Genomic DNA, 57671 nt, shown 5'->3' with positions numbered 1-57671 from the left:
CCCGAAGCTCCAAAACCAAAAATTGTTTCAGACCGTGGAATAGAATTTTTCACTACCAATATAGCAGACCCGGCAAAAAATGATAATACGGCAAGTTATGGTTCAATTGTTTCTGCAAAACCAGCCGGATATAAAGTGGTAAAGACTTATTTTCCTGCTATTGCACAAAACTTCAGACAGCGTTATTTAATATTACATTATACAGCACTTCCTGATGATAAATCGATTACAGTGCTTACCCAGCAGGCTGTGAGCGCCCATTATCTGGTAAACAATACCGGAGATAATGAGATCTATCAGCTTGTAGATGAAAACAAACGTTCTTATCATGCGGGAGTAAGCGCATGGAGAAATGATAAAAATCTTAATGATACTTCCATAGGAATAGAGATTGTAAATGCCGGATATACTACAGATGCAACCGGGAAAAGAATATTTGCAACGTTTAGTGATGAGCAGGTGAGAAAAGTAGCTGCTTTGGCAAAAGATATTGTTACCAGATATCAGATTCCGGCCACCAATGTTCTGGCTCATTCGGATATTGCCCCTACCAGAAAACAGGATCCCGGCCCAATGTTTCCATGGAAGAAGCTATATGATGAGTATCAGCTGGGAATGTGGTATGATGAAACGGCAAAACAGAATTTCTTTACTATCGCACAGGCAGATTTTGCAACAAGATATATTGATTCATCTTTTATTTTTCAGACACAGACTGCTTTGCAGAAATTTGGGTATGCACTAGATCTTAGCGGAAAATGGGATGATGCAACCAAGAAAACCATTGAAGCCTTCCAGTACCATTACCGTCCTCAAAATTATGACGGAATCATGGATGCCGAAACATGGTCTATACTGCAGGCGTTAATTCAAAAATATCCCGTAAAATAAAGTCAAATTAAAACGCATCGGTTAGATGCGTTTTTGCTATCTTTAAACCATCAAAAACAGTAAAATATCTGTAATGGAAAATTTCAGGAAAGAGAGCGATCTGTTAGGGGAACTTAATGTACCTTTAGACGCTTATTATGGGGTTCAGACACAAAGAGCAATCAACAATTTTAAAATTTCAGGACAGCTTTTGTCTTCATACCCGGATTTTATTAAAGGCTTAGCTTTTGTAAAAAAAGCAGCTGCAAAAACCAACTATGAATTGGGACTTCTTGAGGAGAGCCTGTATTTCAAAATAGCAGAAGCTTGTGACGAAATCGTAGATGGAAAATATCACGATCAGTTTCCGGTAGATATGATCCAGGGCGGGGCAGGAACTTCAATCAATATGAATGCGAATGAAGTAATTGCCAATATCGTGTTGGAAAAATTAGGAAAAAACAAAGGAGAATATGAATTCTGCTCTCCAAATGATCATATCAACCTTTCTCAATCTACCAATGATGCCTATCCTACTGCTATTAAAATGGGATTATTGCACATGAATATCGGGTTGGTAGAAAGACTTGAGAAAATTGTGGCAGCTTTCCGTGCTAAAGGAGTAGAATTCCAGGATGTCATCAAAATGGGACGTACCCAGCTTCAGGATGCTGTACCCATGACATTGGGACAGGAATTTGAAGCCTATGCAGCTACACTGGAAGAAGATATCTCTAAATTGAATAATAACGCCAGCCTTTTTGTAGAGGTCAATATGGGGGCCACAGCCATTGGGACAGGATTAAATGCTCCGGTAGGCTATGCAATCCTTTGTGCTAAGAATCTGGCCCAAATCACCGGGTTCCCGATTATTTCGGCACCGGATCTGGTAGAAGCTACACCGGATACGGGTTCTTATGTGATTTATTCATCAGCAACGAAACGTCTTGCCGTAAAATTATCAAAAATATGTAACGATTTGAGATTGCTTTCCTCAGGACCAAGAGCTGGCCTTTTTGAAATCAACCTTCCTCCAATGCAGCCGGGATCATCCATTATGCCAGGTAAAGTAAATCCTGTAATTCCGGAAGTAGTGAACCAGGTATGTTTTAAAGTATTTGGAAATGATCTTACAGTAACGTTTGCTGCAGAAGCAGGGCAATTACAGCTTAACGTAATGGAGCCGGTACTTTCTCATGCAATCATGGAAAATATCAATTTCCTTTGCAATGCTCTGGATACCCTTCGTGATAAATGTGTAGTAGGAATTACTGCCAATAAAGAAGTGTGCCTGAATATGGTAAAACACAGTATTGGTATTGTAACAGCACTTAACCCTTATATCGGTTACAAGCAGTCTACAGAGATTGCTAAAGAAGCATTATCCTCCGGAAAAAGCGTTTATAATCTTGTTTTGGAGAAAGGAATTCTTTCTCAGGAAAAATTAGATGAAATTCTGGATCCTAAAAATATGCTGAAACCGCATAACAAATAATATCAATCAATAAGTGATAAATGATGGCGATTGTTTTACATCATTTATCACTTATTATTCATCATTTATAAAATAGTAGTGAGGTTTTTAATCATCATTCCTGCCCATAACGAAGAAAATAATCTTTCATTTACTTTAGATTCTTTACAGCAGCAAAGCAGTAAAGATTTTAGAGCCGTTGTGGTTAATGACGGTTCCACAGACCGTACTGCTGAGGTTATCCGGAAATATACCGAGACTGATTCCCGTTTTGAAACCATTAGCCTTCAGAAATCTGAGCATCAGCCGGGCTCTAAAGTTGTTCATGCTTTTAAAAACGGTTTGCAGAAACAGCCTATAGATGATTTTGATATCATCTGTAAATTTGATGCCGATATCATTCTCCCTGAAAATTATCTGGAAACACTAGAAAAAGCTTTTGCCGGTAATCCTGCCTATGGATTGGTAGGCGGTTTGCTGTATGTGGAGAAAGACGGACACTGGGTATATGAAGGAAACTCCAATAAAAATCATGTAAGAGGTCCAATGAAGGCCTACAGGAAGGCCTGTTTTATTCAGATCGGAGGCTTAAGGGAAACATTAGGCTGGGATAATATAGATGCTATACTCCTTGAGAACCTTGGATGGAAGGAAGTTGTTCTTCCGGAACTTCAGGTAAAGCTTATTAAAGTGAAAGGAGCTGACTATACCATACGGCCTGCCGATTACTATGGCAAATATTTTTATTTTCTGGGTTTAAACAGGTTTCTGGCCTATATTGCCTCTTCCAAAGAAGCGATGAAAAGTAAATCACCATCATTTTTCTTTGATATTATTTCATCGTACGAAAGCTGCAGGGCAAAGAAAATGGAACTGAAGATCACAAAAGAAGAACAGAAGGCAGTAAATGACCAGCGTTGGAAAATGCTGAAGAAAAAATGGCTTAACATGTAAGTTGAAAGATATATTCAATAGAAACAGGCGTTAGCCATTTAATAAAAAGAAAAGTCATCCGGCTTTAGTCAAGACATAAAAAGATCACCGATAATCCATGAAAAAAATTGCCTATATAGAAATAGACACCCACGCAGAAATAGCACAGTCTTTCATGGATATCATGAGGGATACTAAGGATTTTACCATAGATTATTATTTTTCAAAAAAAATTAAGGACCGGATCAGCAAAAATGAAGAAGCTGTATTTCTGTCAGACAGCTCCATGATCTTAGACCAATTAAAGGAAAAAGGATACGATCTGATTATTATTGGAACGGTTCACCGTTTTTTTAATACATTTTTAGCCATAACAAAGAAATATAATACGGCGGTTATTGCCCATAATCTCAATTTTACCAAAGCCTCAAAGCTGGATCTGGTAAAAAGTGTCTTAAAAAAAGATGTGATGTACAGACTCAAATTATGGATGAAAGAAGGGTTGTTATATTCTTCTAAAGTATACCAGGCTTCAGGAGCACTTTTGGTTTTAGACGAGGCTATGAGTTCAGAAAAATATCAGTTTTTACCTCTTTTTTATACAAAGAATGGTCATGCTGCTGAAAACAAGGATAGGGTAGTGGTTATTCCCGGTGGTGTATCGCAGAAAAGGAGAGATTACCATTATATTTTTAAAACACTTAAAAATGCTAAGACAGATAAACCCTGTGAATTTGTATTTCTTGGAAAAGCAACAGGAAGCGAATTAAAAGATTTAGAAAGACTGTCGCAAAAATTACCGGATAATATCCGCATTACTTATTTTTCAGAAAGAGTTTCTGCTGAAGATTTTGAAAAATGGATGCAGAAAGCAGATGTTCTTTGGTGTCCTATTCAGGAACAAACGGAGTTCTTCAGTTTGAAAGAGACTTATGGGGTCACAAAAATGACCGGTAATCTCGGTGATGCTGTGGCATACGGAAAATGGGCTGTTTTCCCTGCCAGATACCCATCAAAACTAGACTTTATCATTCCTGAAAAAGGAAATATTCTGGAACAGCTGAATGAGCTTTCCCATCTTCATTTTAATTTTCAGAAGCACTATAGCAAAATAGAAATTCAGAAAAAAACAGAACAAATTTTATTCAGGCTTATTTCCAAATAACCTGGTTTGATTACAATATTTACCTATAAAAAGAAGCTCTGACTTATGTTAGAGCTTCTTTTTGTTGGGGTATTTGGTTTTTCACAACAGGGTGTATTATTAATGATATTATATATTTTTACTATAATTATTGTAAAAATGATAAATTTCAATATTAAACTATTTTTATTTAGAAAAATTATAAATAACTTCGCGCTCTAATTATAAAAAATTGAAACGAATTGTATTAAGCACAGCCCTATTCATGGGGTCTGTTACGATTTTATGTGGTCAGGAAAAGAAGATTGACCTGAATGCCGGTACTTTTGAAGTTAAAGGTTGCAGAATGATATACGCTAATAAAGACGATATTACCTATGCAGGAGGATGTGAGGTTATTGTAAAGCAACCCGGGCAAGCTCCTAAAACTATTTTTTTAAAAAAGAATGAAAAACTTGTTGTCAGAGACAAGAAAGCGGCTATAGTTTACACAGATGTTGTTTCAGATATTAGGATAGATGGAATAGAACTTACAGCCAAAAAGAAGAACTTCTCTGAAATAGAAATCAAACAGGAGGCTCTTCAGAATATACAGTCATTTTCTATTGGTGACGTCCTTCAGCAATTGCCGGGGCAGTATATACAGCCTTTTGATAATGCACAATTCAAGAATATTGTTTTTCGTACAGCAAGTGGAGCTTCGGTGACATCGAGTTCTACATCCTTAAGTGGAGATGAGGCAGGAAACAAAGCTTTTGGGGTACAGGTAATGGTGAATGACATTGCGTTGTCTAATAATGAAAATATGCAAAGCTATAATTCTGCATACGGCTCACCATTCGGACTCAACTTTACCGCCACAGCCGGAAAATCAGGTACATTGACTCCTTCACAGCCTAATTTCGGGGTTGACCTGCGCGAAATTCCTACAGAAAATATTGAAAGTATAGAAGTCATCCAGGGAATTCCTGATGCTAAATACGGAGATCTTACTTCCGGGCTGATTAAGGTGACTACATTCGCCAAAAGGTCTCCTCTGCGTCTGGATGCATCCATAAGGGAAGGTACTTATCAGCTGGGACTTACCAGAGGGTTTTCTCTGAAAAATGATCAGGCTCTGAATATTTCTGCAGACTATATGAATTCTATTGTTGATCCCAGAACAAGCCTGGTAGGTTATGACAGGTTTAGCAGTAATGTTCTTTGGGGGATTAATAAAAACAGTATAAAAAATAAACTTTCTTTTGCTTTCTCTCAAAATACAAGCAATGGGAAAAGAGATCCTGATGACCTTCAGGGTATTGTAATCAGCAGTAAAAATAAAAGTTTTTCATTAAGCAATAATTTTAAATATCTTTTTAAGGGAACTAAAAAAATAGTTAGAAGTATTGGAGCAGATGTAGGACTAAGCTATGGCACTCAGCGTACGGAAAGAAAATATTTTCTGAATCAGGGAGCCCGTCCCTACGGTAATGCAATGGAAAATAGCGTGTACTATGCGCCTTATACGCCGCCAAGTTATGAAAATATGACCTATGTGGACGGAAAACCGATCAATGTTTACTTCAACGCAAGTGCCGATGGTGTATATACGACATCTAAAAGATGGGTGCATTCCTATTCTGCGGGATTTAATTTCAGATACGGTGATAACCTTGGAAGAGGAAAATATGGTACAGCCGGACAATTCTCTACAATTGCCACTACCGGAGGAACGGCAAACGGAGTAAGAGATTATAATTATCAGGATAATGTATTGGCTAGTACACAATACGCTTTTTATGTGCAGGATAATATTTTTAAAAGATTAAATAACAAGCATGGGATAAGGGCTAATCTCGGATTGCGTTATGATATTCAGAATGGAAGATCAACCCTCTCTCCAAGGGTGAATACTTCTTACCAGATGGGGGATCTTACTTTTCGTGCCGGAGTGGGACTGACTTCCAAAGCACCTTCACTTAACCAGTTATATACAGGACCAAGGTATTTTGATATGCTGTTGGGAGATTACCGTATTCCGGGATATTACACCGTTGGAATAATGCAGACAGTGGTAACCCCCGGAGATAATGTAGATCTTAAACCTTCAAAAAGCTGGAAAACAGAATTTGGAATAGATTACAAATTGCCTTTTGCTGCCATCAACCTAACCGGATATTATAACAAACTTTTTGATGGTTTCAGTACCCTATCCGTAGCAAAAATGATGGATAAGGCTAAAGTGGAAATAACTGCAGTGGGAACCGATGTTCCTACTTTTGAGATCATGGGTAAGGAAAAATTCCATTATTTACAAAACAGGATTATAAACGGCTATGAATCTACCGATAAAGGATTGGAGCTTATGGTATCTTTTAAAAAGATAGAAGCACTGAACCTGATAACAGGCTTTAATGCTTCCTACGTAAAGACGAAGAGTAAAAAGAATGAAGATATACCTACAATAGCAGCCCTTTCCATTCCGGAACCTGCCTTTCAGTACGGATTGTATAATGACACGTATTCCAATGCCAATATGGCAAGAGCCAGCTTTAGTTTTGATTACCACCTGCCATCTTCCGGATTGATTATAGGGCTCCGCACTGACCATTTTTTAATCGATGAAAGAATAACATCCGGCAGCAGTATTTATCCCATTGGATATATAGATTCGGAGCTTAATACGGTGATGATTCCGGAAGCGGAAAGAAGTAATCCAAAATATCAGACCCTTTTCAGAAAAGCTTCTGAAGAATCTTTATCCGGCTTGGGGAAGAAAACATTACACAATATACACCTTCGGGTTACAAAAGATTTCTTAAGCGGTTTCAGGATTTCCATATACGTCAATAATGTTTTCAATCTTAAGGCATACAATGAATACGGAACACTCTATACAAACTTTAGTCCGGCATCTTTCGGAGCTAATATTTCCTATAAATTTTAATAAAAGACTTTTTGTACTATGAAAAATATAATAACTTATTTGTTTTTACCTCTTCTTATGCTTACAGGATGTAAAAGAGAAGATGATTTCGGTAGTGGGAGTGATCTTCAGCCTGTACCATTTACTATAGCCGCTAAATATGATGCAAAGTTGGATGGCAAAGAAGCTGCGAATGCCAATGTCACTCTGGAAAATACCTCTACCGGAGATAAAATTATTGGAAAAACTGATGCCAATGGAGAATTAAAATTCAATGCCATTCTTCCCGGAACCTATACCATTACCGCTGATATGACGATGTCTAAAGAAGATTATGAAGATATGTTTGAAATACCTACGATCAATCCTGAAGTGTATTTCGGAGGAATGCAGGAAAAAGTTATTGTTAATGTCAATGTTTCCGCAGCAGTGATCACCCTTTCTTCAGGAAGGATAGAAGATCTTGTTATCAAGCAGGTATACTATGCGGGTTCTTCTACCACTGAAGCAGCAAGCTTCAGAGACCATTTCCTGGAGATTTACAATAATTCTAATGAAATGATCTATGCTGACGGTTTATATGTGGGGCTTCTGGAAGGGAATACAAACAGTAATGTGACTTCATATACTTTATCTAACGGGCAGTATGACTGGAGTAAATCCACAGGAAACACGATTGGAGGAAGTGCCAATACGGATTTTGTATATGCCAGTACCATCATCAGAATTCCCGGAAGCGGAAAAGAGCATCCTATCCTCCCGGGGAAAAGTATTGTAATTGCCCAGACGGCAATTAATCATAAGGCTCCGTATGATGATATTAAAGGACAGTCTGTGAGTATAAAAAAACCAGAAGAGACGGTAGATCTTAGTGGAGCGGATTTCGAAACCTACCTTGGAGATTATTTTACAGCCAATGGAGGAAGTCCTTATCTGTATGATATCCAGAATATAATGGTTCCGGATATGGAAATTGTGCATTGGGCGTTAAATTCCAAGGATATGTTACTGGGAGTTACTTCAAGACCTGCATTAATTGTTTTTAAAGCAACACCGGGAGAAATTTCTTCTTTTGCAAAAGTACCGAGTCCTAAAAATCTAAACGGGGCATTGTTCGTAAGAATTCCTAAAGAAATTATTATTGATGGGGTAGACACTACAGATAAAGAGCAGAAAGCTCCGAAAGACTTACCGGTAAGTATTGATGCTACGAGAGCTTTCATAAAAAATGATGCAGGGTCACCGTATCCGGATTACAGCTCTTATTCCATCATTCGCAAAACAAAAGAAATTATCAAAGGCAGAGTGGTTCTGGCGGATACCAATAACTCACAAAATGACTTTACAACTATAAAAGCTAACCCACGAGGAAATGCACAATAATCATAAAAACAGACTATCATTCAATAAATGTCTACTGCTATTCCTGCTGTTAATGGCGAATCAAAGCTTATTTTCCCAGGCTACGAGGCTCGATAGTATCGATATCAGTACAGTAGAAAGAAATATCAGACTGGAAAATCCATACCTGAGCTTTTTCCATCCATTGGACTTCTCTGCTACCTCTTTTAATTATTCTGTTCACAAACAGGAATTTAAAAGAGTGCAGTCACCTGAGAAATCCGAAGGCTTTAATTTCAATTCACAAGGTGTATTTCAGCTTTCTCCGAAAGTTGCGCTTTCCGGAAGGCTTAATGCTGTCCGGGAAAAAGAACACGCTGTTCCTTTTATCTTAACAGAAGAAAGAACCACTAATCAGTCTTTTATCCATAACCCGTCCTATTTTTATGCTCCCCGGGCGGCAGATTGGTTGAAACAGGATTATAATATTTATGGAGTACTGGCATACAGGCCTGTGAATTTCCTGATTACCCAGTTGGGAGTGGAAGGTAACTTTACAAAAGCATATAGAGATGCTGATCCCCGCCCGAAAACGGACCATTATGTGTATAATGTATTTTCAAAAATCGGTCTGAACTGGAAACAGCATAGCCTTTTTGCAAAAGGAAAATATTTTAATGATTATAGGGTGAATGACATTATGTACGTCAATATGAATACCAATGTTCCTTCTAGTGACAGTGTATATATCCGCTATAATGAAGGATATGGAAATCAGTACAAGGGAACACTTTATTCTTCAACCGAATATAAGTCTGACGGTTATATCTGGGGAGGCGAATATGCATTCAATAACAGGAATATTCACTTCAGTGCCGGATATGACTATCAGTATTCTATTGAGCGGTTTTATAAAATATACACTTACAAAGATACAGACAATCAGAGTTATAGAGTTTATGATAAGTATTCAGGATTAAGAACCGATAAACATAGTATGTATGCGAACTTTTTGGGGAGATTTAATGGATATAACTGGGCTTCGAAACTCTATTTCTGGGACCAGCTGGATGATAATTTCAATTATGAACTTAAATACAGAACCTATAGGCTGCATCAGTACCAGCTGGGATGGAATAACAATCTGAGTTGGTTTAATTCAAAAAATGAATCTCAGAAAATTCGTTTGGATCTGTTGTATGGACGGAATAGTGTGAAGGACATTTCCGTTGTCCTGAACCGGGAAATTAATTATTTTCAGTACCATTTGGGTTATGAAAAGGAATTCCGTATCAATTCCGAGGATAAATTGGCATTAGGAGTGGATCAGTATCTCTACTTTCCTGTTCATAAAAGCTTTGAATACACTCCTTATGAGAGTAGTAAAGAAAATATATTTGTACAGAGAATTGCCATACCGGATTATGCTTATGATGCTTCCAAAAAACTGGGGCTTACCCTTAATCTGAAATATAAAATGAACAGGGGAAAGATCCGATATGAAATGGAAGGAGTTTTAACACAAAACTGGCTGGCTGCCAATCAGTATAAACAAGCGGTACCTGGTTATAATGGGAATGCGAACTTTATTGCTAGTTTTGCACTGAAAGTATTTTATTAAAATGAAGGAAAGATATCTGGCAATATTCGCTATTGCATCAGTGATCATAATGTCTGCCTATACATCCAATGATCCCACAGGGTATACGGTAACAGAGCTGCGTGAAATGTATGGAAGCGGAAATCATGCTTTATGGCCTAAACTCTCCCTTTTTGATGAGGCTAAAGAAGGATTTCAGGATATAGGAGCACTCCCTGAAATGGAATTTCCTGCAGATAATCCGTATTCTGAAGATAAAGCAGAATTGGGAAAAATGCTTTTTTTTGATCCTCGCTTATCAGGATCCGGGCAGATTTCATGTGCCAACTGTCATAATCCGGATCTGGGCTGGGCAGATGGAAGCAGGGTTTCTTTTGGCCATAACAGGCAGACGGGAACCAGAAATGCTCCTACTTTGGTGAATATAGGGTATGCTAAAACTCTATTCTGGGATGGAAGGGCAATGACGCTGGAAGAACAGGTAAAATCTCCGATTGAAAACCCTGTAGAAATGAATCTTCATTATAAGCTGGCGACAAAAAATATACGTAAGATAAAAGGCTACAGAGCCTATTTTCAAAAAGCATTCGGAACTAAGGAGGTTACTGAAGACAGGATTTCCCAGGCGATTGCAACTTTTGAAAGAACATTGGTGAGCCCCGCCTCCCGATTTGATAAATTTATTGGAGGAAAGAAAAATGAACTTACCGATGCTGAGGTCAACGGACTTCATCTATTCCGTACTAAAGCGAATTGTATCAATTGCCATAATACACCTTACTTCTCGGATCAGAAATTTCATAATCTCGGTCTTACATATTATGGCAGGAAATATGAAGATCTGGGAAGGTATACGGAAACACTGAAAAATGAAGATGTAGGAAAGTTTAAAACACCTACCCTGAGAGAAGTTGCAGATAATAAACCTTATATGCATAACGGCCTGTTTCCGGAGCTTGCCAATGTCGTGATGATGTATAATGCAGGAATGGGAAGAGAAACACCTAAGGCCAATCAGATGAACGATCCGAAATTTCCTCTTAAATCAGGGATGATTGTCAGGCTGAATCTTACAGATGATGAGGTTTTTGATATTGTAGCTTTTCTGAAAACACTTAACAGCTATAAATATAAGATGAGACCTCCTGAACTTCCTGCTCAATAGATACGGAATCTTCAGTGCACGCTCTATTGTGTAAAAAACGTTCCGAACCGGAGCGTTTTTTTATATTATTCTATGGATTTTAATTGAAGTGGAATGCGGTTGGTACCGATACCGTGACGTCATTTTTAAGCTATATGTTGTTACTTCTGAACTTAAATTTTAGTCTTTCTATTTAAATTTAAAAACACTTTTAATAAACCTCATATTCAGGTAATCTTCAATCGGGAATATCCTGGTGAAATAGTTTCCTATATAGATCAGTATCAATACGACAGCCGGTTTATAAAACAGGTTGATAAGATTGCTGTTGAAGTTAGGAAGAACAATAGCTACGGTAATTGCCAAAGTACAGATAATGGAAACAAAGATCATCTCAATAGTCAGAGGAGAAACCTTAAACACGATATAATTAAAGATGATTTTGATGATATTGTAAACAGATAATGAAATAGCAGTAGATAGGGCAATTCCGATGAGTTTCAGATCAGTATTTTTAATGAAATAATAATTCAGGCCAATAGTTAACCCTGCCAATAAAAGCATCACCAGAATATTGAATCGGTAGTATTTTGAGAGAGAAATAATATTTCCATTGAAGCCGGTTGCCAGATCTATTAAAACGGCAGATCCCCAGATCCAGACCACAGGCTCATACTCTCTGAGCATAGTTCCGTTTTTGGGCATAAACTGGGTAAGGTAAGGAAAACCCACCATAATGCATGAGAACAGCACGGCACCTAAAAAGTATAAAGAGAGCGAGGTCTTCTTGTGAAACCTGTCCAGCTCTTCCATATCTCCGTCAGCAAGTGTTTTGTTGATAATAGGAGCCGAAATATTAAATAATCCCAATTGGGGAATGGAAATCAGCGAAATAAGGGCATACAGCACAGAATAAATTCCAACCTCTTCCATACCCATAAATTCACCAATCATAAAACTGTTGATGGCCAGGTAATTTCCAAAAGTCCCCAGAAACCCGAAAAAGCTGTAATTGAAAAACTTTTTCCATAAATCATCCTTCTTAAAATAATCTGTATTAAAATCGAGATGTATCTTTTCAAGCTTGTTCGTGTAATAGATATACCCAAAAAGCATTAAAGCAAAAATTCCAAAAAAGAATGTAAAAGCAATTTTTTGAGAAAGAGCAAAATAATAAAATAAACAAAATGCTCCCAGATTGGCTATTTTGGGAAACAGGTTATCAAAAATATTGGAAACTACAATTCTTTTATAATTGGAAGTGTACTTATTGAAAATAGCACAGAACGAAAGAATCAAAATTAATGGAAGAATCATTTCTTTAATCTTCCAGGCTTCCGAATGTCTGAACTTCGGATAAAAATAAGGCAGCACAAAAAATACGGCTGCAAAAATGAGAAAATTAACAAAAACAGTGAGCAGCGATAACGAAAGCATATTCTGCTTTTTGCCGTCTTTTTCTACCGAATGAAAAAACTTTACATTAGAATAAGAAACGCCCAATACCACAAAAGGAACCAACATCTCAGCAGTAGGAAGGATATAGCGAAGCTTTCCGTAAAATTCAAAGTCGTTGGGGAAAATGAATATTGCGGAAACCGTGCCCAGCAAAAAACCAATATAACCGATAATGGAATATTTGAAGCCTTGTCTCGCTACTACGCTCATAAAGTTGTTTTAAAGGTTTTTAGGTATAAAAATAATATTGTTGATATACTGAGTTTTATTTTTTTCGTCACTTGTATTTTGCAGTAAAATATCCTCTGTAAGTGTTTCCAGGATAAAGCTGTTTCTGTTAAGGTACTGAGCTTCATATCCCCAGCTTTTTACCTCAGAGATTTCATTCCATATAGGAGTTTGATGGTGTCTTTGCTCCATTTCAACCATTAGGGTCGGCAGGAACTTTCTGATGGTTTCTTGTGCTCCCAGAAGAGTCTTTATTTCATTTCCTTCAACATCTATTTTGATGAAATCCAGTTTGTCAAAGTGCTCTATGGCAGCCCAGTCATCCAGCTTAATGACCTTTACTTTTTCAGTAAGGCTTTTTTCTTCCCCTTTTTCCTTATAAGAAGTGTTTAAGGTTCCCCGGGAAGCAATTGTTTTTCCATTAATAACAGGAACTTTAAATTCAGCTGTTGTATTTTCGTCAGAAAGAGCCAAAGGCAGAACCTGCATTGTGGGAAACAGCCTTTTAAGGCGCTGGTAAAGTTTTTTATTAGGTTCAAAAGCATAAATATGCTCATGATCCAACTTGTTTTCCAGCTGATAAAGGAAAGTTCCTACATTCGCACCAATGTCAAGGATTACAGCATTCTTAGGAAGGTATTCCTTGATCCATACCAGTTCCGGTTCTACATTACGTTCCGAAAAATTATTTTTATTAAGATTTTTTAAGGTCTTAAAATATCTTTTTTTGTAGAAATTCGGACTTATATATTGTAGTTTTTCTGCAAGTTTTTGGTATAAAGACATCCTTAGCTTTTTGACGAACAGCAAAGATAAGCAAAAATGTAAAACTTATCTTAAAAAATGTTAAATATAATGGGTTGATTTTCAGTTGGTAATATTTCCTGATTGTTTTGAAAATAATGAGATGTAACAGGTTTCTAATGGACCCCCGAGACTCTTCCAACTGATAAACAGCTGTTTTAAAGATTCCTGAACACTCTAATTATAAGGCATACCGGTTTTTCTCTCAGAAATTGCTTATGAGGCATATTCACGAGAAATAAAGAAAATACTGCGGTATCTTTAAACTTTAACTGAATGTTCTGTCTGTAGCTTTCGGATTAGCTAAACAAAAGGAGTGTTTAGAAAATCATTAAAAGGTTTCATTAGGCTAAAAATTTTTGTCAGATTCTGTACTGCTTTTTTATCTAGTATTTCTTCATCTTTTAAACGGTATAGTACGATAAAATTCTTAAGCTTCAGGTATTCTGCCATAGGATCTTCTTTTTCAAAACCCTGGGGAACTTTTTTAAGTTTACCATCCTGATCAAGCTCAGGAAAATGCTTTTTGAAATCTTTTTGATTTAAAATTTTGAGAAAATCATCGCCATATAAAGAGACTTCCTTCCTTACCTCTTTCAAAACAGAAGATTCAGGCATGTAGATTCCGCCGGCTAGAAATGATTTACCGGGTTCAATATGAAGATAATATCCACCTTTCTGGCTGCCTTTTCCCATTCCTAAAGAGGCTCCGAAGTTGGTTTTGTAAGGAACTTTGTCTTTTGAAAATCTGGTGTCCCTATAGATTCTAAACATTGCTTTTTTAGGGTCTATTTTAGCCAGATCTTCATCAAATGCTGACATTTCTTTTATTAAATCTTCCAAAAAAGAAATCACATTTTCCTGTGATGCTGTGTATAGGCTTTTATTCTCATTGAACCATTCACGGTTATTATTAATGGCCAGCTTTTTTAAAAAGGTAAATGTTCCTGGTTGTATTGTATTCATTTTGTGAGCTTGGTTTACTTAGGTTGTAAAGAAATGATATGCCGATTTATTTTAAACGAAGTTAAAAAATAAACTTGCGTTTACCAAAAATTAAACTGGAGTTCACGGAACCGGGAATTTTATTTTTTAGCTTTGAGATACCAACTTATTATAACGTAAATACTATGAAAAATCTGAAAAAAATTTCAAGAATGGATTTGAAAAAATTACAGGGTGGAGCAGCTGCATACAGCTGTGGATCTTATTGCAGTAAAGAAGGGGAGCAGTGTGGAAATTACATTTACGAATGCTATTGCCAGGCGCTTAATGGAGATCCTACATTTTTAAGATGTGTACCCAACCATTAACTGTTAGCAAAACCAACACAAGACTGTCCTTCTTGGAGGGCAGTCTTTTTTTATCATTATATTATTAAAAAAAATAATGATAAATCATAGTTATAAGGCCGAATTTCCAACGTAATTCCTAATTGTATAATAAAATATCAACAGGTTTTTACGGATAGGTTCAAAAATAATCAATCGGTTGAATAAAAGAATAAGCGTACTGTTATTTTTTAAAAACTCATAAATAACCCATAAAAAATCAATCCAATTTAATAAAAAAAAATAATGTTTAACAAGTCTTTAATTTCAAGCTTGTTTTTTTAGATTTAATTTTCAAAAAATCAAAAAAATAGTAGAGGATTCTGAATTTAAGATTGTATATTTAAAACTTTATTCAAAAACAAGTCAAATATTTATTGTATCTTTGCAAAAATTTTAAAATAGTTAATGAATTTATTTACGGAAACCAATTTAAGTCCTGATATTCTTAAGGCAATTGGCGAACTGGGCTACGAAAGCCCAACAGAAATCCAAAAACAGACTATCCCTTTTATTCTTTCAGATATTCGCGACTTGATCGCACTTGCGCAAACAGGGACAGGCAAAACAGCAGCGTTTTCGCTTCCGATTTTGGATATGATTGACGATACGAGTCGCAAAATCCAATTATTGGTGCTTTGTCCGACACGGGAATTATGTCTTCAGATTTCTAAAGACATAAAGAATTACTCTAAGTACATGAAAGACATCAAAACTACTGCAGTTTATGGTGGAAGTAGTATTGTAGATCAGATGAGATCTTTGAGGGATAAACCACAGATTATTGTGGGAACTCCGGGAAGAGTAATTGATCTTATCAACAGAAAAGCATTAGACTTTTCTGCTATTCATTGGTTGGTATTAGATGAAGCTGATGAAATGCTTTCTATGGGATTCAAAGACGAATTGGAAACCATCTTAAGTGAAACTCCGGAAACAAAACAGACTTTCTTATTCTCGGCGACGATGAATAAAGAAGTGGAAAGAATTTCCAAAAATTATCTTACAAAACCACACCGTATTTCAGTAGGTTCTATCAACGAAGTGAAGAAGAACATTACACACGAATATTACGTGGTAGGTTACCGTCAGAAAAAAGAAGCGTTGAAAAGATTGATCGATGCAAACCCTAATCAGTATTCCATTATCTTCTGTAGAACGAGAATGGAAACTCAGGAGGTTGCTGATTTCTTGATGCAGAACGGGTATGCAGCAGATGCACTTCATGGAGACCTTTCTCAGGCGCAGAGAGATACGGTAATGAAGAAATTCAGATTGAAAAATATCGATATTCTTGTCGCTACAGACGTTGCAGCAAGAGGATTGGATGTAAACTCTCTGACTCATGTTATTCACTTCTCTTTACCTGATGATCCTGAAGTATTTGTTCACAGAAGTGGTAGAACAGGTAGAGCAGGAAAAGACGGTATTTCTATGGCTTTAATTAAGCCTGAAGAAAGCAGAAAGCTGAAGCAGATCAAATCTGCAACAAAGATTGATATCAACGAAAAATTCATTCCTACAGGTGAAGAGATTATCAAAGCTCAGGTAGGAGGTGTTTTCGAAAAACTATTAACAGAACATGAAGATCTTTTCGAGTTTGATAATAGCCTGATTCCTGATCTAAGCAACTTTACAAAAGAAGAATTGGTGCACCAGTTGCTACAGTTCCAATTGAAAGATCTTGCTTTATATTACAAAGACAAACACGATCTTGTTGAGCAGAAATTGAGCAGCAGAGATGATGATTACTCAAGAAGAGACCGTGGTCGTGATAGAGATAGAGATCGTGGAAGAGACCGAGACAGCAGAGATAGCAGAGACAGAGATCGTGGAAGAGACAGAGACCGTGGTGGAAAGCCAAGAAGAAAAGATGAGAATATGGTAAGATTCTTCTTTAATCTTGGAAAGAAAGATCACTTGAAGAAACTTGACGTTTTGGATATTATCAACCAGGCTACTGCAGGAGGAAAGACCAAGAAAAGAGCTGAGATTGGTGATATTGAGATCTTAGAAAAATTCTCTTTCTTCGAAGTTGAGAAATCATTCAAAGACAATGTTCTAAGCAATATTCAGTCTATGAAGTTCAAAGGAAAAGATATGAGGGCTGAAGTGGCAAACTAAACCTTTATCAACACTATATAAAACCGGCAGTAATGCCGGTTTTTTTATTTGATTATCAAATGGTAAGCGAATGTTAACAAAACTTAATGTTAGATAGTTTCAGGTCAAATCCTTTTTTAGGAAATTTGCACTCGAATTATAAATACTAAAAAATGGGAATTGGTAATATTTTCCACGCTTTTCAACCAAAGGATAAAATCTTTTTCGTGCTTTTTGAAAAAGTAACCGAAAATCTAGTTGCAATGTCTGAAGACTTCAACACAGGAATCAAAGATTTCGATCTTAATGATGACTCTATGTTGAAAAAAATGAGCGACTTTGAGCATAAAAATGATGAACTTACTCACGAGATCTTTGTAGAACTGGGGAAAAACTTCATTACTCCTTTTGACCGTGAAGATATTCACACATTGGCAACAGGATTAGATGATATCGCTGATTACATCTATGCTTCTACAAAATATATCTTTTTGTACAAATCGCCTGAGATGAAGGCGTATTCAGACTTCTCTTTACTGATCCACAAAGCATGTCTTGAAATCCAGAATGCTATGAAAAACCTTAAAGGTTTTAAGAATATGGAGCAGGTAAAAGAAGCTTGTATCAAAGTAAACTCTATTGAGAATATTGCTGATGACCTGCTTTCCAATTCAATGGTAGAATTGTTTGAAACCAATGATGCTATCAATATCATCAAAGTTTCATCCGTATTGAACTATCTTGAAATAGTAACTGATAAAGCAGAAGATGTTGCCAACACGATTGAGAACATCATGATTAAATACGCCTAAACAATACATAACATAGCAAAAAATGGAATTTCCTATTTTACTTACGGTTATTATTGCTTTAGCCTTAATTTTCGATTATATCAATGGTTTTCATGATGCAGCGAATTCAATTGCAACCATTGTTTCTACAAAAGTTTTAAGCCCGTTCCAGGCTGTACTCTGGGCAGCCCTTTGGAATTTCGCAGCATTCTTTTTAGCGGCCTATGTAATAGGTGAATTCAGGATTGGAAATACAATCGCTAAAACAGTTAATGAGAATTTTATTACCCTTGAGGTAATATTCTCTGGTCTTGTAGCGGCTATTGCCTGGAACCTTTTGACATGGTGGTTTGGGATTCCTTCCTCATCATCACATACCTTAATTGGTGGGTTTTTGGGAGCTGCTCTGATGCATGCTTTTATGCTGGATTATCACGATGTAGCAGCAGCTCAACCTGGTTTAGGATTCTTTGAAACCTGTAAACATGCTTTCCATCAGGTAACAACACAGAGCGTTGTGAAATTTGATAAAGTAATTCCTATCTTCCTGTTCATCTTCATGGCACCGATTATAGGGATGGTTATATCAATCATCATTACATTAATTATTGTACATCTTTATAAAAGATCAAATCCTTACAAGGCAGACAAGTCTTTCAAAAGATTACAGCTTGTTTCGTCAGCACTTTTCAGTGTAGGTCATGGTCTGAATGATGCACAAAAAGTAATGGGTATTATTGGGGCAGCCCTGATCTATTATCATGTGGAAATGCTTCATGACCCTGTTTATCTGAATATTCCTTCAGCAGGACGTTTTGATTACTTTGCACAGCACTATCTTTGGGTTCCTTTGGTTTCCTTCCTGGCAATCGGTTTGGGTACCATGAGTGGTGGTTGGAAGATCATCAAGACAATGGGAACTAAAATTACAAAAGTAACTCCATTAGAAGGAGTAAGTGCTGAGACTGCAGGAGCAATCACACTTTTTATTACAGACCAGCTTAGTATTCCTGTATCTACAACACATACGATCACAGGTTCTATTATCGGGGTAGGATTGACGAAAAGAATTTCTGCGGTAAGATGGGGAATTACAGTAAGCTTACTTTGGGCTTGGGTACTTACCATTCCAATCTCAGCTATTGTAGCAGGAGTTACCTATCTTTTAGTAAGTTTCTTATCTTAAGTGAAAAATTAAAATGATCATATAAAACTTTGTCCATTTGGGCAAAGTTTTTTGTTTTATAAAGCTCCGAAAATCGTATTTTTGTTCAAATTATAAGAATTTATGGAATTTTTAGACAGATACCAGCAGATCGTTGGCGACGCCATCAATAAGTATACTTTTAAAGATAAACCCAGAGAACTTTATGATCCGATGAACTACATCATTTCTCATGGAGGAAAACGCCTTCGTCCCATTATGGTACTGATGGCATGTGATCTGTTTGGAGGAGATCTGAAAGAAGCTATAAAGCCGGCATTGGCTATAGAGTTTTTCCATAATTTCACACTGATCCATGATGATATTATGGATGAAGCCCCTTTAAGAAGAAATAAACCTACCATCCATACACTACACGGAATCAATGTAGGTATCCTTTCCGGAGACGGGCTGATGCTTAAAGCCTATAAATTCTTTGAAGATCTGGAGCCGGAAATTTTCAAAGCCTGTATCAGGATTTTTACCCATACAGGACTTTTACTATGTGAAGGACAGCAGTATGATATCAACTTTGAGACTCAGGAAGATGTGACTTTTGATGATTATATCAGAATGATTACCTATAAAACAGGAGTTCTGAGTGCTTCTTCTTTTGAAATCGGTGCATTGATTGCCAGAGCGGATTTTAAAGATGCAAAAGCTATTTTCAATTTCGGAAAACATATTGGGATTGCTTTCCAGATTATGGATGATTATCTTGATGTTTTCGGTGATCAGGCTCAGTTTGGTAAAAAGCATGCTGGAGATATCTATGAAAATAAGAAGACCGTTCTTTATTTATTAGCAAAAGAACATGCTACGGAAGAAGAGAGAAAAGAACTGGATTACTGGTATTCTAAGAAGACAGATAATGTAGACAAAGTCTATGGTGTTGAAAAAATCTTCAGAAGAGCAAAAGTAGATGATAAAGCGCTCCGCCTGATTGAAAAGCACAATGAAATAGGACAGAGCTATCTTCAAAAAATTGATATTCCTGAAGAAAAGAAAAAGCCGTTTATAGAACTGGCCAATTATTTGTTGAGAAGAGAAAGCTAAATAAGATTTTAGATAAGAGCTAGCAGGTGGCAGGTTTCGTTAATAAGAACTTATTACCTGCTGCTTAATTTCTACTCCCTGAAAAAAATGAAATTCAGAACTGAAGTTGATATTAAAAAATCAGAAAAGAAAATTGAGGTTGAAGATAAAATATTTTCAATAGGTTCGTGCTTTGCTTCAGAAATGACCGATTTATTGAAGCAAGGACAGCTGCAAACACTTAATAATCCTTTTGGAACGATTTTCAACCCCCTTTCCATCCGCAATGAAGTGAAAATCCTCCATGATTCATTGTTTTATGAAGAAGAGGACCTGATCACTTATAATGAAGAATATATTTCACTGGATCATCATACGAGTTTTGATACACGGTATATTCATCAGACTTTGGATAAGATCAATACTGCTATTGAAGAAGGAAATGCTTTTCTTCAGGAGACAGACTGGATTATTATTACCTATGGAACTTCATTTATCTATGAATTTATTCCAAAGAAACAGCTGGTGGCCAATTGTCATAAGATTCCCCAAAAGTTTTTCGAAAAAAAACTGCTCTCTCATCAGGAGCTGACCGATTCTATTTACAATACAATTTTGGATCTTAAGGATATTTGTAAAGAAGAGGTGCAGATTTTATTTACCGTTTCACCGGTAAGGCACACCAAAGACGGAATGATTGAGAACCAGCTGAGTAAATCCAAACTTATTACTGCTATTCATGAATCCATATCCATGTTTGAAGACTGTCATTATTTACCTGTTTATGAGATTTTGATGGATGATCTCCGGGATTATCGTTTTTATAAAGAAGATATGATTCATCCCAGTACCCAGGCTGTAAACTATATCTTTGACAAATTTGGGGATGCTTATTTTTCTGAGGATACCAAAGATTTTATTAAAGAAAATTTTAAAATTGCCAAAGCCTTAGAGCATAAAACGAGTGATAAAAAAGATCCGAAGTTTATTGAATTCAGGGAAAAACTGGATCAGAGAATTGAAAACCAACGTACAAAAGTAAAACATAAAATATTTTCAAATGATTGATTTTACCCAGATTGATTATTTGGAAAATGGAAACGAAAGACAGAAGAGGGCTTTTGAAGTGCTCACAAAATATAAAATTTTTGAAAAATTAAGTAAGTATTCGCCTTTACTGGCGGGAACCATTCCTATTGAAATAGATATTGCGGGCAGTGACCTGGATATTATCTGTGAAGTAGATCCTGGATTTGAAGAGGATTTTTTGGAAGAACTAAGGTCATGTGATCTGATTCCTCAGGAAATCGATGTTAAGGTTGAAAATATCACTTTAAATGGGGAGAGAAGTATTGTTTTAAATTTTATGCTGGAAGAATTTCCTATTGAGATTTTTGGTCAGAATAAACCTGCCAGAGAGCAGAATGCTTACAGGCATATGATTGCCGAATACGAAATATTACAGGAAAAAGGAGAAGACTTTAAAAAGAAGATAATAGAGCTGAAAAAAAAGGGAATAAAGACGGAACCGGCATTTGGCATGCTGATGCATCTTGAAAATCCTTACGAAGATCTGTTAAAATGATAAGAAAATGATTGATACACATACACATTTATACGCAGAAGAATTTGATGAAGATAGAAAAGAAGCTATTCAAAGAGCTATAGATAGAGGGATTACAGAGTTTTATCTTCCTGCTATTGATTCTGAGTCTCATGAAAAGATGTTACAGCTGGAAACCGAATATCCCGGGCAGATTTTTTCAATGATGGGGTTACATCCCTGTTATGTAAAACCGGAATCCTGGGAAAAAGAACTGGATATTGTTAAAAATTATCTTGATCAAAGAAATTTTCCGGCGATAGGGGAGATAGGAATCGATCTGTATTGGGATAAAACCACCCTGGATATCCAGGTGCAAGCTTTTGAACAGCAGATTGACTGGGCGATAGAAAAAGATCTTCCCATTGTAATTCATACAAGAGAAAGCTTTGATGAAACATTTGAAGTGCTGGAAAGAAAAAAACATCCAAAGCTTAGAGGGATCTTTCATTGCTTTTCGGGTAATCTGGATCAGGCAAGGCATGCTGTAGATCTTAACTTTATTTTGGGCATAGGAGGAGGGGTTACTTTTAAAAACGGTAAAATAGACCAGTTTCTGAACGAAATCCCTTTAGATAAGATTGTTCTGGAAACAGATTCTCCTTATCTGGCGCCGGTTCCTCACCGAGGAAAAAGAAATGAAAGTGCATACCTTGATTTAGTTGCCGGGAAACTGGTAAATATCTATGGGAAAGATTTTTCAGAGATTGACAGGATTACTACTGAAAACGCAGAAAGACTATTCAAATAGATGATTTCTATTCAATAGAAGATAAAAAAGAAGCCTTTTCAAATTTTGAAAAGGCTTCTTTTTTTTATTTCTTTCTGGTGAAACTCTTATTCTTAGGCTTTTTAAATCCTGTGGATGCAGCCGGCTTTTTATTATTGGGAGTCCTTGCTGGTCTCGGACCCTGTCTTTCGCCTCCTCCTGACATCGGTTTATTGTTTGAATCTCTTTTTTGAGCAACGAGATCATCTGTATGGAATGGATGATCCTTTACAATCGGAATTTTCTTTCCGATAAGTTTTTCCGTATTTTTTAGATTAAGAAGATCAAGTCCGTCTACAAAAGATATTGAGTTTCCTTCAGCACCGGCTCTTCCTGTTCTTCCAATTCTGTGTACATAGGTTTCAGAAACATCAGACAATTCAAAATTGATCACAAATTTTAATTCGTCAATATCAATCCCTCTTGCTGCAATATCCGTAGCTACAAGCACTCTTGTTTTTCCGGATTTGAAATTATTCAGCGCATTTTGTCTGGCATTTTGAGATTTATTACCATGAATAGCTTCTGCAGAGATCATATCTTTTTGAAGCTTTCTTGCAATTTTATCGGCACCATGTTTTGTTCTGGCAAAAACCAATACAGAATCTGAAATGTCATTCTGAAGAATATGGGATAGCAGGTTTAGTTTATTATCTTTTTCTACAAAATAAACAGATTGTTTGATGGTATCTGCTGTAGAAGAAACAGGTGTTACCTCTACTTTTACAGGATTATTCAGGATGGAATTAGCCAGTTTCTGAATCTCCCCGGGCATGGTTGCGGAAAAGAATAAAGTCTGTCTCTTCTGAGGCAAAAGCTTAATTACTCTTTTAACGTCATGTACAAACCCCATATCAAGCATTCTATCTGCTTCATCAAGAACGAAGATCTCAATGTTTTTAAGACTGATAATGCCCTGGGCAATGAAGTCAAGAAGTCTTCCCGGTGTAGCCACCAGAATGTCAATACCTCTCTTCAATGCAGCTTCCTGGTTTCCCTGTTTTACCCCTCCAAAAATAACAAGCTGTTTTAATGGAAGATATTTACCGTAAGCATTGATATTTTCTTCTATTTGGATCGCCAGTTCTCTTGTAGGAGTTAGGATTAAGGCTTTTATATGATTGTTAGAAATTTTCTTTTTAGATAAGTTCTGTAAGATAGGAATAGAAAAGGCCGCTGTTTTTCCTGTTCCTGTTTGCGCACATCCTAAAAAATCTCTGCCATTTAAGATGTCAGGAATAGATCTTTCCTGAATGGGAGTAGGATTAGTATACCCTTGTTCCTGGATTGCTTTTGCAATAGGTTCTATTAATTGTAAGTCTGTAAAATTCAAATGAATTATTTTAAAATTTAAATAAAAATTCCTTCAGCCTGAAAGAATTACATTTTACAAAGGTAATCTAAATATTTTTAAGTATTAATTTTGTTCTTATGATCCGCTCAGATGTTTATTAATACTACAGTTTTAATAGTGTTTTTCGTAAAATAGTTAATTAATTTTCGTTTTATTTAGTTTTTAATTTATATTTTTAATTATATTTATTTTATTTTTGAAAAAATATAACATTTCATTGAAACGGCATAATATCTTTAATGCTTGTGATATAGATTTGAAATGATAATAAAAACTAACCATGAGAAAAACAATCCTCCTGCCTGTATCCGTTACAGGTTTTAATACGTATGTTCAATCTTGTGAATGTACCAGGAATGCAGGACAAAGACCTATCCAAACAAAAAACATCTTCAGTATAAGCTCTTCTCCTTAATAGGTAGAAGAAATTAAGTGTACTTACTTGATCCAATAAAGGATTTAGAAACTCTGAAAAGAGGTACAGGAAATAGTAAAACTAAACATCAATCCATTTAAATAATATAATATGAAGACGAAGATTTTTCTTTTGTTTTTTTTGAGCTTTGGAGTAAATATGATATTTGCTCAAGGAGAAAATGACAATTGGTACTTTGGAACTAAAGCCGCCGTTAATTTTTCCAATGCAAGCCCGTTATCCCTTACCAACAGCCAGATGACGGCAATAGAAGCCTGTGGTACAGTGAGTGATGCCGGGGGAAATCTGTTATTTTACACCAATGGACAGACTATCTGGAATAAAGATCATCAGGTGATGCAAAATGGCTCAGGACTTGATGGGCACAGCTCAAGCGAGCAGCTTGCCATTGTAAAGCACCCCACTAATCCCAATCAGTATTTTGTAATTACCACAACAGAGAATGGGGTTTCAACAGGCAGTAATGCGATCAAATATTCTATTGTAGATATGTCTCAGGGAGCTTTGGGAGCTGTCTTGCCCCAATTTAAGAATATTACGATTGTAGATTCGTCCGGGAACAGTTTTCAATCTGAAGCGGTAACGGTAGTTCCTAATGCCAGTAATGGATCTTTGTGGGTGCTCATCCCAAACGGAACCCGTATGTACAGTTATAGGGTGGATGGAAGCGGATTCAATAACGGAAATCCTGTGGTCAGTAACTTAAATCTTTCAACACCTTTAGGAAATACCAGCTTTTTTGGAGTTAAGGCATCACCAAGAGTCAACAGAAGTGTAAATTATACCCATTTTGTATGCATTTCTCTCTGGAAGCCTGTTTCTGATCTTAAAAATCAGGTGTACTCTTTTAATAGTGTAACCGGGCAGCTTACCAATGATTTCTTACTTCAAGTGAACGGGCTGGGTGGTTATCTTTCAGAATTCAATAAAGACGGCTCTGTTTTGTTTTTAGGATATGAAAATATGTATGCTGTAGATCTACTGACATCCACACCTTCCAATATTAATTATGCAATGATCCATGGTGATGTATTCGGAAATCCATTTTTCGGATTGCAAAGAAATACAAAAGGTGATGTTTATGTAAGCAGCCCCGGACAGCCATATCTTGGGAAAATAATAAATCCCAACGGAAATATATCAGCTATGAGTGTGAATATGTCTGATATCAACTTAAATGGGCCTACTACGTTCTTTGGGCTGCCTCAACTGGTGAATTCATATGAGCCGGTTCCTTATTATCCGTGTATCACCGACCTGACGTTGGCAACCCCTGAACTCAATAATAATTTCACATACAATGTAGGAAAGGATATCAAAACAATACATAATTATACCATAGGAGGTAAACAGCGTATTATTATGAATGCTGGAAATAGCATAACACTTTTGCCTAATACTCATATTATGGCAGAAAGCTATACGGCGAAGATTGTTCCCTGTGATAGAGGCTCTGTAGATAGAATTTCAAATGAAAATAAGGGACATGTTCCCGTAAAAATGGTTTTGGAGCTTGATAAAGAAGTAAGAATGAAGCTGAATAATGATATTAAAATCTATCCAAATCCGGTTTCGGATATTCTTACCATTAGTACTACCGATGTTAATTCAATTGAAATATTCGATATATCCGGTAAAAAAATGGGTGTAAGCACCAACGGAAATAAAATTGATGTCAGAAATATACCGGCAGGAAATTACCTTTTATACATACAAACAAAAGGAGGGGTAATTTCTAAACCATTTATCAAAAAATAATAGTAATTCCAGGGGCAGATGAAGAATCATTTCTCCTTCTATTAAAAAAATAAGTCAAAAAATAACTTTTAATCATGAAAAAGACAATCATTTTACTTGCTGCTGTTTTCAGTGTAACAGCTAATGCTCAATGGAGCCTAACCGGAAATGCCGGAACAGTTTCCGGAACAAACTTCATAGGAACAACAGACAATCAGTCTTTAGTTTTTAAGACAAATAATGCTGAAAAGGTAAAGATCACTGAAAATGGAAGATTTATATTCTTTAATGTGGCAACACCCGGGCAAGTATGGGATAAAAACCTGTTTTTTGGTGGTGGGGTAGATAGCCCGTCAGGATTATACAATACTGTTTTTGGAATGGGAGCTTTAACCCAAAATATGGCAGGATCCGGAAATACAGCTTTAGGAAATAATGCACTTTCTCTTATCACAAGTGGAGATAATAATGTGTCTCTGGGAGCAAACAGTATGAGAAATACGGTATCCGGTAATCTTAATACGGCAGTAGGAATGAACGCTTTAGAGAACTTTCAGTCGGGGCTTGGAAATGTGGGGCTTGGAAATTCAACACTGGGATCAGGAGGCCTGGTAGGAGATTTTAATGTAGCAGTAGGTACCAGTGCTTTAAGATATATCCAGGTCGGAAGCTATAATACAATACTTGGGGGAGACTCATTCAGAGCTTTTGCAAAAGGATCAGGAAACATCAACGTAGGACATTCTAATGCCAAACTGATTACTTCCGGAAACAATAATATTTTTATCGGAAGCTTTATTACCCCTTATAATACAACGGCTCCAGAAAATGAACTGAATATAGGAAACTGGATCATAGGAAACAACGGAACTATAGGGATAGGACAATTTACTACTCAGCTTCCTGCTGACGGAATTGCTGCCGATGGACAAAAATATAAACTTTTTGTAAAAGACGGAATCCGGACAGAAAGAGTAAAAGTAGATATTGCCGCCAACAATGGGTGGGCAGACTATGTATTTGAAAAAGATTATAAGCTGATGCCATTGAATGACCTTGCCCGGTTTATCAATAAAAATGGGCATCTTCCAGAAATTCCTACTACAGAAGAAGCCATAAAAAATGGAATTGAACTGAAAGAAATGAACATTCTTCTGCTTAAAAAAGTAGAAGAGCTGACCCTTCATTTAATTGATCAGAATAAGCAACTGGCGGATCAGAGCAGCCAGCTGAAAAAACAAAATGAAGAGATTGAAAAACTCAAAAACAAAATAAAATAAATAACCAGATAACTTTTAATCATGAAAAAAATAATCATTGTGCTTGCGGCTGTAGCAGGCTTGAATTCTAATGCTCAAGCCCAATCATGGGGTCTTACCGGAAATGCATCAACGATTCCCGGGACAAATTTTATAGGAACATCAGATACTCAACCTCTTGTTGTTAAAACAAATAATATTGAGCGCATGAGAATAAGCCTGGATGGGAGATTTATATTCCACAATATTGCAACCCCAGGGCAGGTATGGGATAAAAACCTGTTTTTCGGGGGTGGAATGGATAATTCGGTCACTACTAATAATGCTGTTTTCGGAATGGGAGCACTTACTCAGCTTACAGAAGGTGGTGGCAATACAGCTATTGGAAACAATGCAATATCATTAATGACTAATGGGTTATTCAATGTTGCAGTGGGCTTTAATTCTATGAGAAATAGCGTGGCAGGAAATTCTAATACTGCGGTAGGAATGAATGCAATGGAAAATTTTCAGGGTGGAAATAATAATGTGGGTATAGGTGCGGGTGCTATAGGATCCGGAAACTTTAAAGGAGATTTTAATATAGCGTTGGGATCTAGTGCCCTGAGATATGCCAATGAGGGGAATTATAATGTGATACTTGGAGGAGACTCATACAGGGCTTTTGTTAAAGGAAGTAATAACATAGGAATAGGATATTCTAATGCAGCGCAGATCACTTCAGGGGAGAATAATATTTTTATCGGGACTAAGATTGTTCCTTACAACACCATTTCTCCTAAAAATGAGCTGAATATCGGAAACTGGATTGTAGGAAATAACGGAACTATCGGTATTGGTGGGTTTACGGCTCAGCTTCCTGCTGACGGAATTGCTGCTGATGGTCAGAAATATAAACTTTTTGTGAAAGACGGAATCCGGACAGAAAGAGTAAAAGTAGATATTGCCGCCAATAACGGATGGGCAGATTATGTTTTCGAAAAAGATTACAAGCTGTTGCCTTTGAATGATCTGGCGCAGTTTATCAATGAAAATGGGCACCTCCCAGAGGTTCCTACTACTGAAGAAGCTATAAAAAATGGAATTGAACTGAAAGAAATGAACATTCTTCTGCTTAAAAAAGTGGAAGAACTGACCCTTCATTTAATTGATCAGAACAGCCAGCTGAAAAAACAGAATGAAGAAATCGAAAAGCTTAAAAAGAAAATAAAATAAATAACCAGATAACTTTAATTATGAAAAAAATAATCATTCTACTTGCTGCTGTAGCAGGCTTGAATTCTAATGCCCAATCATGGAACCTTAGCGGGAATGCAGGAACAGCTCCCGGAACCAATTTTATAGGAACTACCGATAGCCAGCCGCTGGTTTTCAAGACTAACAACACAGAGAAAATGAAGATTACTCCTAATGGAAGGTTTATATTTTTTAATGTGACATCACCAGGGATGGTTTGGGATAAAAACCTTTTTTTTGGAGGTGGAACGGATAATGCATCGGGATCATCTAATACCGCTTTTGGAATGGGATCTCTAACCCAAAATACAACAGGTAATGGTAATACTGCGGTGGGGAATAATGCAATGTCATCAATAAGCAGTGGCGATAATAATGTGGCTGTGGGACAGAATAGTATGCGACATACAATAGCCGCTACCATGAATGTTGCTGTAGGGATGAATTCATTAGAATATTTTCAAAAAGGAATAGGAAATATAGGAATGGGAAACAGTGCTATGGGATCAGGATCTTTATCTGGGGATTATAATATAGGAATAGGCTGGGATGCATTAAGATACTTAGTAGCAGGAAATAATAATACAGTAGTGGGAAGAAGTTCTTTAGTGAGCCTGGCAGGGGGCTCTAATAATATAGCAGTGGGTTCTTCCAATGCCAAAGCTATTCTTTCGGGGGATAACAATATTTTTATCGGAAATTTCATTACCCCCTATGTGTCTTCGCCTAACAATGAGCTGAATATCGGAAACTGGATCGTAGGAAATAACGGAACTATCGGTATTGGCGGATTTACCACTCAGCTTCCTGCTGACGGAGTGGCTCCCGACGGACAGAAATATAAACTTTTTGTAAAAGAAGGAATCCGGACAGAAAGAGTAAAAGTAGATATTGCTGCCGCTAATGGATGGGCAGATTATGTTTTTGAAAAAGATTATAAGCTGATGCCATTAAATGACCTTGCCCAGTTTATCAATAAAAATGGCCATTTACCGGAAGTTCCAACTACAGAACAGGCCATTAAAAATGGAATTGAACTGAAAGAAATGAACATTCTTTTGCTGAAAAAAATTGAAGAACTGACATTGTACACCATTGAGCAACAGAAAAGAATTGAAGCTCTGGAAAAAAAGATAAAATAATATAAAACTGATCTATGAAAAAAATATATATAATACTATCATTGATTGTACCACTTTTATCTTTTGCCCAGGGCGAAAATGATAACTGGTATTTTGGAAATAATGCGGCACTCAACTTTTCATCATCCACTCCTGTAGCTTTGAGTAACAGTAATATGCAAGCTCTTGAAGGATGTGGTACCGTAAGTGATGCAAGCGGAAAGCTTCTTTTTTATATGAATGGTCAAAAAATTTGGAACAGGCAGCACCAGGTTATGCCCAATGGTACTTTGATCACGCAGCAAAACGATAGCGCCCAACAGCTTGCTATTGTAAAAAATCCTGCAAATGATAATCAGTACTATGTTTTTACAACAGGGGAAAATGCCGGAGGTTCATATCATATAAGCTACTCAATTGTTGATATGACCTTAGGGAGTATAGGTACTAACGGATCTCCCCTTGGAGATGTGCTGCCGGGGGCTAAAGATATTGCGGTATTGGATAATTTAGGGAATCATTTTGATTCAGAAGCGGTAACTATTATTCCCAATAGTACGGATCAGTCTTTCTGGGTTTTAATTCCAAATGGAACAAAGCTCTACAGTTATAAGCTGGGTAATCAGGGATTTTCTAATGGAGCACCCGTTATAAGTAACCTCAATTTTCCTGTAACTTTTGGCGTTTATAAATATTTTAGTGTAAGACAGTCTCCAAAGCTGAATAATGGATATTATTCTCATTATATCTGTATTTCTTTTTGGACAGATTCACAAAATCCATATCCACCTGAGAGTTATTACGTGAATAAAGTATATTCATTTAATTCCTCTACCGGACAGCTCACTAATGATTTTTCATTACAGATAAATGGACTGAGAGCCTATGTTCCTGAATTTAATAAAGATGCATCCGTATTATTCCTAGGATATGAAAATATCCATGCCGTTGATCTGGTAAATTCAACATCTTCCAATGTGCTTCATACGGAGATTTATACTGAGACTAACGCACCGCTTCACACAGGTATGACCCTTCAGAGAAATAAATATGGGGATGTATATGTAAGTAAATCGTTTAGTTCATTTTTAGGTAAGGTGATAAATCCCGATGTATACGGTTCCAATATGAGTGTGGATTTCAATGCTGTAAATTTAGGTAGCGGACAAACCCAGTATGGGCTGCCTCAATTACTTCCCATGAAAGAAAATTCTGGAGGCTCCCCATGTATAGAGAATCTGCTGCTGACTACCGAGCCTAATGCGTCTTATTATTATGAAATAGGTAAGAATATAACTACTAAGGATAGGTATATTTTAAGCCCTAAACATGATATTATTATGCAGGCCGGAAACAGTATCAACCTTTTGCCGGGAACATCTATGGAAATGGGATCTAAGTATCATGCCTTTATTGCCCCATGTAGAAAACCTGAAATGGTACAAAGAAATACACAGGTTCAATCTGCTCAGAAGGAAATGTTTTTGGAACTGGATAAAAAGGAAAGGATGCAGCAGAAAAATAATGTTGAATTATTTCCTAACCCGGCTACCGATATTCTGAACATTAGAACCTCTGCAAACATCAGTGAAGCTGAGGTATTTGATATTTCCGGTAAAAAAGTAAATATCGTTATAAACGGTAATAGAATGGATGTGAAGAGTCTTCCATCCGGATCATATATTATCAGAATCAAAACTGAAACCGGAGTGATCACGAAACAGTTTATTAAAAAATAAACAGAAGTTTCATATAAAAATAATGGCTGCCCGGATCCGGGCAGCCATTTGTATTGTAATCGGTACGGTTATTTGAACCTATATCCTACACCAGCCTGTAAAAATCCCACTTTCGTAGGCACATGCTGACTTTTATTAGTTTCTATAAAGTCAAAATTATAATGGGCATCTACAAAAAACTGATCATTAATTTTATATTCAGCTCCTAAAAAAGGAAAGAGATTAATTGTTTTTGCTCCGGTATAGTTCTCTTTGGCAGAATCACTGAAAAGACTGCTTGTTTTTACTTTTGTTGAAACGTTGATTCCAATGTTCATTCCTACAGAAGCAGAAAGATTAGGAATGAAATAATACTTTGCAGAAATCGGGACCTGAATCTGGTTCATCTGGTATTCAAAATTCATATCTCCCACATTTACTACTTCACTTCCTACTAATTGGGTCCATGGATATGATTCTTTACCACCAAGTTGTGTATAAAGGACTTCAGCCTGTATTGCAAATTTTGATGACAGGACCTGCTCTGCTACAGCGCCTATATAGAAATAGGATTTTGAATCTAATTTACTGTCGAAAAATTTCATACTGGATAGCGTATACCCACCTTTTACACCAAAACTCATGTCCGAGCTTTGAGCATATGCAACAGCAGATACAGCAAATAATAATGCAGATAAAATGTTCTTCTTCATTTTTTTGAATTAAATGATTAATGTTTTTATAAAAAAAATAATTCCTCCCAAATGAAGGAATTATTTCTGCAAAAATAATTTAAATATTGTTAACCGAAACTACTTTACTTTAGTCCAGTCTTGATTTTTTCTGAGATCTTCAAAGAAATGATAAACTTTGGACAGTTTTTCACTTCCCCGTTTTCCATAGTCCTGTATATTTTTGGAAGTTCCGTCCGCAAAATTAATCCTTAAATAAGAAGTGGAAAGATCTGTAATATTTTTTTCACCATACTTATCTTTTAGATTTTTCACCTCTAAACCATCCAGCAGCTTGAGTAATGTATTGTAGTCCTCCTCTTTGATGGTTCCTGTAAAAGTTCCTTCCCTGGGATTAGAAAATTCATCCTTTGAAGGCTTTTCACTGAAATTAAAATGTTCAGCTTCAAAAACAGCAGTTCTGTCCGGGTTAATTGTCATTTTAAAAACAGGGCAGAAGCCGAAACAGGGAGTGGCTTCATATTCAATTTTAGAATACTTCGGATTTACTTTTTGAGAAGTGCATGAAAATACGAATATCAGGGCACAAAAACTAAGGATATATTTCATAGTTTAAATTTTAAAAACTCTCTCTCAATAATTGTTCCAAAAAGCATTTATTTTTCCGGCTCCAGTGGAATCTTACATCAAACAACAGAAAGAAAACTTAATGCCAAAACAAAACCCCGAAAAAATTCCGGGGTATTTATTTTGATGTAATCTACTCTGTAAAAAGTAAGACTGATGAATTAAGATCTTCGTTTATCCATGTAATTTCTTCCAGATAGCATCTTTCAGCTCTACCAACCCTTCTCCAGTAACTCCGGAGAAAAATAAAGGCTGTCTGTTCTCAGGAAATTCTGCTGCAATTTCTTTTTTCAGCTCATCATCCAAAAGGTCGGATTTAGAAACAGAAATAATGAAATCTTTATCCAATAGTTCAGGATTATATTCTACAAGCTCATTTTCCAGGATTTTAAACTCCTGGTAATGATCTTCAGAATCTGCAGGAATTAAAAATAAAAGAATTGAATTTCTTTCAATATGTCTCAGAAATCTGTGTCCTAATCCTTTTCCTTCAGCTGCCCCTTCAATAATCCCTGGAATATCAGCCATTACAAATGATTTGTAATTTCTGTAGTCTACAATTCCTAAATTGGGAGTTAACGTAGTAAAAGCATAATTTGCAATTTTAGGCTTTGCTGCAGAAACAGATGCTAAAAGGGTAGATTTTCCGGCATTTGGAAATCCAACCAAACCTACATCTGCCAAAATTTTAAGCTCGAAAACAACATAGCCTTCCTCTCCATCCATTCCGGGTTGAGCATATCTTGGAGTTTGATTGGTGGATGATTTGAAATGCTCGTTTCCTTTTCCACCTTTTCCACCCAGCATCAAAATGATTTCCTGCTTGTCCTCAAGAATTTCCCCGATGATTTCTCCTTCTTCATTTTTAGCGATAGTTCCAATGGGAACATCAATATAAATATCAGAACCGTCAGCTCCGGTAAGCTGGTTTTTTGCTCCATTTTCACCACGATCTGCTTTTATATGACGCGTGTATCGAAGTGGAAGTAAAGTCCATTCCTGTGCATTCCCTCTCATGATGACATGTCCGCCGCGACCTCCGTCACCACCATCAGGACCTCCTTTAGGGATATATTTTTCACGTCTAAGGTGGGCAGAACCTGCTCCTCCATGTCCGCTTTTACAATGAATCTTTACGTAATCTACAAAGTTTGACATAATTTTTAGGGTTTAGGCCTTAGGGGTTAGGGAACAGATATTTAACGATGCTAAATCCTAATCCCTAATTCTAAATCCTTATTTAATTTTCTCTACCTCAGCAAAAAGCTTTTGTGAAATCTCATCAATTTCTCCTACACCATTTACCTCCACATATTTTCCCTGCTGCTTGTAAAGTTCGGCTACTTCTGCCGTTTTAGAATAATATTCTTTAATTCTGTTTTCAATGATCTCTACATTACTGTCGTCTGATCTACCGCTGGTTTCTCCTCTTTTCAGAAGTCTTTCAACCAAAATTTTATCTTCTACCACCAATGCAAGACAGATATCAATCTTGTCATTCAGCTCTTCCTTAACTATTTTTTCCAAAGCTTCCGTCTGAGCAGTAGTTCTTGGATAACCATCAAAAATAAAACCGCTGGTATCGGTAGGCTTTCTGATTTCATCAATCAGCATATCTGTTGTTACCTGATCCGGAACCAGTTCTCCTTTATCGATGTAAGACTTTGCCAGCTTTCCAAGCTCCGTGTCGTTTTTCATATTGTATCTGAAAAGATCACCTGTTGAAACTTGCTTTAAATTGAATTTCTCGATTAGATTTTGAGCTTGGGTTCCTTTTCCACTTCCTGGAGGGCCGAACAGAACAATGTTTATCATAATTTTGATTCGCTTCCGGCAATTGGCATTTTGCTTCTGGCTACCTGCTTTTTGCTTTTGGCTTTATTTAGTTAATATTTTACTTTTATTTCGATTTAATATTTAAAGCTAAAAGCCAGTAGCTGATAGCTATAGGCATTAATGGTTGATTTGACCGTCTTCCAACTGATACAAATTAGGAAGGTTTCTTCCCAGTTCATCATAATCCAGTCCATAACCAAGAACAAATTTATTTGGAATTTCCTTCCCAATATAATCCAATTTGAAATCTTTTTTATAAATCTCAGGTTTCAGTAAGAAACTTGACAGTTTTACAGATTTAGGGCGCTGTGTTTCTTTAAAGTATTTGAAAAGACTTTCCACTGTATTTCCTGTATCCACAATATCTTCAACAAGAATAATGTGACGGTCTCTTACATCTTTAGTCAGTTCCATTTTTTGGTAAACAATCCCTGTAGACTCAGTTCCCACATAAGAACTCATTTGAATGAAAGCAATTTCGCATTCACCTGGGTAATACCTTAATAGATCTGAGAAGAACATGATTACTCCGTTTAAAACGCCAATGAACACAGGAACTTCATCCTTGTAATCTTCATAAATTCTTAACGCTGTCTCTTTTACAATTTCCTGAATCTCGGCGTCCTTCAAATAAGGAACGAAAGTTTTGTCGTGAACTTTAATGCTTTCCATAAAAATTTTTAGTAGTTGGCAAAGTTACGGATTTTTGATCAAAATACTTTCCTGTTTTATGAGTTTGAGAGTTTTCAAGATTTGAAAGCTATAGAGTTCATATGGTGGACGCAGTGTGTTTAAATGATAACCGATAAAGTTCTTAAGCATATAGCAAGTCCTGGCATTAAGAAAATGAATTTTGTCAAGGTGAAAAAAATAGGCCGTTTAATGTATGGAAGAAAAGCAGATAATAAGTCAGCAGATGATCCTTATCAGTTTATCATGTATAGAATGCATTTTATTTTTGGGTAGAATGGAGTCGCTTTTTTAGGCAGTAAATAAAGAAATAGTAAGAAATTACTATATTTGTCCTTTCAAAACCCAATATACAGACATGTAGGATATAATTTCTTTCAGACTTGATCAGGCAGTAACCAAGGAGTTGCTGTTGTTTACCTAATTGTTTTAAGAAAGAAATCATGATTTTACTACAAAATATATCCTTTGGGTTTCCGGGAGGCAACCTGCTATTTAATCATATCAATCTAACGATATCAACTCAAACAAAATCTGCTTTAGTGGGAAGTAATGGTATGGGGAAATCTACCCTGCTGAAGCTTATCGCTGATGAATTACAGCCACTAAACGGAAATATAAATATCCATGGAGATATTTTCTATGTTCCGCAACTGTTTGGAAATGGGAATGACCTTAGCATTGCAGAGTGTCTGAAGATAGACCAAAAACTATATGCCCTTCAGAAAATTACGGAAGGAGACGTTGATGAAAAATATTTTGAGATCCTGAATGACGACTGGGATCTTGAAGAACGAAGTCGGAGTGCTTTACAGTACTGGGGACTTGGGGATTTTGAATTAAACCAAAAGCTTGAAAATTTAAGCGGAGGCCAAAAAACCAAAGTTTTCCTTGCCGGAATTCAGATCAATCAGCCGGAGATCATTATACTGGACGAACCTACCAATCATTTGGATCTGGAGGGAAGGAAATTATTGTATGATCTGATTGATAAAACAAACGCCACAGTAATTATTGTAAGCCATGACAGAACATTACTGAATCTGGTGGATACCATTTTTGAGTTAAGCAATCAGGGAATTGCCACGTATGGTGGAAACTATGACTTTTATACCCAGCAAAAAGAAGTTGAAAAGGAGGCTTTACATAATGATATTCATGCCCAAGAGCGTGCTTTGAAAAAAGCCAAAGAGAAAGAACGGGAAACCCTGGAACGGAAACAAAAGCTTGATGCCAGAGGAAAACAGAAGCAGGAAAAGTCCGGTGTTGCCAGGATTATGATGAATACTCTTAGGAACAATGCCGAAAAAAACACATCAAAACTGAAAAATATTCATGCTGAAAAAATCAGTGGTATTTCCGGGAATCTGAGAGATTTACGTTCATCATTAAAGAATTCTGATCAGATGAAAGTAAACTTCAATGACTCCAGCCTGCATTCCGGTAAGATTTTAATGACACTGGAAGAGGTAAATTTCAGCTATGGAGGAGAAAAACTGTGGAAAGAAAATCTAAATCTTGAAATCAGAAGCGGAGAAAGGGTCTCTCTTAAAGGTCAGAACGGGTCAGGAAAAACAACCCTGATAAAGCTCTTGCTTGGAAATACAGAACCTTCTGCAGGGAAAATTATAAGAGCAGATTTCAACAGGATATATGTGGATCAGGAATACTCTCTGATTGAAAACGATTTGAGTATTTATGATTTTGTTCAGAAATTCAATGATCAGGCATTGCAGGAGTCCGAGGTGAAAACTTTATTATCCAGATTTTTGTTTGGAAAGGAAACCTGGGATAAAAAATGTGGCGTCTTAAGTGGAGGAGAACGCCTGAGAGTTTTATTATGCGGGCTTTCTGTCAGTAATAAGACTCCGGATATGATTATTCTTGATGAACCTACCAATAATCTGGATCTGCAGAATGTAGAAATTTTAACGAATACCATTAAAGATTATCATGGAACCTTGGTGGTGGTTTCTCACGATGAGGTTTTCCTGAGGGAAATTGGAATGGATAGGGAAGTGGTATTGATTTGATTGTTTTAATTTCTCCCACAGATTTCGAAGATGTGTACGTATTATATAATATGTTTAACCGGTAAAATAGGTAAGATTTTAATCTAATATTATTCAATAGAACGGCTGAAGCCCGTTCGTTCGTTTAGGATATGATATTTTAAATTTCTCGCAGATCTCACAGATTTCGCAGATGTTTATGCATTATTTAGATGTATCAATTGGGAAAATAGGTAAGATTTTAATCTAACGTCAAAGAGGAATATTCAATAGGAATGGGCTCAGCCCGTTCGTTAGTTTGTTTAGGATATGATATTTTAAATTTCTCGCAGATCTCACAGGTTTTGCAGATATTTATGCATTATTTAGATGTTATCAATTGGGAAATAGGTAAGATTTTATTCTAATATTATTCAATAGAACGGGCTGAGCCCGTTCGTTCGTTTGTTTAGGATATGATATTTTTAATTTCTCGCAGATCCCACAGATTTCGCAGATGTTTATGCATTATTTAGATGTATCAATTGGGAAAATAGGTGAGATTTTAATCTAACGTCAAAGAGAATATTCAATAGGAATGGGCTTTAGCCCATTCGTTCGTTCGTTCATTCGCCTTTTTTTGAAATCCAGTCACATATAGTATTCATAACTTCCTCTCTGATTTCCTCATTCAGAATTTCGTGGCGCATCCCGGAATAGATCTCCACACTTACATCCTGGAAACCATCAGTCTTTAAATGATCCACAGTATACATCACTCCTTTGCTAAAATCACCAATAGGATCATCTTGCCCGCTTACAAATAGAAAAGGAAAAGTCTTGGAAATTGAATCAGCCCAGTTTCTTGCGGTAGCTTTTTTGTAAATACTGAATAAAGCATAGAAGGCATTGTTTGTAAACGGAATCCCACAAAGTTTATCCTGTTCAAAATTACGCCTGTTTCTTAGATTAACACTGAGCCAGCTTGTATCTCCAAAATCTTTATCCTTTGTAAACTGCTTATTGTTGACCCTGGTAAAAGTAGAATTCAAAAAAGTACGGTGATGTGGAGCTATGGCATTGGCTAAAAATAAGTATCCTTTTAATAGATTGATTCCGGGTAAAGGACCGCCGGTTCCGGTAATGATGGCACCTGAAAACCTATCACTTGCTTTTTGAAGAAGACAGCGGGTAATAAAAGAACCCATAGAATGACCAAGAATAAAATGAGAAACATCAGGATATTGTTCTGCAAGATAATCCGCCATCATTTCTGCATCGGCTACCAATCTTTCATCCGGTTTCTCAAGCTGGAAAAATCCAATCTCTTTTTCCTCCTTTACAGATTTTCCATGTCCCAGATGGTCATAGGTCAATACAGCAATTCCATGAGCCGCAAAGTATTCTGCGATCTCAGCATATCTTCCGCTGTGTTCCTGCATACCATGAACAATTAATAGAGTAGTTTTTGTTGTTTCCGGAGAAAACAGGGTGTAGAAAAGCTTAGATTCCTTGTTTATCTTGGAAGGAATATATGCTGATTTTGGACTCATTTTAATATCTTTTAAAAAAAATTATAGTTGAATATATTTTTTGTTGATTAACCTTACACTAAAGACTGTTTAATATCTCTTGTAGTCTATTCAATTTTTCATTACTTATTTTTGACTTATCTAATTCAATTGTCTGCATCATTTCAGTTAACAGGTATTGTATAGAACCAATTATGTTAATGAAATCAAGAGTCATTAAAGCTGTTTTCTCAGCATCGAAATTTATTATTTCATCATAATACTCTTCAAAATTATCGTTGATATGACCCGATATTGTATTTCTAATTTTATTAATATGTGTATCGTATTTATATTTTTTTTTAAAATCCTTCAAGTCAGTATTAACTTTTGAAAACACACTGGAAATGGATTCATTTAATTTTGATTTTTCATTTAAAAACTTCCCATGTTTATGAAAGGAGTTAATTGTTTCATATATAACTAAAAAAGTGTTTTTCACAAAAAAAATTTTTTCCCAGTTACTTTTTGCTAAATATAAATTTTTGGAATTAGTAACTAAATCTAAATGGCAGATTGTAATTAATGAAGATATATCATTTAGTATATAAAAATCATGTAAGTTTTGTTTTTCTGTATTAGTTGTAAAAAAAACAGATATTTCGGAATATAAACTTTTCATAAATCTTAAGTGAGTAAGGAAATTTGAAAAATAGTTTATTGATTCATCGGATTCTTTTATAAAACTGTTTTGCATATATTGAAACTTTATGTCAAATATAATTATAAGTTGAATGTAGATAGCGAATTTTAGCTCCAACCTCATGATTTTCACTTCACCTAAAAATAAAATTCATTCATAATTTGCCCACCCAATTTTTTAAAAGTAATTTTGCACGAATCTAAAAACAAAAGTAAAATATGTCAACTTATGTAGTTGTAGGTCTTCAGTACGGAGATGAAGGCAAAGGAAAAATCACGGATGTTTTATCAGCAAAATCAGATTATGTAGTACGTTTCCAGGGTGGAGACAACGCTGGTCACACGGTTTATGTGGGTGATGAAAAATTCGTTCTACACCTTCTTCCTTCAGGAGTTCTTCAATGCAAAGGGAAATGTATCATTGCGAATGGTGTAGTGGTAAACCCTAAGTCTTTCATTAGAGAAGTTGGTCAGATTGAGAGCAAAGGCTTAAGATCAGATCATATCTTTATCAGCAGAAGAGCACATGTAATTATGCCTTACCACATCCTTTTGGATACTTACCGTGAAGAGGAACACGGAGGAACTCAGATTGGAACTACCAAAAAAGGAATCGGACCTTGCTATGAAGATAAAATTGCAAGAGTAGGAATCAGAATGGTAGATCTTTTAAATCCTGAAATTTTAAGAGATAAAATTGAGAAGAACTTAAAAGTTAAAAATTCTCTTTTTGAAAAATATTACGATAAACCAACTTTAGACGTTGAAGAGATTTACAACGAATATTTGGAAATCGGAAAGCAGCTTCAAGACAGAATCGTTGATACGGAATTGGAATTGAACGAAGCGATCAGAGACGGTAAAAATGTATTGTTTGAAGGAGCTCAGGCGTTAATGCTTGATATCGACTTTGGAACATATCCATACGTTACTTCATCTTCTCCATCTACAGGAGGCGTTTGTACAGGAGCAGGTGTTCCGCCAACTTCACTTCAGAACTTGATCGGTGTAGCGAAAGCTTACTGTACAAGAGTAGGAAACGGACCTTTCCCCTCTGAACTGGATAACGAATTAGGAGAGAAAATCAGACAGATTGGTGGTGAATTCGGAGCAACTACAGGAAGACCAAGAAGAACAGGTTGGTTAGACCTTGTTTCTTTAAAGCATGCTTGTATGATTAACGGGATCAATAACCTGGTTATTACGAAATTAGACGTTCTTACAGGAATTGAAAACCTTAAAATCGTTACCCATTATAAAACTGAAGACGGAAAAATCATCGATTATTTCACTTCATCAACAGAGAAGTTATACAACTACGAACCTATCTACCAGGATTTACCAGGTTGGGGAGAAGATATCACAAAAGCAAGAAGTTATGATGAACTTCCGGACAATGCTCAGAAATACATCGAGTTTATCGAGAAGTATTTAGGAATCAATGTGTATTTGGTTTCTGTAGGTCCTGAAAGAAGTCAGAACATTATCAGAAAAGAATTATTCTAATATATTTAGAAAATAAAATAACAAGAGACTGTCATTGATGGTCTCTTTTTTTTGTTTAAAAAAATCGAAAATATTTGAACGCTGCCGGATACTGTTGTAAAATGAATCGGCCATTACCATAATATTGAATTGAAGAGGGAGCACTAATTCACTGCTCATTTTATTTATGGTATCTGGTGCTGCATTCAATACAGGGCTTTATTTTTTGCCTTTAAACATTATATATCACCATCATAATCAATTCTCCGGGATTACTATGCACATTAATTCTTCTCCTGATGTTTCTTTCTTAAATAGAATATGTTTTACCGCTGTTTTTAAACAATTACAATATTTGGAAAATGTTAAAATTGAATATTGTCATAATTTTTTTTAAAATTATATTGTTTTGATAATTTTTTGGCAGATATTTTGATATCGTATTAATGCTTATCGGTAAGAATTAATGAATTAATAATGATTAACAGTTTAAATAGATTGTGATGAAACAACTGAACCAAAACCAGGAATTTCGCTTCAACGAAGTTCTTTTTGAGCACCGAAATAAAGAATACGGCGCTTATGCATTAAGAAACGAATCAGATAGAATATTAACCAAAGCCCTTTTTGTAGGAGTAAGTCTGCTGGCAGCTGTGTCCATTACCCCGTTTGTAATCTCTGCATTTAATTCAGATACAGTGGTGGCTAGAACAACTGATGATGGAAGAAGAATAATTAAGGTTGTTCAAACTCCAGAGAAAGATCCACCACCTACACAAATTGTAAAACCGGCGACTCCGCCTCCTAGTGTAAAAACTTATGATAACAGATTACCGGAGCCTAAAGCAGTGGTAAGAAATGAAAAAACGGAGGAGGTAGACAAAGTAAATGCAGTAGCAAGTGTACAAACTTCACAGGGAAAAGAAACGGAAACTACATCATATGTTCCGATTGTCCCTCAGGTTATCGGAGGAGGAACCGGACCTTCAATAAAAACAGAGACGGTAGTAGAAAAAACAGATCCTAAAAAAATTGAAACGGAACTGAGTGTAGAAGCTAACTTCCTGGGTGGGATAGATTCATTCCGAAACAAGGTAATGAACAACTTCGACAGCTCAGGATTTGAAGCAGAAGATGTAATGAAAACTACAATTACCTTTATCGTAGAAATGGACGGAACAATATCAGGGGTAAAAGCTAATGGAACCAATGCGGATTTTAACAATGAAGCAATAAGAACAATTAAATCAATTTCTAAAAATGGGAAATGGATTCCTGCAAAAAATAAAAAAGGAGAATCCGTAAGAAGTTATTTCAAATTTCCCATCTCAATGAAGTTTGATTAATCACCATAGAAAACGAATTTTAAATAGTTATCCACAAAGATTTTTTTTTGTGGATAATTTTTTTAATCGCTAAAATACTTATTAACAGTATTTTAACTCAATTTTGATTTTAGCCATTCATCGGGAGCAAAGAAAAAAGTGTATTTTTGAAACTTAAAGTTCTAATAATGGCAAAAATCATAGGTATTGCTAATCAAAAAGGGGGAGTTGGAAAAACAACCACCGCTGTAAACTTAGCAGCAGCATTAGGAGTATTGGAGAAAAAAATATTAATCATCGACGCTGATCCCCAGGCAAATGCAACGTCCGGGCTGGGAGTGGAAGATGTTCAGTATTCTACCTACAATCTACTGGAGCATAGTGCAGATACAAGAGCCTGTATCAAAAGAACAGCAACTCCGAATCTGGATATTGTTCCGTCACATATTGACCTGGTAGCAGCAGAAATTGAATTGGTAGACAAAGTAGATCGTGAGTATATGCTGAAAAAAGCATTGGCAAGTGTGAGAGATGATTATGACTACATTATCATCGATTGTGCACCAAGTTTAGGGCTCATCACCGTGAATGCCCTTACCGCTGCAGATTCAGTGATTATTCCTATCCAGTGTGAGTATTTTGCATTAGAAGGATTGGGAAAACTTCTGAATACCGTTAAAAACGTTCAGAAGATCCACAATAAAGATCTTGATATAGAAGGTCTTCTTCTGACAATGTATGACAGCAGATTGAGATTATCAAACCAGGTTGTGGAAGAAGTGAACTTACACTTCCCGGAAATGGTTTTTGAAACCATTATCAGCAGAAATGTACGATTGAGTGAAGCTCCAAGTTTTGGAGAAAGTATCCTTAATTATGATGCTGAAAGTAAAGGAGCCGTTCAGTACATTCAGTTGGCTGAAGAAGTTCTTTTGAGAAACGAAAATTTAATAAAAAATTAAATTAATAATAAATGGACCCTAAGTAATGCTGGTCATCACTTATCAAACATCATTTATCAATTATATCTATGAAGGACAAGAAAAGAGCTATGGGACGTGGTTTAGGAGCCATTTTAAGTGCTGAATCCAAAGCGAGTGTCAATTCTGCTACGGATGAAGGAGCAGATAAGTTTGTTGGAAATATTGTAGAAGTAGCACTTGAGGATATTTACCCAAACCCGACACAGCCAAGAACTTATTTTGATGAAAAAGCATTAAATGAACTGGCCCAGTCTATCAAAAATTTAGGCGTAATTCAACCGGTTACCTTAAGAAAAGATGGCGAAAAGTTTGAGATCATATCCGGGGAAAGACGTTACAGAGCAACTAAAATTGCCGGGTTAACAACTATTCCTGCATATATCCGTTTAGTTAATGACCAGGAGCTTCTTGAGATGGCTCTTGTTGAAAATATCCAGAGAGAAGACCTTGATGCCATAGAAATAGCCTTAACTTATCAAAGGCTTTTAGAAGAAATTGGCCTTACTCAGGAAAACCTTAGCCAGAGAATTGGAAAGGATAGAAGTACCATTACCAATTCCATCAGATTGCTGAGGCTGAATCCGGATATTCAGAATGCCATCAGAAGTGGTGAAATTTCTGCAGGACATGGGAGAGCGATCATCAGTCTTGAAAATGAAGAAAATCAGCAGATCCTGTTTGATTTGATCATCAAAGAAAAATTAAATGTGCGTCAGGCTGAGCAGGCTGCAACAGCATTGAAGAATCCAAAATCTCCGGCAGCGAAAAAAGTAACTGCAGAGCTTTCCAATAATTATAAAAGAGCCCAGAAGACCATTGCTGATATCCTTGATGTAAAAGTAGAAATCAAAGCTTCTGGAAACGGTAAAAAAGGTAAAATTGTTCTGGACTTCAAAAATGAAGAAGAATTGGAATATATTTTGTCCCATATTAAATAATGAAGAAAATATTTTTCACATTTTTCCTGAATCTTACGGTGCTGGCTTATTCACAAGTCGGCCCTATTGATACTGTTCGGTTACAAAGTCCTCCAAAAGCCGAAATACCCCCTGTTGTAAAACCTGGGAAAACTGAAGCTAAGATCATTGAGGATCTGGAGAAAGCCAATGGACCAACCAAAAAGACACTGAAATTGAACCCTACCAGAGCCGGATTGTATTCAGCCGTGTTCCCGGGGCTAGGCCAGTACTACAATAAAAAATACTGGAAAATTCCAATTGTATGGGGAGCAGTAGGAGCCGGAGTAGGTATTGCCGTATGGAATGACAACCAGTATAAAAAATACCGTGAGTATTATATTGCTAAGCTCAACGGGACGCCTAACGAATTTGTAGATACCCATCCGTGGCTGGATAAAAAGGCCTTGGGAAATGTTCAGGACAGAGCAAAAAGACAAAGGGATTATGCTATTGCTATTACAGGACTAATTTATATCCTTAATATTGTAGATGCCGTAGTAGATGCCCATCTTTATGAAAGCAGACATGACCCGGATTTATCCTTTAAACCGGCTGTTATTCAGGATCAGTATGGTTATGATCAGCCGAAAACAGGATTGAGTTTAAGCTACAGATTTTAATACAAAAAAAGTATACCATAAAGCTGATATGGCTATTATGGTCAATTATAAAACAAAAATAACAGTATGAGAATAGCATTAGTTGGCTATGGCAAAATGGGGAAGATCATTGATGAGATCGCACAAAAAAGAGGTAATGAAGTAGTGGCCCGCCTTAAGGAAACTCCAACTGCTGAAAATCTTAATCATCCTGATGTTGTCATTGAGTTTTCCCTTCCGGAAGTTGCTTTTGATAACATTAAAGCCTGTCTTGAAAATAGAATTCCTGTCATCTGCGGAACGACAGGATGGCTGGAGAAAAAAGAGGAAATAGAAAAATTAGCTGTTGAAAACGGAACAGCATTCTTATACGGTTCAAACTTTAGCTTAGGAGTAAACTTATTCTTTGCTTTAAACAAAAAGCTTGCCGATCTCATGAAAAACGTTGATGAATACTCTTGTCAGCTTGAGGAAATTCATCATATCCATAAAAAAGATGCACCCAGCGGAACGGCTATTTCCATTGCAGAAGGTATTATTAAAAACAACCCGAAATTTGAAGCATGGAAACTGGAAGAAACTCAGGGAGACCAGCTTGGGATTTTTGCGGTACGTGAAGATGAAGTGCCGGGAACCCATAGTGTGTTTTACAGAAGTGAAGTAGATGAAATTGAGATTAAGCATACGGCTTTTAACAGAAACGGATTTGCATTAGGCGCAGTAGTAGCTGCAGAGTGGATTAAAGACAAGAAAGGGAATTTTGCAATGAAAGACGTTTTAGGGCTTTAATTTGTAACAAATTCTTTAAATTGCGACAAATAACAGAAATGATGAATAGTGAATTGTAAATAGCGGAAAAGCTGTGATCATTTATTACTCATCATTTTATCATTTATATTATCAGAATAGGCAAAAAAATTTATGAATTATTTTTTAACTTATACAGTATATGTTCTCATTTTATCCATATTAATGGGGATTTCAACATGGAAGCTGTTTAAAAAAATGGGGTACAGCCCTTTATTAGCATTTATACCCTTCTATAATTATTTCATTATTCTTAAAGAAACAAAACATCCGAAATGGTGGGCAATTTTGTCTTATATGCCAATTGTAGGTCCTATTATGATGTCTGTTTTTCATCTTTACTTAATGAAGAAGTTCGGGAAAACTCTTTTCAAGGACCAGATCCTTACAGTGATCCTGCCGTTTATCTATATGGCTACGGTAAACTATTCTAAAGATACAGAACTTGAAGACGAAAATGCCAATGACCTGTTTCTTACAGACGAAGAAAAAAGCGATAAAAAGAAAGATACATTTTTGGGATCTATTACTTTCGCCGTGGTTTTTGCAACCATCATCCACGTTTTTGTAACCCAGCCTTTCGGAATTCCTACAGGCTCGATGGAAAGAACACTATTGGTAGGTGACTTCCTTTTCGTAAATAAATGGAGCTATGGATACAGGCTTCCAATGCGTCCTTTAGCAATACCTTTCCTTCAGGGAACCATTACAGATACAGGACAAAAAGGAAATCCAAAGGATGATCCAAAATCTTATGTAGACGGGGTAAAATTACCTTATACAAGAATTCTGCAGTTTAATAAGCCACAAAAAAATGATGTAGTTGTATTCAACTATCCCCGTGACTCTGTGCATACTGCAATAGACAGAAAAGACCCTTATGTAAAGAGATGTGTGGCTACAGCAGGAGATACTTTCGAAATGAGAGCCGGAAGGCTTTTTGTCAATGGGAAACCTGAAACTATTTTAGGAGACCAGGAAATACAGCACAGATATATCGTAACCACTGGAAGCCAATTGGACATTCCGGCTTTATATAAGGCGTATGGTTTCTTGCCGGTTCAGGAATTACAGCAGAATAACGGAGGATACCTTTATGCTTTCCAGGGACTGACAGATAAAACGGCTAAAGAAATCAAAGAACTTCCTCAGGTAATTGATATGAAGGAAGATGTTTCTGCAAAAGGAGAAGCCGCAGTATATTATAAGGATGAACTTAAAACAAAAATTGATACTACACAGTCTATTTTTCCTATCAACAAACCATGGAATGCCGACTGGTATGGGCCGGTAAGAATTCCTAAAAAAGGAGATGTAGTAGCGATCAATAACGAGACACTTCCTATGTTCCAATGGATCATTTCAGAATATGAGCACAACAGCTTGGAAAAAAAGAACGGAAAGATTTTTATCAACGGAAAAGAAACCAATCAATATACCATCCAGCAGGATTACTATATGATGGTAGGAGATAACAGAGATGCTTCGCTAGACGCAAGATTCTTTGGATTCGTTCCGGAAGAAAATATTGTCGGAAAACCAATGTTTACATGGATGAGCCTTCAGGGAGCTTTCTCAGACAGCAGCTCTACGTATCAAGCACCATTCAAGGTTCGTTGGGATAGAATGTTTAAAGCAACCAATACCGGAGAAGCCAATAAAACTTCATACTGGTGGATTGCAGCAATGATTTTAATATTATTCTTCGGGTGGGAATATTTCGTGAAATTATTCAGAAAGAACAAAACTGAAGACGAGTTATAAATAAAATTAAACTTAAAATAGAATGAAGTATTTGAAAAAATACTTCATTTTTGCATTATGAATATGAAGAATGTTTTATTGCCGGTATTTTATCTGCCGCCGGTGTCATGGTTTTCAGTGTTTTTAGAGGCTGAAAATGAAGTTGTATTTGAACAGTTTGAAAATTTTCCAAAGCAGACGTATAGAAACAGAGCCAATATTTATGGGGCTAATGGGAAACTGTCACTGATTATCCCGATGAACCATAATGGGAAAAGAGAAATGAAAGATATGGAGATCTCCTACAGGGAAGACTTTAGAAATCTTCACTGGAAGTCCATCAAGACTGCGTATCAAAGTTCCCCCTATTTTGAATACTATGAAGATAAACTGAGAAAAATATTTGATCTGAAAGAAAAGTTCCTTCTCGATTTTAACCTTAAGGGGTTAGAGGTGATCCAAGAGATACTTAAAACAGAAAAGGCACACTCTTTGAATGAAGAATATATCAAAAATCCTGAAAGCATTAATTTCAGAGAAAAGTTCTCGGCAAAACATCCTTCCGAATTTGAAATGGAAGAATATTACCAGACATTCTCAGATAAATTCGGGTTTTTGAAAGATTTATCCGTCCTGGATCTTATTTGTAACAAAGGGCCGGAATCTCTTACTTATTTAAAGAGTATTAAACAATCGTATTAATGCAAATTGCCGGAAGGTAAATGAAGATGACGGTTGTATGACTTTAGAAAAAATAAATATCAACATATGAAAAAGGTATTATTAGCTGCTGTTTTTTTAGCAGGTTTTAGTTTCTCTTATGCACAGGAGTCTAGCGCTAAAAGTATTGATCCGAAAGAGGATAAAGATCTGATGACATGGTATCATAAAGATTTTTCCACTTCAAAAGTATATGGTGTGAACACGGCGAACGCCTATAAATATTTAGAGTCTAAAGGTTTAAAACCTAAAACTGTTGTAGTAGGGGTTTTAGACAGTGGCGTACAGGTTGATCACCCTGGATTGGTGAAAAACCTATGGTCAAACCCTAATGAAGTTCCTGGTAACGGAAAAGATGATGACGGCAACGGATATATTGATGATATACACGGATGGAACTTTATCGGTGGCAAAAATGGTGATGTAGATATTGATAATATGGAAGTAACAAGAGTTGTTGCTAAATATAAGCCGCTTTTTGAAGGGGATGATTCTACAAAAAATAAAGCCAATCAGGCTAAAATGCCGGAAGACTTTGCTATGTATATGAAAGCTAAAGAGCTTTTCACTAAAAAAAGCATAGAGGCAAAACAGAATTTCCAGACGTATTCCATGATTAATGAGCTGATCCCGAATATGGTAAAACTACTTGGGGGGAAAGCCGTGACAGCAGAAACTATTTCAGCGATTAAAGCACCTACTGAACAAAAAGATGCTATCGCATTTCAGGTGCTGGGCCAGGTATCTCAAAGCCCTGAGTTCAAAGGGAAATCTTCTGCAGAATTTGAAAAGCTGATCAAAGAACAGATGAAAGAAGCTATTGATTATTACGCTCCACAATCCAAGCAGTATGATCTCAGCTATGATACAAGAAAAGAAATCGTAGGAGATAACTATGACGACTATTCACAAAAAAACTATGGTAACAACCATTATGAGGGACCTGATGCAGAGCATGGAACTCACGTAGCCGGAATTATTGCCGGTCTTCCACAAGGGAATGTCATTCAGTATGGTGTAGCTTCCAAGGTAGCAAAGATTATGTCTGTAAGAACAGTTCCTAATGGAGATGAAAGAGATAAAGACGTTGCCAATGCCATCAGATATGCTGTAGATAACGGGGCTAAAGTTCTGAATATGAGCTTTGGAAAACCTGTTTCTCCGGGTAAAAATGTAGTCTGGGATGCTTTTAAATATGCTGAAGACAAAGGCGTACTCTTGGTAAAAGCTGCCGGTAACGAAAATGAAGATGTAGCAGAACACCTGGCATTTCCTACCAATTTTAAAAATGTTGCTGATGAAAAACCATTCGTAAGCAATGTTCTTGTGGTGGGAGCGAGTACCAATAAGAATAATGCATTGAGAGCAAGTTTCTCAAACTATAATAAAAAAATGGTCAATGTTTTTGCTCCGGGAGAAGAAATCTATTCTACCGTTCCTAAAAACGAATATAAGTATCTTCAGGGAACTTCTATGGCTTCACCTGTTGTAGCGGGAGCTGCAGCCATTTTATTGGCGTATATGCCGGATCTTAAACCTTATCAGGTTATAGAATCACTTGTGAAAAGCAGCAATCCCAATACAGAAAACGGATTTACTGATTATTCTCAGGCAGGAGGAGTTATTGATGTGACAAAAGCTGCAGAATATGCTTACACCAACTTTTATAACGGTAAATCATCAACTAAAACTAAGCCTTCGAAATCCGTAAAAAAGACTGTTAAAAAATAGTTTATCTACCTGTATTTAAGGCTAAACCATAAAAGGTCCGAAATTTTCGGACTTTTTTATTTTTTATTTTCAATTTTGGCACGGTTTTTTGTAACTTTATACTAACAAAATAATAAACAACAAAATGAAAAAGTTACTACTTGCAGGGATGTTAGGAACATCCATTTTTGCAGTGTCTTGTTCCTCAGTGAATAAAGCGGCTACAGCCCAGGATCAAAAAGGAGATTTCCTTAAGATGAAAGGAGATTGGCAGATTGTTAGCGTAAATTACGATAAAGGATTTAAAATTAAGCCTTTCGACGAAGGTGCAGATGCTCAGTGCTTTGTAGGAAGTCATTGGAGACTGATTCCTAATAACTGGACAGGAGCTTACACCTTAAACGGTGGTGGAAATTGCCCTGCTATTACACAGCCCATCAAGTTTGAAGTGAAAAATGGTAACACATTTATGTTTAAAAAAATTGCCGCAGGTACTAAAGCAAAACAAAATACAGCAGGATATACGCTGACATTAGTGAGCCAGACTACGGATCAGTTTTCTCTTGAACAGGATGTTCCGTTTGATGGAGAAAATGTGAAAGTTGTTTACAACTTCGAAAGAGCTGGAATGAAATAATTTATCAACATACAAGATCAAAAAAAATGAAATTTAATAAAACATACGTAGGAGCCCTTTTTTTATCATCAGCTTTGTTATTGACAAGTTGTGAAGCGGTTCAGAATTCAAACCACCAACAGAGAGGTACAGCAGTAGGTGTTGCATCAGGAGCTGTACTGGGAGGTATCTTAGGTAACAATGTAGGTAAAGGAGGTAATGGAGCTATTGGTGCTGTATTAGGTGGTATTATCGGTGGAGTTGCAGGTAACGTTATCGGTAACAAAATGGATAAGCAGGCTAAAGATATTAAAGAAACTTTACCGGGAGCTCAGGTTGAAAGAGTAGGGGATGGTATTAAAGTAACGATGAATGAAAGTATTGTAAACTTTGCTTTCGACTCTTCAAATCTTACTTCTGTAGCACAAACCAACCTGGATAAGCTAGCTAAGGTATTGGCTGATAACCCGGATACGAATATCAATATCTACGGACATACAGACAGCGTAGGTAAAGATGCTTACAACATGGCGCTTTCTCAAAGAAGAGCAGATGCTGTAAAAGCTTATTTATCTGGAAAAGGAGTAGCAAACAGCAGAATGTTCACAAAAGGTGAAGGTAAAAATATGCCGGTTGCCAGCAATGATACTGATGAAGGAAGAGCTAAAAACAGAAGAGTGGAATTTGCCATTACTGCCAATGAAAAAATGATTAATGATGCCAAACAAGGGCAATAATTAATTTAACATATAAATATTTTCGTAAAAGACCGCCCCGGCGGTTTTTTTTGTATTTTTATGCTGTCAATTTTGAATTTGTTATTTTTGTATTTGAAACAACATAAATGAAGAAATATCTTAAACTGCTCCGTGTGGAGCAATGGGTGAAAAACCTTTTTGTATTTGTCCCTCTGTTTTTTTCGGGTAACATTACCAATATAGACTTACTTTCTAAAAGTATCTTTGCCTTTGTTATTTTCTCATTAGCAGCCAGCGTTGTTTATATTCTGAATGATTATAATGACATTGAAGCAGACAGAAAACATCCTGAAAAAAGAAGAAGACCCCTGGCGAGTGGAGCGATCTCAAAATCAAAAGCAATAGGAATTCTTCTAGGGCTGGTGATCACAGATATTGCCCTTGTATTTCTTGCGCAGTTTTATTTCCATGAAAATTTATGGAAATTTGGAGCCATCATAAGCTTTTATGTGGTGATGAACCTTGCGTATACATTCAGGCTGAAACATGTTCCTATCATTGATATTTTTATTATTGCGATAGGATTTGTACTGCGGGTTTTGGCTGGTGGTTATATTACAGGAATCAGCATTTCACAATGGGCTATTCTGTTAACATTTGTACTGGCATTAGTATTAGCCATCGGAAAGAGAAGAGGAGAGCTTATCAATGCTCAGGTTTCCGGAAAGACAAGAAAGGCACTGGATGGATATAATGTACAGTTTGCAGATATTGCACTGTCTATTTCCATAACATTGGCCATTGTTTGTTATCTGATGTTTACCCTTTCACCGGAAGTGCAGGCAAGATTTCATGAAAGAGTATTTTATACGGTCATTTTTGTCGTATTTGCTCTGTTGAGATATCTTCAGCAAACCCTGGTGTACAACAGAACAGAATCTCCTACCAAGATTGTCTATAGAGACCGTTATATACAGGTAACCCTATTACTTTGGGTTGCTGCATTTTTAATTCAAATTTACTTTAAGAAATGAAGCCGAATTTCACACAGAAGGTTACCAACTGGGGAAATTTCCCGGTAGTGGAAAAAGAGATGAGATCTGAGGACAGCTTCAAAAAAATAAAAGAGTTTGTTCTTGATCATAATGAGGTTATTGCAAGAGGTAACGGAAGATGCTACGGAGATGCCTCATTGGGAGAAACTATATTTTCTACTAAAAAATTAAATAAATTCATCAGTTTTGACCGTTTAAACGGAGTGATAGAATGCGAATCCGGGGTGTTGCTTTCAGATGTACTTGAAATAGCAGTGCCCCAGGGATACTTTCTCTATGTGACACCCGGAACAAAATTTATCTCGGTAGGCGGAGCCATCGCTTCCGATGTTCATGGTAAAAATCATCATGCAGAAGGCTGCTTTTCAGAATATGTCATAGAGTTTAAACTGATGACCGAAAGTGGAGAGATTATTACCTGCTCCAGAGAAGAGAATTCAGAGAAATTTTGGGCAACAATTGGCGGAATGGGTCTTACCGGAATTATTCTCACCGCAAAATTTAAACTTAAAAATATAGAATCCGCTTACATTCGTCAGGAAAGTATTAAAGCAGATAATCTGGATGAAATTTTCAGACTGTTTGATGAAAGTGAAAACTGGACGTATACGGTAGCGTGGATAGACTGTCTTCAAAAAGGGAAAAATATCGGCAGAAGTATTCTCATGAGAGGGGAGCATGCTTTTCAGCACGAACTTCCCCAAAACTTAGCGAAAACACCTCTTAGATTAAAGAAAAAACTACAGCCTACTGTTCCTTTTTATTTTCCGGGATTTGTGCTGAATGCCCTGACAGTAAAAATCTTCAATTGGTTATATTATAAAAAACAATCCAGGAAGGAAGTCAAAAGTTTTATTGATTATGAAACATTCTTTTATCCGTTAGATGCCATTAATGACTGGAATAAAATCTATGGGAAATCCGGGTTCATACAATATCAGATGGTCATTCCTAAGGAAGCCGGAAAAGAAGGGATGAAAAAAATCCTTGAAACGATTGCTAAAAGTGGCAACGGGTCATTCCTGGCTGTACTAAAGCTTTTTGGAAAAAATAATCCGCAGGCTTATAATTCATTTCCTGTAGAAGGGTATACACTGGCTCTGGATTTTAAAGTAAATTCAAAACTTAAAAAGCTGGTAGATCAGCTGGACAGCATCGTTCAGGAGTTTGGGGGAAGAATTTATCTTACCAAAGACAGTATGAGCAGATCATCACTGACCAACTACCTGAAAAATATTAGAAACTCTAAATTTGTGTCTTTACAGCACAAAAGAATCTTAAATAACAACTCATAATGATAGTTCTGGGAAGTACATCTGAGGTGGCACAGGCTTTTGTGGAAAAAGCACTTCAGGAAGGCGAAAAGTTTGAAAAAATCTATCTTTTTACCTCAAATAAAGAAACTACAGAAAGATTTGCAAGACATTTAGATGTCAAGTTTCTGCAACAGTCTGAAGTTGTTGAGCTGGATCTTATGAAAGAAATTGATTACAATAGATTTGATAATATCAATTCAAATGTATTATTTTGTGCCGTGGGATATTTGGGAGAAGGAACAGAAGAAGGGCTTTATGATAACAGAAATACTGAGCGTATTATCGGGATCAATTATTCAAAGCTTATTCCTGTGATGAACTATTTTGCTCATAAATTTGAAAACAGGAGATCGGGAACGATTATCGGGCTTTCATCAGTAGCCGGAGACCGGGGAAGGCAGAGTAATTTTATCTATGGAAGTGCAAAAGCTGCTTTTACAGCTTATTTAAGCGGTCTGAGGAATTTCCTTTTTGATAAAAAAGTACATGTTCTGACCGTAAAACCTGGATTTATGGCTACCAAAATGACAGAAGGCCTGCCTTTAAATCCTAAGCTGACGGCAAGCCCCAAACAAGCTGCTGCCTGTATTTATAAAGCCTTCAAAAAGCAGAATAATGTGGCATATGTTTTGCCGATCTGGAGTATTATTATGATGATTATCAGAAATATCCCTGAGTTTATATTTAAAAAATTAAAGCTTTAAAAAAATGAAAAAATTGTATTGTTTTGATTTTGACGGAACGCTGACGTATAAAGATACCATGTTTATGTATCTCAAGTTTTACGATTCTACAAAGTACAGAATACAATTTTTAAAGCATGTTCCTCTTTTTATTTTACTGAAGCTAAAACTTGCTGAAACCGAAAAGGTGAAAAAAAGTTTTATAGGATCTATTCTGAAAGGACAGACCCAGGAAAAAATAGAAATGAAGTCTAAACAGTTTTTTGAACACCATTATCCTCAGATTGTCAGGGAAAATGCACTCGACTTTATAAAAAATATCGATAGGAATAATATACAGAGTTTATTGGTTACTGCTTCTTTGGATATCTGGGTAAAACCTTTTGCCGAAGAATTGAAAATGCAGCTTGTTTCTACGCGGGCAGAGTTTAAAAACGGGGTTTTCACAGGAAATTTTATAGGTAAAAACTGTAACGGAAAAGAAAAACTGGTAAGAATAAAAGAAGAAATAAACAATTCCAGATACGATAAAATTATTGCATTTGGTGACACTTCCGGAGATCGGCCAATGTTGAAATGGGCCAATGAGGGACATTACCAATTTTTTCATTAATTTTGGATGATAAAAGTATAAAAAATGAAAAGGCTGTTAACTGTATTTGCTGCAATGCTCATGAGCTGTACAAATACACCATCCCAAAAGGCTTCAGGTATGCAGAAAAGCGTAGAAATTCTTGTTTCTGAGTCTCAGGGAGGCGCAGACCAGGCTGGTTTCAGAATTATTAAAGACGAAAAAGATTTCCAGAACAGCATCAGACAAAGCTTTGGTGTTATAGATATGGAAAAAGAACCGGCTATTGATTACCCGAAATTTCCAAAAAATAAGAAAGTTGTTCTCTATAACCTGGGAAGCTTCAGGTCAGGAAGTCACAGAATTACAGAGATTAAAACGGTGTATGTAAGCAATAATATCCTGTATGTGGAAGTTCCTGCCGGAGAACCTTCCGGGGGAATGGAAATTCAGGTGATTTCTAATCCGTGGTTTGTTTTTGCAGTTCCTTCAGATTACCAATTTAACTCCGTAGAATTAAAATATTCAAAATAATAATGGATAAAATATATTTAGATAATGCCGCCACTACTCCTCTTGCAGAAGAAGTAATAGACGCAATGGTTGGTACGATGAAGATGAATTTCGGAAATCCATCTTCCACTCACAGCTTTGGCCAGGAAGCAAAAATACTTATTGAAAATGTAAGAAGACAGGTTGCAGACTATCTTCATGTAAGTCCTGCTGAGATTATTTTCACTTCGTGTGGAACGGAATCAAACAATATGATCATTAAATCCAGCGTAGAACACCTTGGAGTAGAAAGGATCATCAGTTCTCCTTTGGAACACAAATGTGTTTCTGAAAGTATTCTGGATATGAAAAGCAGAAAAGGAGTAGAGGTAAGCTATATCCGTCCTAATGAAAAAGGAGATATTGACCTTTCTAAATTAGAGGAATTATTAAAATCCTCAGATAAAAAAACGTTGGTAAGCTTAATGCATGCCAACAACGAAATAGGAAATATCATCAACCTTAAAAAGGTGGCGCAGCTATGCAAAGAATATCATGCACTGTTCCATTCAGATACGGTACAGACCATGGCTCATATGAACCTTGATCTTTCTGATATTCCTGTAGACTTTGCTTCATGCAGTGCTCATAAGTTTCATGGGCCTAAAGGTTCAGGTTTTGCGTTTATCAGAAAAGCAACAGGGCTAAAAGGAATCATTACCGGAGGACCTCAGGAAAGAAGCCTTAGGGCAGGGACAGAAAATGTTTGCGGTATTGTTGGCCTTGGTAAAGCATTAGAGCTTTCTCTGAATCATATGGAAGAATATACAAACCATATGCAGAAAATTAAAGACTATGCTATAGAAAGACTTTCTGCAGAAATAGAAGGGATTAAATTCAACGGAAGAAGTGCTGAAAAAGAAAACAGCCTTTACACGGTATTAAGTGCATTATTACCTTATAAGAACCCATTGATAGGTCTTCAGCTGGATATGAAAGGAATTGCCATTTCTCAGGGTAGTGCGTGCTCTTCCGGAGCCTCCAAGCCATCAATGGTAATGATGATGGTGCTTTCTGAAGATGAAATGGATCATTGTACACCATTACGTATTTCTTTCAGCCATATGACAACAAAAGCAGAGATTGATGCTTTAGTAACAGCCTTAAAGGAAATTTCAAGTGACTATGCTATAGAAAAAACTAATGTTGAGCATAGATAGTCTTATGATGTAAAAATCGTAATTTTGAACATTCAATAGAAGAATTGAACGAGAATATAATATTAATTAAAATAAAAGAAACAAAATGGCTTTAGAAATTACGGACAGCTCATTTCAGGATACGGTTTTAAAATCTGATAAACCGGTATTAGTAGACTTCTGGGCAGTATGGTGCGGACCATGCAGAACTTTGGGACCAATCATCGAAGAAGTGGCTTCAGATTTTGAAGGAAAAGCAGTAGTAGGGAAAGTGGATGTAGACAACAACCAGGAAATTTCAATGCAGTATGGAATCAGAAATATCCCTACAGTTCTTATTTTTAAGAACGGTGAAGTAGTAGATAAATTAGTAGGTGTTACTCCAAAAGAGGTAATCGCTGAGAAATTAAGCGCACACTTATAAAAAAATAAGTTTGATAATGAATGCCTTCCAGTATTGGAAGGTATTTTTTTTAAAATAATTTGCAGTTAACAAAAAAAGGTGTAATTTTGCAACCACGAAAAAGAAACGACGTTCTTACACAAAAATGATCCGGTAGTTCAGCTGGTTAGAATGCCGCCCTGTCACGGCGGAGGTCGCGGGTTCGAATCCCGTCCGGATCGCAAAAGTTTATCAATTACTTTTAAAAAAAATTGATCCGGTAGTTCAGCTGGTTAGAATGCCGCCCTGTCACGGCGGAGGTCGCGGGTTCGAATCCCGTCCGGATCGCGAAGTTTTATCAATTTCTTTAAAAAATTGATCCGGTAGTTCAGCTGGTTAGAATGCCGCCCTGTCACGGCGGAGGTCGCGGGTTCGAATCCCGTCCGGATCGCAACTATTTAATCAAAATAGTACAAAATGCTGTAAAATAGATATTTTACAGCATTTTTTGTTTTGTGCCTGTTCCAAAAGAAACTTAAAAAGGATCAGGAGCAAAAGTTGGGGGCTAGGCAAAAAGTTGAGTTAATCTGAACAGAAAGAAAGTTCTATCTTTTACTCCTCTAAGCTGCATCCTGAAGTTTTTAATTTTAGCATTGAATGATTCCGCAGCCGCATTGG

General features: G+C 36.4%; 52 protein-coding genes, 3 tRNA genes and 1 pseudogene (1 of these 56 running past the window's edge). 44 read left to right on the top strand and 12 right to left on the bottom strand.

Annotation, left to right across the window (positions count from 1 at the left end):
- The 8 genes from LQV47_RS11440 to LQV47_RS11405 all read left to right on the top strand — a co-directional run.
- Window positions 1-891, top strand: the 3' portion of a protein-coding gene (locus LQV47_RS11440) for an N-acetylmuramoyl-L-alanine amidase (protein ID WP_230036967.1). It extends 135 nt beyond the left edge of the window; 891 of the gene's 1026 nt are visible here — the last part of the coding sequence; its start codon lies off the left edge, out of view; the stop codon is at window positions 889-891.
- A 73-nt stretch (window positions 892-964) separates the two neighbouring features.
- A complete protein-coding gene (aspA, locus tag LQV47_RS11435) occupies window positions 965-2365 on the top strand; it encodes an aspartate ammonia-lyase (protein WP_230036965.1) in 1401 nt (466 codons plus the stop codon).
- Window positions 2366-2395: 30 nt separating this feature from the next.
- Entirely contained in the window at window positions 2396-3298 is a 903-nt protein-coding gene (locus LQV47_RS11430) for a glycosyltransferase family 2 protein (protein ID WP_230036964.1), read from the top strand.
- 97 nt (window positions 3299-3395) lie between these two features.
- Window positions 3396-4442, top strand: coding sequence for a hypothetical protein (locus LQV47_RS11425; RefSeq protein WP_230036962.1), 1047 nt, complete (start codon window positions 3396-3398; stop codon window positions 4440-4442).
- A 211-nt stretch (window positions 4443-4653) separates the two neighbouring features.
- Complete coding sequence (locus LQV47_RS11420; RefSeq protein WP_230036960.1) at window positions 4654-7350, top strand: TonB-dependent receptor; 2697 nt, start codon at window positions 4654-4656, stop codon at window positions 7348-7350.
- Window positions 7351-7368: 18 nt separating this feature from the next.
- A complete protein-coding gene (locus LQV47_RS11415; protein ID WP_230036958.1) occupies window positions 7369-8712 on the top strand; it encodes a DUF4876 domain-containing protein in 1344 nt (447 codons plus the stop codon).
- The gene (locus LQV47_RS11410) at window positions 8702-10291 is read left to right on the top strand and encodes a DUF6850 family outer membrane beta-barrel protein (protein ID WP_230036956.1); all 1590 of its coding nucleotides are present in this window, start codon (window positions 8702-8704) and stop codon (window positions 10289-10291) included. The genes LQV47_RS11415 and LQV47_RS11410 overlap by 11 nt, the downstream gene beginning before the upstream one ends.
- 1 nt (window position 10292) lies before the next feature.
- Window positions 10293-11435, top strand: coding sequence for a cytochrome c peroxidase (locus LQV47_RS11405; RefSeq protein ID WP_230036954.1), 1143 nt, complete (start codon window positions 10293-10295; stop codon window positions 11433-11435).
- 168 nt (window positions 11436-11603) lie between these two features.
- Here the strand turns inward: LQV47_RS11405 and LQV47_RS11400 are convergent, their stop codons facing one another.
- The 3 genes from LQV47_RS11400 to LQV47_RS11390 all read right to left on the bottom strand — a co-directional run bounded on the left by LQV47_RS11400 (window position 11604) and on the right by LQV47_RS11390 (window position 14870).
- Window positions 11604-13082, bottom strand: a complete 1479-nt coding sequence (locus LQV47_RS11400) for a lipopolysaccharide biosynthesis protein (protein WP_230036952.1) — start codon at window positions 13080-13082, stop codon at window positions 11604-11606.
- Window positions 13083-13091: 9 nt separating this feature from the next.
- A complete protein-coding gene (locus tag LQV47_RS11395) occupies window positions 13092-13886 on the bottom strand; it encodes an FkbM family methyltransferase (RefSeq protein ID WP_230036950.1) in 795 nt (264 codons plus the stop codon).
- Window positions 13887-14207: 321 nt separating this feature from the next.
- Complete coding sequence (locus tag LQV47_RS11390) at window positions 14208-14870, bottom strand: DUF2461 domain-containing protein (RefSeq protein WP_230036948.1); 663 nt, start codon at window positions 14868-14870, stop codon at window positions 14208-14210.
- A gap of 164 nt (window positions 14871-15034) precedes the next feature.
- Between LQV47_RS11390 and LQV47_RS11385 the strand changes: the two genes are divergently transcribed.
- From LQV47_RS11385 to LQV47_RS11350, 8 genes are all read left to right on the top strand, one after another.
- A complete protein-coding gene (locus LQV47_RS11385) occupies window positions 15035-15217 on the top strand; it encodes a hypothetical protein (RefSeq protein WP_230036946.1) in 183 nt (60 codons plus the stop codon).
- A 426-nt stretch (window positions 15218-15643) separates the two neighbouring features.
- Complete coding sequence (locus LQV47_RS11380) at window positions 15644-17359, top strand: DEAD/DEAH box helicase (protein WP_230036944.1); 1716 nt, start codon at window positions 15644-15646, stop codon at window positions 17357-17359.
- Window positions 17360-17511: 152 nt separating this feature from the next.
- Window positions 17512-18150 (top strand): DUF47 family protein, encoded by a 639-nt coding sequence (locus LQV47_RS11375; protein ID WP_042723220.1) that lies wholly within the window; start codon window positions 17512-17514, stop codon window positions 18148-18150.
- A gap of 22 nt (window positions 18151-18172) precedes the next feature.
- Window positions 18173-19315 (top strand): inorganic phosphate transporter, encoded by a 1143-nt coding sequence (locus LQV47_RS11370; protein WP_230036942.1) that lies wholly within the window; start codon window positions 18173-18175, stop codon window positions 19313-19315.
- A 102-nt stretch (window positions 19316-19417) separates the two neighbouring features.
- Window positions 19418-20389, top strand: coding sequence for a polyprenyl synthetase family protein (locus tag LQV47_RS11365; RefSeq protein ID WP_230036940.1), 972 nt, complete (start codon window positions 19418-19420; stop codon window positions 20387-20389).
- Between the two features lie 87 nt (window positions 20390-20476).
- Window positions 20477-21436: a GSCFA domain-containing protein gene (locus LQV47_RS11360; protein WP_230036938.1), complete on the top strand. Its 960-nt coding sequence runs from the start codon at window positions 20477-20479 to the stop codon at window positions 21434-21436.
- Window positions 21429-21953 carry a DUF4269 domain-containing protein gene (locus tag LQV47_RS11355; RefSeq protein WP_230036936.1) on the top strand — a complete coding sequence of 175 codons (525 nt, stop codon included), beginning with the start codon at window positions 21429-21431 and terminating at the stop codon, window positions 21951-21953. Before LQV47_RS11360 ends, LQV47_RS11355 begins: the two co-directional genes overlap by 8 nt.
- Window positions 21954-21960: 7 nt before the next feature.
- Window positions 21961-22722, top strand: coding sequence for a TatD family hydrolase (locus LQV47_RS11350; RefSeq protein WP_230036934.1), 762 nt, complete (start codon window positions 21961-21963; stop codon window positions 22720-22722).
- A 64-nt stretch (window positions 22723-22786) separates the two neighbouring features.
- On the opposite strand, the gene LQV47_RS11345 is transcribed toward LQV47_RS11350, so the two are convergent.
- The gene (locus LQV47_RS11345; RefSeq protein ID WP_230036932.1) at window positions 22787-24073 is read right to left on the bottom strand and encodes a DEAD/DEAH box helicase; all 1287 of its coding nucleotides are present in this window, start codon (window positions 24071-24073) and stop codon (window positions 22787-22789) included.
- A gap of 301 nt (window positions 24074-24374) precedes the next feature.
- Between LQV47_RS11345 and LQV47_RS22495 the strand changes: the two genes are divergently transcribed.
- The 6 genes from LQV47_RS22495 (at window position 24375) to LQV47_RS11320 (ending at window position 31622) form a co-directional block, all read left to right on the top strand.
- The gene (locus LQV47_RS22495; RefSeq protein ID WP_290368647.1) at window positions 24375-24509 is read left to right on the top strand and encodes a hypothetical protein; all 135 of its coding nucleotides are present in this window, start codon (window positions 24375-24377) and stop codon (window positions 24507-24509) included.
- Window positions 24510-24620: 111 nt separating this feature from the next.
- Window positions 24621-26288, top strand: coding sequence for a T9SS type A sorting domain-containing protein (locus LQV47_RS11340; RefSeq protein WP_230036930.1), 1668 nt, complete (start codon window positions 24621-24623; stop codon window positions 26286-26288).
- Window positions 26289-26362: 74 nt separating this feature from the next.
- Window positions 26363-27547 (top strand): hypothetical protein, encoded by a 1185-nt coding sequence (locus LQV47_RS11335; RefSeq protein WP_230036928.1) that lies wholly within the window; start codon window positions 26363-26365, stop codon window positions 27545-27547.
- 21 nt (window positions 27548-27568) lie between these two features.
- Window positions 27569-28741 (top strand): hypothetical protein, encoded by a 1173-nt coding sequence (locus tag LQV47_RS11330; protein ID WP_230036926.1) that lies wholly within the window; start codon window positions 27569-27571, stop codon window positions 28739-28741.
- A 20-nt stretch (window positions 28742-28761) separates the two neighbouring features.
- Window positions 28762-29904, top strand: a complete 1143-nt coding sequence (locus LQV47_RS11325) for a hypothetical protein (RefSeq protein ID WP_230036924.1) — start codon at window positions 28762-28764, stop codon at window positions 29902-29904.
- Window positions 29905-29918: 14 nt separating this feature from the next.
- Window positions 29919-31622, top strand: coding sequence for a T9SS type A sorting domain-containing protein (locus LQV47_RS11320; RefSeq protein ID WP_230036922.1), 1704 nt, complete (start codon window positions 29919-29921; stop codon window positions 31620-31622).
- A 68-nt stretch (window positions 31623-31690) separates the two neighbouring features.
- Here the strand turns inward: LQV47_RS11320 and LQV47_RS11315 are convergent, their stop codons facing one another.
- The 5 genes from LQV47_RS11315 to LQV47_RS11295 form a co-directional block, all read right to left on the bottom strand.
- Window positions 31691-32314, bottom strand: coding sequence for a porin family protein (locus LQV47_RS11315; protein WP_230036920.1), 624 nt, complete (start codon window positions 32312-32314; stop codon window positions 31691-31693).
- Between the two features lie 99 nt (window positions 32315-32413).
- The gene (locus LQV47_RS11310) at window positions 32414-32902 is read right to left on the bottom strand and encodes a DUF6438 domain-containing protein (protein ID WP_230036918.1); all 489 of its coding nucleotides are present in this window, start codon (window positions 32900-32902) and stop codon (window positions 32414-32416) included.
- Window positions 32903-33094: 192 nt separating this feature from the next.
- A complete protein-coding gene (obgE, locus tag LQV47_RS11305) occupies window positions 33095-34078 on the bottom strand; it encodes a GTPase ObgE (RefSeq protein WP_230036916.1) in 984 nt (327 codons plus the stop codon).
- Between the two features lie 78 nt (window positions 34079-34156).
- On the bottom strand, window positions 34157-34735 hold the full coding sequence (locus LQV47_RS11300; protein WP_230036914.1) for an adenylate kinase: 579 nt from the start codon (window positions 34733-34735) through the stop codon (window positions 34157-34159).
- 138 nt (window positions 34736-34873) lie between these two features.
- On the bottom strand, window positions 34874-35428 hold the full coding sequence (locus LQV47_RS11295) for a phosphoribosyltransferase family protein (RefSeq protein ID WP_047487041.1): 555 nt from the start codon (window positions 35426-35428) through the stop codon (window positions 34874-34876).
- Window positions 35429-35889: 461 nt separating this feature from the next.
- Between LQV47_RS11295 and LQV47_RS11290 the strand changes: the two genes are divergently transcribed.
- A complete protein-coding gene (locus LQV47_RS11290; protein WP_230036912.1) occupies window positions 35890-37479 on the top strand; it encodes an ABC-F family ATP-binding cassette domain-containing protein in 1590 nt (529 codons plus the stop codon).
- A 584-nt stretch (window positions 37480-38063) separates the two neighbouring features.
- Here the strand turns inward: LQV47_RS11290 and LQV47_RS11285 are convergent.
- Window positions 38064-38990 carry an alpha/beta fold hydrolase gene (locus tag LQV47_RS11285; protein ID WP_230036910.1) on the bottom strand — a complete coding sequence of 309 codons (927 nt, stop codon included), beginning with the start codon at window positions 38988-38990 and terminating at the stop codon, window positions 38064-38066.
- Window positions 38991-39048: 58 nt separating this feature from the next.
- On the bottom strand, window positions 39049-39705 hold the full coding sequence (locus tag LQV47_RS11280) for a hypothetical protein (RefSeq protein ID WP_230036908.1): 657 nt from the start codon (window positions 39703-39705) through the stop codon (window positions 39049-39051).
- A 164-nt stretch (window positions 39706-39869) separates the two neighbouring features.
- Between LQV47_RS11280 and LQV47_RS11275 the strand changes: the two genes are divergently transcribed.
- The 21 genes from LQV47_RS11275 (at window position 39870) to LQV47_RS11175 (ending at window position 57444) form a co-directional block, all read left to right on the top strand.
- Entirely contained in the window at window positions 39870-41156 is a 1287-nt protein-coding gene (locus LQV47_RS11275) for an adenylosuccinate synthase (RefSeq protein WP_230036906.1), read from the top strand.
- A gap of 482 nt (window positions 41157-41638) precedes the next feature.
- Window positions 41639-42481: an energy transducer TonB gene (locus LQV47_RS11270; RefSeq protein WP_230036904.1), complete on the top strand. Its 843-nt coding sequence runs from the start codon at window positions 41639-41641 to the stop codon at window positions 42479-42481.
- 167 nt (window positions 42482-42648) lie between these two features.
- The gene (locus LQV47_RS11265) at window positions 42649-43422 is read left to right on the top strand and encodes a ParA family protein (protein WP_230036902.1); all 774 of its coding nucleotides are present in this window, start codon (window positions 42649-42651) and stop codon (window positions 43420-43422) included.
- Window positions 43423-43490: 68 nt separating this feature from the next.
- Entirely contained in the window at window positions 43491-44381 is an 891-nt protein-coding gene (locus LQV47_RS11260; protein WP_230036900.1) for a ParB/RepB/Spo0J family partition protein, read from the top strand.
- Window positions 44381-45022 carry a DUF5683 domain-containing protein gene (locus LQV47_RS11255; protein ID WP_230036898.1) on the top strand — a complete coding sequence of 214 codons (642 nt, stop codon included), beginning with the start codon at window positions 44381-44383 and terminating at the stop codon, window positions 45020-45022. The genes LQV47_RS11260 and LQV47_RS11255 overlap by 1 nt, the downstream gene beginning before the upstream one ends.
- Window positions 45023-45088: 66 nt before the next feature.
- A complete protein-coding gene (dapB, locus tag LQV47_RS11250; protein ID WP_230036896.1) occupies window positions 45089-45790 on the top strand; it encodes a 4-hydroxy-tetrahydrodipicolinate reductase in 702 nt (233 codons plus the stop codon).
- 132 nt (window positions 45791-45922) lie between these two features.
- On the top strand, window positions 45923-47572 hold the full coding sequence (lepB, locus tag LQV47_RS11245) for a signal peptidase I (protein ID WP_230036894.1): 1650 nt from the start codon (window positions 45923-45925) through the stop codon (window positions 47570-47572).
- 63 nt (window positions 47573-47635) lie between these two features.
- Window positions 47636-48253: a WbqC family protein gene (locus LQV47_RS11240; protein ID WP_230036892.1), complete on the top strand. Its 618-nt coding sequence runs from the start codon at window positions 47636-47638 to the stop codon at window positions 48251-48253.
- Window positions 48254-48319: 66 nt separating this feature from the next.
- Entirely contained in the window at window positions 48320-50002 is a 1683-nt protein-coding gene (locus tag LQV47_RS11235; protein ID WP_230036891.1) for a S8 family serine peptidase, read from the top strand.
- A 124-nt stretch (window positions 50003-50126) separates the two neighbouring features.
- Complete coding sequence (locus LQV47_RS11230; protein ID WP_230036889.1) at window positions 50127-50618, top strand: lipocalin family protein; 492 nt, start codon at window positions 50127-50129, stop codon at window positions 50616-50618.
- 26 nt (window positions 50619-50644) lie between these two features.
- Complete coding sequence (locus tag LQV47_RS11225; protein WP_209802095.1) at window positions 50645-51334, top strand: OmpA family protein; 690 nt, start codon at window positions 50645-50647, stop codon at window positions 51332-51334.
- A gap of 107 nt (window positions 51335-51441) precedes the next feature.
- Window positions 51442-52329 (top strand): decaprenyl-phosphate phosphoribosyltransferase, encoded by an 888-nt coding sequence (locus tag LQV47_RS11220; RefSeq protein WP_230036888.1) that lies wholly within the window; start codon window positions 51442-51444, stop codon window positions 52327-52329.
- Entirely contained in the window at window positions 52326-53645 is a 1320-nt protein-coding gene (locus tag LQV47_RS11215) for an FAD-binding oxidoreductase (protein ID WP_230036885.1), read from the top strand. The genes LQV47_RS11220 and LQV47_RS11215 overlap by 4 nt, the downstream gene beginning before the upstream one ends.
- Window positions 53645-54370 (top strand): SDR family NAD(P)-dependent oxidoreductase, encoded by a 726-nt coding sequence (locus LQV47_RS11210; RefSeq protein WP_230036883.1) that lies wholly within the window; start codon window positions 53645-53647, stop codon window positions 54368-54370. The genes LQV47_RS11215 and LQV47_RS11210 overlap by 1 nt, the downstream gene beginning before the upstream one ends.
- 4 nt (window positions 54371-54374) lie before the next feature.
- Entirely contained in the window at window positions 54375-54962 is a 588-nt protein-coding gene (locus tag LQV47_RS11205) for an HAD family hydrolase (protein WP_230036881.1), read from the top strand.
- A gap of 24 nt (window positions 54963-54986) precedes the next feature.
- Window positions 54987-55454 carry a hypothetical protein gene (locus LQV47_RS11200; RefSeq protein ID WP_230036879.1) on the top strand — a complete coding sequence of 156 codons (468 nt, stop codon included), beginning with the start codon at window positions 54987-54989 and terminating at the stop codon, window positions 55452-55454.
- A 2-nt stretch (window positions 55455-55456) separates the two neighbouring features.
- Window positions 55457-56632, top strand: coding sequence for a cysteine desulfurase family protein (locus LQV47_RS11195; protein ID WP_230036877.1), 1176 nt, complete (start codon window positions 55457-55459; stop codon window positions 56630-56632).
- An 85-nt stretch (window positions 56633-56717) separates the two neighbouring features.
- Window positions 56718-57035 carry a thioredoxin gene (gene trxA / locus LQV47_RS11190; protein ID WP_047099031.1) on the top strand — a complete coding sequence of 106 codons (318 nt, stop codon included), beginning with the start codon at window positions 56718-56720 and terminating at the stop codon, window positions 57033-57035.
- A 126-nt stretch (window positions 57036-57161) separates the two neighbouring features.
- Window positions 57162-57235, top strand: a tRNA-Asp gene (locus tag LQV47_RS11185).
- A gap of 32 nt (window positions 57236-57267) precedes the next feature.
- Window positions 57268-57341, top strand: a tRNA-Asp gene (locus LQV47_RS11180).
- 29 nt (window positions 57342-57370) lie between these two features.
- Window positions 57371-57444 (top strand) — tRNA-Asp (locus LQV47_RS11175).
- 114 nt (window positions 57445-57558) lie between these two features.
- Here the strand turns inward: LQV47_RS11175 and LQV47_RS11170 are convergent.
- Window positions 57559-57671 (bottom strand): annotated as a pseudogene (locus LQV47_RS11170) (DDE transposase); the annotation flags it as partial.

This window comes from Chryseobacterium sp. Bi04 (assembly GCF_918698085.1).
Lineage (GTDB): Bacteria > Bacteroidota > Bacteroidia > Flavobacteriales > Weeksellaceae > Chryseobacterium.
The sequence above is the reverse complement of the archived record's forward strand: the minus strand, read 5'-3'. Positions and strand labels throughout refer to the sequence as shown.

Excerpts from the sequence above, each read along its gene's own strand:
- aspA (WP_230036965.1), top strand. The coding sequence starts at position 965 with ATGGAAAATTTCAGGAAAGAGAGCGATCTGTTAGGGGAACTTAATGTA.
- LQV47_RS11425 (WP_230036962.1), top strand. The coding sequence starts at position 3,396 with ATGAAAAAAATTGCCTATATAGAAATAGACACCCACGCAGAAATAGCA.
- LQV47_RS11415 (WP_230036958.1), top strand. The coding sequence starts at position 7,369 with ATGAAAAATATAATAACTTATTTGTTTTTACCTCTTCTTATGCTTACA.
- LQV47_RS11410 (WP_230036956.1), top strand. The coding sequence starts at position 8,702 with ATGCACAATAATCATAAAAACAGACTATCATTCAATAAATGTCTACTG.
- LQV47_RS11405 (WP_230036954.1), top strand. The coding sequence starts at position 10,293 with ATGAAGGAAAGATATCTGGCAATATTCGCTATTGCATCAGTGATCATA.
- LQV47_RS11400 (WP_230036952.1), bottom strand. The coding sequence starts at position 13,082 with ATGAGCGTAGTAGCGAGACAAGGCTTCAAATATTCCATTATCGGTTAT.
- LQV47_RS11395 (WP_230036950.1), bottom strand. The coding sequence starts at position 13,886 with ATGTCTTTATACCAAAAACTTGCAGAAAAACTACAATATATAAGTCCG.
- LQV47_RS11390 (WP_230036948.1), bottom strand. The coding sequence starts at position 14,870 with ATGAATACAATACAACCAGGAACATTTACCTTTTTAAAAAAGCTGGCC.
- LQV47_RS11385 (WP_230036946.1), top strand. The coding sequence starts at position 15,035 with ATGAAAAATCTGAAAAAAATTTCAAGAATGGATTTGAAAAAATTACAG.
- LQV47_RS11380 (WP_230036944.1), top strand. The coding sequence starts at position 15,644 with ATGAATTTATTTACGGAAACCAATTTAAGTCCTGATATTCTTAAGGCA.
- LQV47_RS11375 (WP_042723220.1), top strand. The coding sequence starts at position 17,512 with ATGGGAATTGGTAATATTTTCCACGCTTTTCAACCAAAGGATAAAATC.
- LQV47_RS11370 (WP_230036942.1), top strand. The coding sequence starts at position 18,173 with ATGGAATTTCCTATTTTACTTACGGTTATTATTGCTTTAGCCTTAATT.
- LQV47_RS11365 (WP_230036940.1), top strand. The coding sequence starts at position 19,418 with ATGGAATTTTTAGACAGATACCAGCAGATCGTTGGCGACGCCATCAAT.
- LQV47_RS11360 (WP_230036938.1), top strand. The coding sequence starts at position 20,477 with ATGAAATTCAGAACTGAAGTTGATATTAAAAAATCAGAAAAGAAAATT.
- LQV47_RS11355 (WP_230036936.1), top strand. The coding sequence starts at position 21,429 with ATGATTGATTTTACCCAGATTGATTATTTGGAAAATGGAAACGAAAGA.
- LQV47_RS11350 (WP_230036934.1), top strand. The coding sequence starts at position 21,961 with ATGATTGATACACATACACATTTATACGCAGAAGAATTTGATGAAGAT.
- LQV47_RS22495 (WP_290368647.1), top strand. The coding sequence starts at position 24,375 with ATGAGAAAAACAATCCTCCTGCCTGTATCCGTTACAGGTTTTAATACG.
- LQV47_RS11340 (WP_230036930.1), top strand. The coding sequence starts at position 24,621 with ATGAAGACGAAGATTTTTCTTTTGTTTTTTTTGAGCTTTGGAGTAAAT.
- LQV47_RS11335 (WP_230036928.1), top strand. The coding sequence starts at position 26,363 with ATGAAAAAGACAATCATTTTACTTGCTGCTGTTTTCAGTGTAACAGCT.
- LQV47_RS11330 (WP_230036926.1), top strand. The coding sequence starts at position 27,569 with ATGAAAAAAATAATCATTGTGCTTGCGGCTGTAGCAGGCTTGAATTCT.
- LQV47_RS11325 (WP_230036924.1), top strand. The coding sequence starts at position 28,762 with ATGAAAAAAATAATCATTCTACTTGCTGCTGTAGCAGGCTTGAATTCT.
- LQV47_RS11320 (WP_230036922.1), top strand. The coding sequence starts at position 29,919 with ATGAAAAAAATATATATAATACTATCATTGATTGTACCACTTTTATCT.
- LQV47_RS11315 (WP_230036920.1), bottom strand. The coding sequence starts at position 32,314 with ATGAAGAAGAACATTTTATCTGCATTATTATTTGCTGTATCTGCTGTT.
- LQV47_RS11310 (WP_230036918.1), bottom strand. The coding sequence starts at position 32,902 with ATGAAATATATCCTTAGTTTTTGTGCCCTGATATTCGTATTTTCATGC.
- obgE (WP_230036916.1), bottom strand. The coding sequence starts at position 34,078 with ATGTCAAACTTTGTAGATTACGTAAAGATTCATTGTAAAAGCGGACAT.
- LQV47_RS11300 (WP_230036914.1), bottom strand. The coding sequence starts at position 34,735 with ATGATAAACATTGTTCTGTTCGGCCCTCCAGGAAGTGGAAAAGGAACC.
- LQV47_RS11295 (WP_047487041.1), bottom strand. The coding sequence starts at position 35,428 with ATGGAAAGCATTAAAGTTCACGACAAAACTTTCGTTCCTTATTTGAAG.
- LQV47_RS11290 (WP_230036912.1), top strand. The coding sequence starts at position 35,890 with ATGATTTTACTACAAAATATATCCTTTGGGTTTCCGGGAGGCAACCTG.
- LQV47_RS11285 (WP_230036910.1), bottom strand. The coding sequence starts at position 38,990 with ATGAGTCCAAAATCAGCATATATTCCTTCCAAGATAAACAAGGAATCT.
- LQV47_RS11280 (WP_230036908.1), bottom strand. The coding sequence starts at position 39,705 with ATGCAAAACAGTTTTATAAAAGAATCCGATGAATCAATAAACTATTTT.
- LQV47_RS11275 (WP_230036906.1), top strand. The coding sequence starts at position 39,870 with ATGTCAACTTATGTAGTTGTAGGTCTTCAGTACGGAGATGAAGGCAAA.
- LQV47_RS11270 (WP_230036904.1), top strand. The coding sequence starts at position 41,639 with ATGAAACAACTGAACCAAAACCAGGAATTTCGCTTCAACGAAGTTCTT.
- LQV47_RS11265 (WP_230036902.1), top strand. The coding sequence starts at position 42,649 with ATGGCAAAAATCATAGGTATTGCTAATCAAAAAGGGGGAGTTGGAAAA.
- LQV47_RS11260 (WP_230036900.1), top strand. The coding sequence starts at position 43,491 with ATGAAGGACAAGAAAAGAGCTATGGGACGTGGTTTAGGAGCCATTTTA.
- LQV47_RS11255 (WP_230036898.1), top strand. The coding sequence starts at position 44,381 with ATGAAGAAAATATTTTTCACATTTTTCCTGAATCTTACGGTGCTGGCT.
- dapB (WP_230036896.1), top strand. The coding sequence starts at position 45,089 with ATGAGAATAGCATTAGTTGGCTATGGCAAAATGGGGAAGATCATTGAT.
- lepB (WP_230036894.1), top strand. The coding sequence starts at position 45,923 with ATGAATTATTTTTTAACTTATACAGTATATGTTCTCATTTTATCCATA.
- LQV47_RS11240 (WP_230036892.1), top strand. The coding sequence starts at position 47,636 with ATGAAGAATGTTTTATTGCCGGTATTTTATCTGCCGCCGGTGTCATGG.
- LQV47_RS11235 (WP_230036891.1), top strand. The coding sequence starts at position 48,320 with ATGAAAAAGGTATTATTAGCTGCTGTTTTTTTAGCAGGTTTTAGTTTC.
- LQV47_RS11230 (WP_230036889.1), top strand. The coding sequence starts at position 50,127 with ATGAAAAAGTTACTACTTGCAGGGATGTTAGGAACATCCATTTTTGCA.
- LQV47_RS11225 (WP_209802095.1), top strand. The coding sequence starts at position 50,645 with ATGAAATTTAATAAAACATACGTAGGAGCCCTTTTTTTATCATCAGCT.
- LQV47_RS11220 (WP_230036888.1), top strand. The coding sequence starts at position 51,442 with ATGAAGAAATATCTTAAACTGCTCCGTGTGGAGCAATGGGTGAAAAAC.
- LQV47_RS11215 (WP_230036885.1), top strand. The coding sequence starts at position 52,326 with ATGAAGCCGAATTTCACACAGAAGGTTACCAACTGGGGAAATTTCCCG.
- LQV47_RS11210 (WP_230036883.1), top strand. The coding sequence starts at position 53,645 with ATGATAGTTCTGGGAAGTACATCTGAGGTGGCACAGGCTTTTGTGGAA.
- LQV47_RS11205 (WP_230036881.1), top strand. The coding sequence starts at position 54,375 with ATGAAAAAATTGTATTGTTTTGATTTTGACGGAACGCTGACGTATAAA.
- LQV47_RS11200 (WP_230036879.1), top strand. The coding sequence starts at position 54,987 with ATGAAAAGGCTGTTAACTGTATTTGCTGCAATGCTCATGAGCTGTACA.
- LQV47_RS11195 (WP_230036877.1), top strand. The coding sequence starts at position 55,457 with ATGGATAAAATATATTTAGATAATGCCGCCACTACTCCTCTTGCAGAA.
- trxA (WP_047099031.1), top strand. The coding sequence starts at position 56,718 with ATGGCTTTAGAAATTACGGACAGCTCATTTCAGGATACGGTTTTAAAA.